The 57,164-nt window shown below is 66.7% G+C and carries 46 protein-coding genes, 1 tRNA gene and 1 pseudogene (2 of these 48 running past the window's edge); 25 read left to right on the top strand and 23 right to left on the bottom strand.

Going from position 1 to position 57,164, the window contains the following annotated elements:
• A protein-coding gene (locus tag AC2EAL_RS19540; RefSeq protein WP_484725908.1) for a UDP-N-acetylglucosamine--N-acetylmuramyl-(pentapeptide) pyrophosphoryl-undecaprenol N-acetylglucosamine transferase crosses the window boundary here: on the bottom strand, nt 1-672 show its 5' portion. Its footprint begins 420 nt before the window's first position; only the first 672 of its 1,092 coding nucleotides appear in the window; it begins with the start codon at nt 670-672; the stop codon falls past the left edge of the window.
• On the bottom strand, nt 672-1,835 hold the full coding sequence (locus tag AC2EAL_RS19535; protein WP_484725907.1) for a peptidoglycan glycosyltransferase FtsW: 1,164 nt from the start codon (nt 1,833-1,835) through the stop codon (nt 672-674). Before AC2EAL_RS19535 ends, AC2EAL_RS19540 begins: the two co-directional genes overlap by 1 nt.
• A gap of 198 nt (nt 1,836-2,033) precedes the next feature.
• On the opposite strand from AC2EAL_RS19535, the gene AC2EAL_RS19530 reads away from it, so the two are divergent.
• The gene (locus AC2EAL_RS19530) at nt 2,034-4,454 is read left to right on the top strand and encodes a methyl-accepting chemotaxis protein (RefSeq protein ID WP_484725906.1); all 2,421 of its coding nucleotides are present in this window, start codon (nt 2,034-2,036) and stop codon (nt 4,452-4,454) included.
• A gap of 275 nt (nt 4,455-4,729) precedes the next feature.
• Here the strand turns inward: AC2EAL_RS19530 and AC2EAL_RS19525 are convergent, their stop codons facing one another.
• Both AC2EAL_RS19525 and AC2EAL_RS19520 read right to left on the bottom strand, forming a co-directional pair.
• Nucleotides 4,730-5,368: a nucleoside/nucleotide kinase family protein gene (locus tag AC2EAL_RS19525; RefSeq protein WP_484725905.1), complete on the bottom strand. Its 639-nt coding sequence runs from the start codon at nt 5,366-5,368 to the stop codon at nt 4,730-4,732.
• 173 nt (nt 5,369-5,541) lie between these two features.
• Nucleotides 5,542-7,926, bottom strand: coding sequence for an ATP-dependent helicase (locus tag AC2EAL_RS19520; protein ID WP_484725904.1), 2,385 nt, complete (start codon nt 7,924-7,926; stop codon nt 5,542-5,544).
• A gap of 197 nt (nt 7,927-8,123) precedes the next feature.
• On the opposite strand from AC2EAL_RS19520, the gene pyc reads away from it, so the two are divergent.
• Complete coding sequence (gene pyc / locus AC2EAL_RS19515; protein WP_484725903.1) at nt 8,124-11,564, top strand: pyruvate carboxylase; 3,441 nt, start codon at nt 8,124-8,126, stop codon at nt 11,562-11,564.
• Nucleotides 11,564-12,073 (top strand): DUF2314 domain-containing protein, encoded by a 510-nt coding sequence (locus tag AC2EAL_RS19510; RefSeq protein ID WP_484725902.1) that lies wholly within the window; start codon nt 11,564-11,566, stop codon nt 12,071-12,073. Before pyc ends, AC2EAL_RS19510 begins: the two co-directional genes overlap by 1 nt.
• A 45-nt stretch (nt 12,074-12,118) precedes the next feature.
• Here AC2EAL_RS19510 and AC2EAL_RS19505 read toward each other — a convergent pair.
• Nucleotides 12,119-12,241, bottom strand: a pseudogene (locus AC2EAL_RS19505) (CsbD family protein); the annotation flags it as partial.
• A gap of 301 nt (nt 12,242-12,542) precedes the next feature.
• On the opposite strand from AC2EAL_RS19505, the gene AC2EAL_RS19500 reads away from it, so the two are divergent.
• Nucleotides 12,543-12,617 (top strand) — tRNA-Gly (locus AC2EAL_RS19500).
• 65 nt (nt 12,618-12,682) lie between these two features.
• Here AC2EAL_RS19500 and AC2EAL_RS19495 read toward each other — a convergent pair.
• From AC2EAL_RS19495 to AC2EAL_RS19485, 3 genes are read right to left on the bottom strand one after another with little or no spacing between them, the layout of a single operon-like run.
• Nucleotides 12,683-13,486 carry a CpsD/CapB family tyrosine-protein kinase gene (locus AC2EAL_RS19495; RefSeq protein ID WP_484725901.1) on the bottom strand — a complete coding sequence of 268 codons (804 nt, stop codon included), beginning with the start codon at nt 13,484-13,486 and terminating at the stop codon, nt 12,683-12,685.
• Between the two features lie 6 nt (nt 13,487-13,492).
• Nucleotides 13,493-15,052, bottom strand: coding sequence for a GumC family protein (locus AC2EAL_RS19490; protein ID WP_484725900.1), 1,560 nt, complete (start codon nt 15,050-15,052; stop codon nt 13,493-13,495).
• Nucleotides 15,053-16,036: an ExeA family protein gene (locus AC2EAL_RS19485; RefSeq protein ID WP_484725899.1), complete on the bottom strand. Its 984-nt coding sequence runs from the start codon at nt 16,034-16,036 to the stop codon at nt 15,053-15,055. It abuts the gene before it with no gap.
• A 537-nt stretch (nt 16,037-16,573) separates the two neighbouring features.
• On the opposite strand from AC2EAL_RS19485, the gene AC2EAL_RS19480 reads away from it, so the two are divergent.
• From AC2EAL_RS19480 to AC2EAL_RS19455, 6 genes are all read left to right on the top strand, one after another.
• Nucleotides 16,574-22,882: a type I polyketide synthase gene (locus AC2EAL_RS19480; protein WP_484725898.1), complete on the top strand. Its 6,309-nt coding sequence runs from the start codon at nt 16,574-16,576 to the stop codon at nt 22,880-22,882.
• 13 nt (nt 22,883-22,895) lie between these two features.
• Entirely contained in the window at nt 22,896-27,521 is a 4,626-nt protein-coding gene (locus tag AC2EAL_RS19475) for a MupA/Atu3671 family FMN-dependent luciferase-like monooxygenase (protein ID WP_484725897.1), read from the top strand.
• Nucleotides 27,518-28,174 carry a 4'-phosphopantetheinyl transferase family protein gene (locus AC2EAL_RS19470; RefSeq protein WP_484725896.1) on the top strand — a complete coding sequence of 219 codons (657 nt, stop codon included), beginning with the start codon at nt 27,518-27,520 and terminating at the stop codon, nt 28,172-28,174. Before AC2EAL_RS19475 ends, AC2EAL_RS19470 begins: the two co-directional genes overlap by 4 nt.
• Before the next feature lie 2 nt (nt 28,175-28,176).
• The gene (locus AC2EAL_RS19465; protein ID WP_484725995.1) at nt 28,177-29,127 is read left to right on the top strand and encodes a hypothetical protein; all 951 of its coding nucleotides are present in this window, start codon (nt 28,177-28,179) and stop codon (nt 29,125-29,127) included.
• Between the two features lie 180 nt (nt 29,128-29,307).
• Nucleotides 29,308-29,910 (top strand): polysaccharide biosynthesis/export family protein, encoded by a 603-nt coding sequence (locus AC2EAL_RS19460; protein ID WP_484725895.1) that lies wholly within the window; start codon nt 29,308-29,310, stop codon nt 29,908-29,910.
• 6 nt (nt 29,911-29,916) lie between these two features.
• Nucleotides 29,917-31,251 carry a hypothetical protein gene (locus tag AC2EAL_RS19455; protein ID WP_484725894.1) on the top strand — a complete coding sequence of 445 codons (1,335 nt, stop codon included), beginning with the start codon at nt 29,917-29,919 and terminating at the stop codon, nt 31,249-31,251.
• A 13-nt stretch (nt 31,252-31,264) separates the two neighbouring features.
• Here the strand turns inward: AC2EAL_RS19455 and AC2EAL_RS19450 are convergent, their stop codons facing one another.
• Both AC2EAL_RS19450 and AC2EAL_RS19445 read right to left on the bottom strand, forming a co-directional pair.
• A complete protein-coding gene (locus tag AC2EAL_RS19450) occupies nt 31,265-32,224 on the bottom strand; it encodes a glycosyltransferase family 2 protein (protein ID WP_484725893.1) in 960 nt (319 codons plus the stop codon).
• The gene (locus AC2EAL_RS19445; RefSeq protein ID WP_484725892.1) at nt 32,221-32,967 is read right to left on the bottom strand and encodes a WecB/TagA/CpsF family glycosyltransferase; all 747 of its coding nucleotides are present in this window, start codon (nt 32,965-32,967) and stop codon (nt 32,221-32,223) included. Before AC2EAL_RS19445 ends, AC2EAL_RS19450 begins: the two co-directional genes overlap by 4 nt.
• A gap of 163 nt (nt 32,968-33,130) precedes the next feature.
• On the opposite strand from AC2EAL_RS19445, the gene AC2EAL_RS19440 reads away from it, so the two are divergent.
• On the top strand, nt 33,131-34,105 hold the full coding sequence (locus AC2EAL_RS19440; protein ID WP_484725891.1) for a glycosyltransferase family 2 protein: 975 nt from the start codon (nt 33,131-33,133) through the stop codon (nt 34,103-34,105).
• Entirely contained in the window at nt 34,102-35,352 is a 1,251-nt protein-coding gene (locus tag AC2EAL_RS19435; RefSeq protein WP_484725890.1) for a glycosyltransferase family 4 protein, read from the top strand. The genes AC2EAL_RS19440 and AC2EAL_RS19435 overlap by 4 nt, the downstream gene beginning before the upstream one ends.
• 71 nt (nt 35,353-35,423) lie before the next feature.
• Here AC2EAL_RS19435 and AC2EAL_RS19430 read toward each other — a convergent pair whose 3' ends face one another.
• Nucleotides 35,424-36,395: a glycosyltransferase family 2 protein gene (locus AC2EAL_RS19430; RefSeq protein WP_484725889.1), complete on the bottom strand. Its 972-nt coding sequence runs from the start codon at nt 36,393-36,395 to the stop codon at nt 35,424-35,426.
• 175 nt (nt 36,396-36,570) lie between these two features.
• Between AC2EAL_RS19430 and AC2EAL_RS19425 the strand changes: the two genes are divergently transcribed.
• From AC2EAL_RS19425 to AC2EAL_RS19415, 3 genes are all read left to right on the top strand, one after another.
• Nucleotides 36,571-38,055 (top strand): hypothetical protein, encoded by a 1,485-nt coding sequence (locus AC2EAL_RS19425; RefSeq protein ID WP_484725888.1) that lies wholly within the window; start codon nt 36,571-36,573, stop codon nt 38,053-38,055.
• A 51-nt stretch (nt 38,056-38,106) separates the two neighbouring features.
• The gene (locus AC2EAL_RS19420; RefSeq protein ID WP_484725887.1) at nt 38,107-39,024 is read left to right on the top strand and encodes an NAD-dependent epimerase/dehydratase family protein; all 918 of its coding nucleotides are present in this window, start codon (nt 38,107-38,109) and stop codon (nt 39,022-39,024) included.
• 197 nt (nt 39,025-39,221) lie between these two features.
• On the top strand, nt 39,222-40,430 hold the full coding sequence (locus AC2EAL_RS19415) for a glycosyltransferase family 4 protein (RefSeq protein ID WP_484725886.1): 1,209 nt from the start codon (nt 39,222-39,224) through the stop codon (nt 40,428-40,430).
• Nucleotides 40,431-40,434: 4 nt separating this feature from the next.
• On the opposite strand, the gene AC2EAL_RS19410 is transcribed toward AC2EAL_RS19415, so the two are convergent.
• The 3 genes from AC2EAL_RS19410 to AC2EAL_RS19400 all read right to left on the bottom strand — a co-directional run bounded on the left by AC2EAL_RS19410 (nt 40,435) and on the right by AC2EAL_RS19400 (nt 43,423).
• The gene (locus tag AC2EAL_RS19410) at nt 40,435-41,274 is read right to left on the bottom strand and encodes a 2OG-Fe(II) oxygenase (protein WP_484725885.1); all 840 of its coding nucleotides are present in this window, start codon (nt 41,272-41,274) and stop codon (nt 40,435-40,437) included.
• Nucleotides 41,275-41,354: 80 nt separating this feature from the next.
• Entirely contained in the window at nt 41,355-43,175 is a 1,821-nt protein-coding gene (locus AC2EAL_RS19405) for an ABC transporter ATP-binding protein (protein ID WP_484725884.1), read from the bottom strand.
• A complete protein-coding gene (locus tag AC2EAL_RS19400) occupies nt 43,172-43,423 on the bottom strand; it encodes a hypothetical protein (protein WP_484725883.1) in 252 nt (83 codons plus the stop codon). The genes AC2EAL_RS19405 and AC2EAL_RS19400 overlap by 4 nt, the downstream gene beginning before the upstream one ends.
• A gap of 196 nt (nt 43,424-43,619) precedes the next feature.
• On the opposite strand from AC2EAL_RS19400, the gene AC2EAL_RS19395 reads away from it, so the two are divergent.
• Nucleotides 43,620-43,829 (top strand): hypothetical protein, encoded by a 210-nt coding sequence (locus AC2EAL_RS19395; protein ID WP_484725882.1) that lies wholly within the window; start codon nt 43,620-43,622, stop codon nt 43,827-43,829.
• Nucleotides 43,830-44,240: 411 nt separating this feature from the next.
• Here AC2EAL_RS19395 and AC2EAL_RS19390 read toward each other — a convergent pair whose 3' ends face one another.
• The 4 genes from AC2EAL_RS19390 to AC2EAL_RS19375 form a co-directional block, all read right to left on the bottom strand.
• A complete protein-coding gene (locus AC2EAL_RS19390; protein WP_484725881.1) occupies nt 44,241-44,933 on the bottom strand; it encodes a sugar transferase in 693 nt (230 codons plus the stop codon).
• Between the two features lie 549 nt (nt 44,934-45,482).
• Nucleotides 45,483-46,064: a hypothetical protein gene (locus AC2EAL_RS19385; RefSeq protein WP_484725880.1), complete on the bottom strand. Its 582-nt coding sequence runs from the start codon at nt 46,062-46,064 to the stop codon at nt 45,483-45,485.
• A 27-nt stretch (nt 46,065-46,091) separates the two neighbouring features.
• Nucleotides 46,092-46,922, bottom strand: a complete 831-nt coding sequence (locus AC2EAL_RS19380) for a hypothetical protein (RefSeq protein ID WP_484725879.1) — start codon at nt 46,920-46,922, stop codon at nt 46,092-46,094.
• Complete coding sequence (locus AC2EAL_RS19375) at nt 46,919-48,364, bottom strand: mannose-1-phosphate guanylyltransferase/mannose-6-phosphate isomerase (protein WP_484725878.1); 1,446 nt, start codon at nt 48,362-48,364, stop codon at nt 46,919-46,921. The genes AC2EAL_RS19380 and AC2EAL_RS19375 overlap by 4 nt, the downstream gene beginning before the upstream one ends.
• Nucleotides 48,365-48,735: 371 nt before the next feature.
• Between AC2EAL_RS19375 and hisB the strand changes: the two genes are divergently transcribed.
• Entirely contained in the window at nt 48,736-49,323 is a 588-nt protein-coding gene (gene hisB / locus AC2EAL_RS19370) for an imidazoleglycerol-phosphate dehydratase HisB (protein ID WP_484725877.1), read from the top strand.
• Nucleotides 49,324-49,369: 46 nt separating this feature from the next.
• Nucleotides 49,370-50,008, top strand: a complete 639-nt coding sequence (gene hisH, locus AC2EAL_RS19365) for an imidazole glycerol phosphate synthase subunit HisH (protein WP_484725876.1) — start codon at nt 49,370-49,372, stop codon at nt 50,006-50,008.
• Here hisH and AC2EAL_RS19360 read toward each other — a convergent pair.
• Genes AC2EAL_RS19360 through AC2EAL_RS19350 form a run of 3 tightly spaced genes read right to left on the bottom strand, consistent with a single transcriptional unit; the run spans nt 50,005 to nt 51,744 of the window.
• Nucleotides 50,005-50,409, bottom strand: coding sequence for a VOC family protein (locus tag AC2EAL_RS19360; RefSeq protein WP_484725875.1), 405 nt, complete (start codon nt 50,407-50,409; stop codon nt 50,005-50,007). The genes hisH and AC2EAL_RS19360 overlap by 4 nt on opposite strands.
• A gap of 31 nt (nt 50,410-50,440) precedes the next feature.
• Complete coding sequence (locus AC2EAL_RS19355) at nt 50,441-51,304, bottom strand: DMT family transporter (protein WP_484725874.1); 864 nt, start codon at nt 51,302-51,304, stop codon at nt 50,441-50,443.
• Nucleotides 51,305-51,351: 47 nt separating this feature from the next.
• Complete coding sequence (locus AC2EAL_RS19350; protein ID WP_484725873.1) at nt 51,352-51,744, bottom strand: DUF2147 domain-containing protein; 393 nt, start codon at nt 51,742-51,744, stop codon at nt 51,352-51,354.
• Nucleotides 51,745-51,885: 141 nt separating this feature from the next.
• On the opposite strand from AC2EAL_RS19350, the gene hisA reads away from it, so the two are divergent.
• On the top strand, nt 51,886-52,611 hold the full coding sequence (gene hisA, locus AC2EAL_RS19345; protein ID WP_484725872.1) for a 1-(5-phosphoribosyl)-5-[(5-phosphoribosylamino)methylideneamino]imidazole-4-carboxamide isomerase: 726 nt from the start codon (nt 51,886-51,888) through the stop codon (nt 52,609-52,611).
• 33 nt (nt 52,612-52,644) lie between these two features.
• Here hisA and AC2EAL_RS19340 read toward each other — a convergent pair whose 3' ends face one another.
• Both AC2EAL_RS19340 and AC2EAL_RS19335 read right to left on the bottom strand, forming a co-directional pair.
• The gene (locus AC2EAL_RS19340) at nt 52,645-53,268 is read right to left on the bottom strand and encodes a polysaccharide deacetylase family protein (protein ID WP_484725871.1); all 624 of its coding nucleotides are present in this window, start codon (nt 53,266-53,268) and stop codon (nt 52,645-52,647) included.
• Between the two features lie 133 nt (nt 53,269-53,401).
• The gene (locus tag AC2EAL_RS19335) at nt 53,402-54,307 is read right to left on the bottom strand and encodes a hypothetical protein (RefSeq protein WP_484725870.1); all 906 of its coding nucleotides are present in this window, start codon (nt 54,305-54,307) and stop codon (nt 53,402-53,404) included.
• 322 nt (nt 54,308-54,629) lie between these two features.
• Here AC2EAL_RS19335 and AC2EAL_RS19330 point away from each other — a divergent pair, with 322 nt between their 5' ends.
• The 6 genes from AC2EAL_RS19330 to AC2EAL_RS19305 all read left to right on the top strand — a co-directional run.
• Nucleotides 54,630-55,067, top strand: coding sequence for a DUF2867 domain-containing protein (locus tag AC2EAL_RS19330; protein WP_484725869.1), 438 nt, complete (start codon nt 54,630-54,632; stop codon nt 55,065-55,067).
• Between the two features lie 135 nt (nt 55,068-55,202).
• Entirely contained in the window at nt 55,203-55,964 is a 762-nt protein-coding gene (gene hisF, locus AC2EAL_RS19325) for an imidazole glycerol phosphate synthase subunit HisF (RefSeq protein WP_484725868.1), read from the top strand.
• The gene (locus AC2EAL_RS19320) at nt 55,961-56,266 is read left to right on the top strand and encodes a phosphoribosyl-ATP diphosphatase (protein ID WP_484725867.1); all 306 of its coding nucleotides are present in this window, start codon (nt 55,961-55,963) and stop codon (nt 56,264-56,266) included. The genes hisF and AC2EAL_RS19320 overlap by 4 nt, the downstream gene beginning before the upstream one ends.
• Before the next feature lie 97 nt (nt 56,267-56,363).
• Nucleotides 56,364-56,693: an ArsR/SmtB family transcription factor gene (locus AC2EAL_RS19315; protein WP_484725866.1), complete on the top strand. Its 330-nt coding sequence runs from the start codon at nt 56,364-56,366 to the stop codon at nt 56,691-56,693.
• Nucleotides 56,690-57,112 (top strand): SRPBCC family protein, encoded by a 423-nt coding sequence (locus AC2EAL_RS19310; RefSeq protein ID WP_484725865.1) that lies wholly within the window; start codon nt 56,690-56,692, stop codon nt 57,110-57,112. The genes AC2EAL_RS19315 and AC2EAL_RS19310 overlap by 4 nt, the downstream gene beginning before the upstream one ends.
• A gap of 17 nt (nt 57,113-57,129) precedes the next feature.
• Nucleotides 57,130-57,164 carry the beginning of a hypothetical protein gene (locus AC2EAL_RS19305; RefSeq protein ID WP_484725864.1) on the top strand. The gene runs 169 nt beyond the window's last position, so the window shows 35 of its 204 coding nt (coding positions 1-35); its start codon is at nt 57,130-57,132; the stop codon falls past the right edge of the window.

Raw genomic sequence — 57,164 nt, 5'->3', positions numbered from 1 at the left:
GTCCCGCGCCTGATGCGCCACCCGCAGGTTTGCCCGCAGCCCTTCCGGCAACAGCGCCACCGCCGCCGGGACCACATCCGACAGCACCCGAGCGCCCTGTGAGCCCCCGATCACCACCAGGCTCATCGGATAGTCGCCAGGCGGGATATAGGGCGCCGAGGCGCGGTCCAGCACCGCCTGCCGCACCGGGTTGCCCGTGGCCTCTCCGGTCACACCCGCTGGCAGGGTGGTGGGCCACGTCCCGCAAGCGACCTTGTCCACCCGGCGCGCGAACACCTGGTTCACCCGGCCCAGCACCCCGTTCTGCTCATGGATCATCCGCGGTCGCCGCAGGACCCAGGCCGCCGACAGCGCGGGGATCGAGGGATATCCGCCGAACCCCACCACCACCGCCGGCTTGTCGCGCAACTGCGAAAGCATGGCTCCGATCACGCCCCCCAGAATCCGGAACGGCACCATCAGCTTTGCCGCCGCCCCGCCCCGCGCAAAGGTCGCGCTGGCCACGCGCTCGATCCTCACCGCCTCGGGAAACCCGCCCGCGTACCGTGCGCCCCGGTCGTCGGTGGACAGCTTCACCCGCCACCCCCGCGCCAGCATCGCCTCGGCCAGGGCTTGCGCCGGGAACATGTGCCCCCCGGTCCCCCCCGCCGCGATGAGAAGAAGCTTTGCCATCACCGACCGCGCCGGAACACGTCGCTCATCTGGCCCCGAGGCCGCTCTCGCGTCAGCGCCAGGAGCATCCCCAGAGTGATCCCCGCCGCAATCACCGACGACCCGCCGTAGCTCACGAACGGCAGCGTCATCCCCTTGGCGGGCAGAAGTCGCACCGCGACGCCCATGTTGATCATCGCCTGCACCCCGAAGATGCACGCAAGCCCCGCTCCCGCCAGCCGCGCGAACGGGTCGCGCTCGGGCAACAGCCGCCACAAGGACCGCACCACGATCACCCCGTAGACTGCCAGGATCAGCAGCACCAGGATCAGCCCGTATTCCTCGGCCGCGACCGCGATGATGAAGTCGGTATGCGCGTCCGGTAGCGACCACTTCACCTGCCCCTCGCCCACGCCCACCCCGAAGAACCCGCCCTCCTGGATCGCGTTGGCCGCGTATCCCAGCTGAGTCCGCGGGTCCACGTCAGGCGACAGGAACCCGTCGATCCGCCGCGCGAAGTGTTCGCTCGACTCATAGAACACCAGCCCCGCCGCAGCGGTGATGCCCCCCACGACCCCGATCAGCAGCATCGGAGCGCCACCGACGAAATAGACCACCCCCCAGGCGAACAGGATCAACGCCGACTGGCCAAAGTCCGGCTGCATCGCCAGGAACGCCACCACGACCAGCGTCAGCGCAAAGGAGATCGTCTTGCCCGGCGGCCCCGCCAGATCCTGGCTCGCCGCGATCAGCCAGGCCACGACGATCACGAAACCGGGCTTCAGGAACTCCGATGGCTGCACTGACGCAAACCCGAAGGAAAACCACCGCACCGCGCCCTTGCCGAAATCGGTCCCGAACAGCGGCAAGGCCATCAGCGCCAGCATCGACACCGCAAACCCCATGACGCCCAGGCGGCGCACCATGTCGGGCGGCATCATCGAAATCCCCAGCATCACCACCAGCGCGACGCCGCCAAAGAAGGCCTGGCGCTGCACATAGTAGAACGGCTCCAGCCCGTTGCGCGTGGCCAGGGGCACGCTCGCCGCCAGCCCCAAGAGAAGCCCGAACCCGAACAGCACGAAGACGCAGGTCAGCGTCCATTTGTCGATCGTGCGCCACCACCGTGGGATGACCGGCTCGGAAACCCGCACCGGATTCGAGCCATAGACCATTTCAGTCATGGAATACCGCCTGTCACGCCTGCTCTGCCTCAAGCCCGGGTGTAACCCCCGGGTCTTGCGCGCCAGCCTAGCGGGATTTGCCCGGTCTGACCAGCGGGAATAGCCAAGCCCTGATCGATAAAATGCAAGGCATCGGCTTACGCTTCGTCAAGGAATGGCGGTCAAGGATGTGCGCGATGTGATCATGGGACATGACAAATGCGCATTCCGGATTTGAAGTCGATCAGACTGACCCGCAAGCTGCCCGCGCTGATGATCGCGCTCAGCCTGCTCTCTGTGGTGTTCGTGGCAACGGCGGCCTTCCTGAAGACAAGCGCCAGCCTCCTTGCGAATACCGAGATGATCGTGGAACACGCGACAACCGCGGCCGCCGGCAAGGTGACGCAGGTGACCAACCATGTGGCGGGCGAAGTCATCTCGCTGGCCAGCGATCCCGCCGTTGCCCAGGCGCTTACCGATATGTCGCAGGCCTTTGCCGCCGAACCCGGCGGGATGGCGGCCCTGCATCGCCGCTATATCGACGACAATCCCAATCCGGTCGGCAAGAAGCAGCTTCTGATCGATACCGGCAGCGCTGACCGCTACGACCGGATCCATGCCGCCGTGCAGAAAAGCTTCCTGCCCCGGCTGAATGCCTTCGGCTACTACGACATGTTCCTGATCGATGCGATGGGCAACGTCGTCTACACGGTCTACAAGGAACGCGACTTTGCCACCAACCTGAAGACCGGGGAATGGGCCGATTCGGGGCTTGCGGCAGCCTTCAACCGCGCGATGGACCTGACCGAACCCGGCAGCCTGGTGTTCGAAGATTTCTCTGCCTACGCGCCGTCGAACGGGGCACCGGCCGCCTTCATGGCAACACCTGTGCGCGACGCCTCGGGCAAAGCGCTGGGTGTCATCGCGATCCAGATGCCGATCGATGCAATCAACTACGCGGTCGACGGGGAAGATCATGCCGACACGACGCTGCGCATCTATCTGGTGGGTGCCGATGGCCGGTTGCGCAGCGACGTCATGGAAACCGAACAGAATGAGGTGCTGGCGACCTATGTGCCCCCGGACACCCTGGCACTGTTGAACTCAAACCCAAGCACGGACGCCCTGTTCAAATCGACCGGCATCGAAGGCGCACATGTCCGGATCACCTGGCACCAGATTTCGGTGCATGGCTCCACCTGGTGGATCGCCGCGGAACTGCAAGAATCCGAGGTCATGTACCCGATCCTGGTCATGGGGCTCTGGTTCGCCGGCATCGGCCTTGCCGTGGTTCTCGTCTCAAGCGTCATCGCCGTTGCCGCGTCCCGGTCGGTGTCCACGCCGCTTCTGCAGATCACCTCGGACATGGATCTGGTGGCGCAACGGGCCCCGCAGCGCAGCGTCTCGCACACCGACCGCGGGGACGAGATCGGCGATATCGCTCGCGCTCTCCAGGCGATGGACAAGTCGTTGAGCTCTGCCGAGGACGAGGCCCACAAGGCCGAGGCCGAGCGTCTTGCCACGCTCGAACGCCAGCGTGAGGCCGAGATTGCCGAAGTCCAGCGCCAGCGTGACGCCGAGCGGGCCGAACAGCAGCGGGCAGCGGAATTCCGCGCCCAGCAGGACCGTGATCGCGCCGAACATGAAGAAGCGCAGGAAAAGCAGCGCCAGGCCCAGGATGAGGTCGTTCAGCATCTGGCGCAGTCGCTGCGCCGGATGGCCAACGGCGAGCTTGACGTGACCATCGATGGCTTCTTCTCCGAAGGCTACAAGAAGCTGCGGATGGACTTCAACGCCGCGGTCCGCGCCCTGCGCAAGATCGTGGCCGAGATTTCGGGGGCTTCGGGCCACATCAGTGCCGACGTCGAATCGATCCGCATGGCGACCGAGGACCTCGCGCAACGGACCGAGAAATCGGCCATCGCGATCAGCCGGACCTCGGGCACCATGGCCGAAATGACCGGGCTTGTGGAAAGCACGACCTCCAGCATCCAGACGGTCCGCGACCTGACGCATGATGCGGCCCAGAAGGCGATGGCCGGGGTGGAAATCATCAACCGATCGGAAGAGGCGATGAAGCGGATCCAGACTTCGTCCGAGGCGATCACCCGGATCATCGGGGTGATCGACGACATCGCCTTCCAGACCAACCTCCTGGCCCTGAACGCCGGCGTCGAGGCGGCTCGGGCGGGCGACAGCGGGCGCGGCTTTGCGGTCGTCGCTTCCGAGGTTCGGGCCCTAGCGCAGCGCGCCTCGGATTCGGCACGCGAGATCGGCCAGCTGATCAACGAATCCGGCCAGCACGTGCGGGATGGCGTGGTCGCAATGCGCGAAAGCGGTGGCGTGGTGGCCTCGATCACCAAGTCGGTCAGCGCGATTTCCGACAGCGTGGCCGAGATTGCCAATTCGGCGACCCGGCAGGAACAGGGCATCCGCGAGGTCAATTCCTCGGTGCGCGACATGGACAGCGTGACCCAGCGCAATGCGGCCATGTTCGAAGAGACGCATGCCGCAACCATCTCGCTGGCCAATTCGGTGGAAGAGCTGAACCTTCTGGTCTCGCGCTTCTCCGGCTGGCAGGCGGCGATGAAGGACATCACGCCGACGACCCCGGCACTGACGATGCAAGCGGCCTCCTGACGCCGTGCACATCTTGGCATGCGCCGCCCCACCGGGGCGGCGCAGTCTTTTGCAGGCAGCGGATGTCCTGAACCGCGCTGCGACACGGGCCGCCGACATCCGCTGGCCAGGTGCAAGCGTCCCGGGCCGTTCCCTGGTCAAGACCCCGGCGCCAAGGTGGTCCTGGTGCCGCAAGCGCGGGCGCGGACAAACCTTTCCAAATCCTTAATGAAAATCGGCAAGGCATTGATCTGTTTAGGTAAAACGGAAACTGTCCACCGTGGACAAGACCGGCCTCACCCGTTCCGGATCACATGGTCCGCCGCCACGGACCCATCCCGGACCCAGCGCCCGTTCGGCAGGTCGTTCTCCTCCAGCTTGGCGACGATCTCCGGCTCAGACAGCCCCAGCCGCTCCCACCGCCCCCGAAGGCGCGCCCGCAGCACATGTTCGGGAACCTCGACCATCACCGTGACGTCGAAGAGGGGCCGCAGCCGGTCCCAGGGGGACTGGTTCAACAGCAGCCAGTTCCCCTCCACGACGATCACCGGCACGTCCCGCGGGATCAGCCGCGCCCCTGCCCGCGCGATCTCGATCTCGCGGTCGAAGACGGGGACAGCCACCTCCGCCTCCTCCCGCCCCCGCAGCCGCTGGAGGGTGTGGTAAAGACCGCCCACATCGAAGGTCATCGGCGCCCCCTTCCGGGGCCGCAGCCCCGCCGGCACCAGATAGAGGTCATCATAATGATACCCGTCCATCGGCAACACCGCCGCCAACCCCGGCTTCCGCCCGTTCAGCTTGCCGACCAGCTTCTCGGCCAGCGTCGACTTCCCCGACCCCGGCGCCCCCGCAATGGCCGCGATGACCCTCCCGCCCCCCGTCGCCCGGGCCTCCAGCAGGTCTGCAATCTGTGCCAGGTCGACCGTGTCCGCCATGATGTGATGCCCCCCGATTTGCCGCAGCTTGCCGCGATGCCAGACCAGGGCGCAAGCCCCCTGCAAGCGCTTAGCGGCCCCTCGGGACCAGATGTTAAGAAACCCCTAATGTCCGCGGACAAGCTATTGAAATCAATGAATATCCTGGCATTGCCCACCGTGGAAACGTCCCCTCAGAAAGGAACATCATCCACCTGATCCGCCGGGATCACCCAGCGCGCGACGACCTTTTTCGACCCGGCATGATCGAACTCCACGTCCAGCTTGTCGCCCTCGATCCCCATGATCTCGCCGTAGCCGAACTTCTGGTGAAAGACCCGGTCGCCGATCACATAGGGAGAGGCCGCCTCCAGATCGATCACCACATGCCGCGCCTCCTGCGGCTGCCGCATCGGGCGGGTGCTGGAGTTCTCCTGCAGCCGCCGCCAACCGGGTGAGTTGTAGACGTCCGCCTTCGAGACCCGCTCCTCCAGGCTCGACCCGAACCCCACCGAAGCCGCCGCCCCGAAGCCCCCGCCATACAATCCGGGGGCGGTCAGCACCTCGACATGCTCCCCCGGCAGCTCATCGATGAACCGGCTGGGAAGCTGCGACTGCCACTGCCCGTAGACCCGCCGATTGCTGGCAAAGCTGATCGTGGCAAGCCTCTCGGCCCGCGTGATGCCCACGTAGGCCAGCCGCCGCTCCTCCTCCAACCCCTTCAGCCCGCTCTCATCCATGCTGCGCTGGGAGGGAAACAACCCATCCTCCCACCCCGGCAGGAAGACCACGGGAAACTCCAGCCCCTTGGCGGCGTGAAGGGTCATGATCGTGACCTTCTCCTCCGCCCCCTCGGTCTCGTTGTCCATGATCAGCGAGACGTGCTCCAAGAACCCCTGCAGGTTGTCGAACTGCTCCAGCGCCTTGATCAGTTCCTTGAGGTTGTCCAAGCGGCCCGGAGCCTCCGGCGTCTTGTCGTTCTGCCACATCTCGGTGTAGCCGGACTCGTCCAGGATCGTCTCGGCCAGCCGGATGTGGTCGTATTCCGGATGCAGCGTCGCCAGGTGCCAGCGGTCCACCCCATCGACGAAGGCCCTCAGTTGCGAGGCCCCCTTCCCCGGGATAACCCCCTTCGCTAACGCCTCCCGCGCGCCGTCGAGAAGCGAGACCTGCGCCCCCCGCGCCAGCACGTTGATCTTGGCCTGCGCCGTGTCGCCAAGCCCCCGCTTCGGCAGGTTCACCACGCGTTCAAAGGCCAGATCGTCATCAGGAGACACCGCCAGCCGGAAGTACGCCATCGCGTCGCGGACTTCCTGCCGTTCATAGAAGCGCGGGCCGCCGATCACCCGGTAGGGCAGGCCGATGGTCAGGAACCGGTCCTCGAAGGCGCGCATCTGGTGGGAGGCACGCACCAGGATCGCCTGGTGGTTCAGGTCCACCGGGTCGCGGCCACGGGTGCCCCGCTGGATCGCCTCGATCTCCTCGCCGATCCAGCGCGCCTCTTCCTCGCCGTCCCAATGGCCGATCAGCCGAACCTTCTCACCCAAGGCCCCCGTCGTCCACAGGGTCTTACCGAGGCGGCCTGCGTTCTTCGCGATGATCCCCGACGCCGCCCCCAGGATATGCCCGGTCGAGCGATAATTCTGCTCCAGCCGGAGCACCTGAGCGCCGGGGAAGTCCTTCTCGAACCGCAGGATGTTGCCAACCTCAGCCCCCCTCCAGCCGTAGATCGACTGGTCGTCGTCGCCCACGCAGCAAATGTTCCGGTGCGCCTGGGCAAGCAGCCGCAGCCAGAGGTACTGGGCGACGTTCGTGTCCTGGTATTCGTCGACAAGGATATAGCGGAACCAGCGCTGGTACTGCTCCAGCACGTCCGGACGGGTCTGGAAGATCGTCACGCAGTGCATCAGCAGGTCGCCGAAATCCACCGCGTTCAGTGTCTTGAGGCGTTCCTGATAGGCCGCATAGAGCTCCGTCCCCCGGTTGTTGTAGGCCCCGGCCTCGGACGACGGCACCTTCTCCGGCAGCCAGGCGCGGTTCTTCCAGCCGTCGATCAGCGACGCCAGCAACCGCGCCGGCCAGCGCTTTTCGTCGATGTTCGCGGCCAGCACCAACTGCTTCAACAGCCGCAACTGGTCATCCGTATCCAGGATCGTGAAGTTCGGCTTCAGCCCCACCAGTTCGGCATGGCGTCGCAGGATCTTGACCGACAGCGAATGGAAGGTGCCCATCCAGGGCATCCCCTCGGCCACCTCGCCCAGCAACCGCCCCACCCTCTCCTTCATCTCGCGCGCGGCCTTGTTGGTGAAGGTCACCGCCAGGATCTCGTTCGGGCGCGCCCGCCGCTGGTGCAAAAGATGCACGATCCGCGCCGTCAGGGCCTTGGTCTTCCCCGTCCCCGCCCCCGCCAGCATCAGGACCGGGCCATCCAGCGCCTCGACCGCAGCACGCTGCGCCGGATTCAGGTCGTCGAGATAGGGCATCGGTCGCGCCGCCATCGCACGCTGCGAAAGGCTCGCAGGCGGGGGCACAGGCGCGGCGGCGGCCTCGAAGGCCTGATCTTCGTCCCAACCGGTCATGCGCGGCAGTATAGCGGCATCGGCGCGGGGGGAAAGGCCCGCGTTCTATGAATGTTCAGGCCCGCCGATGCGGTTATGTTTGCGCTAACGGCACACAGCGGCGCTCTGTCGCATTTCTGTCGGAAAACGGCGGCAATCCCCCTTGCGCCGCACCGCAGCACCTCTAATGTCCTCCCGTCCAGCCTGGGGAGGCCCGAATGCCCGAGTTCAAGAAGATCCTCGTTGCCAACCGGGGCGAAATCGCCATCCGCGTCATGCGGGCGGCCAACGAGATGGGCAAGAAAACCGTCGCGGTCTATGCCGAGGAGGACAAGCTTTCCCTCCACCGTTTCAAGGCGGACGAGGCCTACCGGATCGGTGAGGGGCTGTCGCCTGTGGGCGCCTACCTGTCGATCCCCGAGATCATCCGGGTCGCCCGCATGTCCGGGGCTGATGCGATCCACCCGGGTTATGGGCTTCTGTCGGAAAACCCCGATTTCGTCGATGCCTGCGACCAGGCCGGGATCACCTTCATCGGCCCCCGCGCCGAGACGATGCGCGCGCTTGGCGACAAAGCCTCGGCCCGCCGCGTGGCGATGGAGGCCGGAGTGCCGGTCATCCCGGCGACCGAGGTCTTGGGCGAGGACATGGCGCTCATCAAGCGCCAAGCCGCCGAAGTGGGCTATCCGCTGATGCTCAAGGCCTCCTGGGGCGGCGGCGGGCGGGGGATGCGGCCGATCCTGAACGAGGACGAACTGGAGGCCAAGGTCCGCGAGGGCCGGCGCGAGGCGGAAGCCGCCTTCGGCAACGGCGAAGGGTATCTCGAAAAGATGATCCTCCGCGCCCGGCACGTCGAGGTGCAGATCCTCGGCGACAAGGCGGGCAACTGCTGGCACCTGTGGGAACGCGACTGCACCGTCCAGCGCCGGAACCAGAAGGTCGTCGAACGCGCGCCTGCCCCGTACCTGACGCAAGAACAGCGCGAGGAAGTCTGCGAGATGGCCAAGCGCATCTGCGGCCATGTCGCCTATGAATGCGCGGGCACCGTCGAGTTCCTGATGGATATGGAGACGGGCAAGTTCTACTTCATCGAGGTGAACCCCCGCGTCCAGGTCGAACACACCGTCACCGAGGAGGTGACCGGCATCGACATCGTCCAGGCCCAGATCCTGATCGAGGAAGGCAAGTCCCTGCCCGAGGCAACAGGGGTGGCCAGCCAGGCCGACGTCAAGCTGAACGGCCATGCGCTGCAGTGCCGGGTCACGACGGAAGACCCGCTGAACAACTTCATCCCGGACTATGGGCGGCTCACGGCCTACCGCAGCGCCACCGGGAACGGCATCCGCCTGGATGGCGGCACGGCCTATGCGGGGTCCGTCATCACGCGGTACTACGACTCGCTTCTGGTGAAGGTCACCGCCCACGCCCAGACGCCGGAGAAGGCGATTGCGCGGATGGACCGGGCGTTGCGCGAGTTCCGTATCCGGGGGGTGGCCACGAACATCGAGTTCGTCATCAACCTTCTGAAGCATAAGACCTTCCTGAACGACACCTACACGACGAAATTCATCGACACGACGCCCGAGCTTTTCGCCTTCAAGAAGCGGCGCGACCGGGCGACGAAGATTCTCCTCTACATCGCCGACATCACCGTGAACGGCCACCCCGAGACGGCGGGCCGCCCGAAGCCCCCGGCCGAGGCCAAGCCGCCGAAGCCGCCCGCGCTCAAGGCCGATCCCGCGATGGGGACCCGGAACCTGTTGGAGCAGAAGGGCCCGCAGGCCGTCGCCGACTGGATGAAGGAACAGAAGAAGGTCCTTCTGACCGACACCACGATGCGCGACGGGCACCAGTCGCTGCTGGCCACCCGGATGCGGTCGATCGACATGATCAAGGTCGCGCCCGCCTATGCCGCGAACCTGCCGCAGCTGTTCAGCGTGGAATGCTGGGGCGGGGCAACCTTCGACGTCGCCTACCGCTTCCTGCAGGAATGCCCCTGGCAGCGCCTTCGCGATCTGCGGGCCGCTATGCCGAACCTGATGACGCAGATGCTGCTCCGCGCCTCGAACGGGGTGGGCTACACCAACTACCCCGACAACGTGGTGCGGTCCTTCGTCCTGCAGGCCGCCAAGACCGGCGTCGACGTATTCCGCGTCTTCGACAGCCTCAATTGGGTCGAGAACATGCGCGTCGCGATGGACGCGGTGATCGAGGCGAACAAGGTCTGCGAAGGCACGATCTGCTATACCGGCGACCTTTTGGACCCGGCCCGGTCGAAGTATGACCTGAAATACTACCTCGACCGCGCCAAGGAGCTGAAATCGGCCGGCGCCCACGTGCTGGGCCTGAAGGACATGGCGGGGCTGATGAAACCCGCCTCGGCCCGCGTCCTGATCAAGGCGCTGAAGCAGGAAATCGGCCTGCCGGTCCATTTCCACACCCATGACACCAGTGGCGCCGGGGCGGCGACGATCCTTGCCGCCTGCGACGCGGGCGTGGATGCGGTGGACGCAGCAATGGATGCCTTCTCGGGCGGCACCTCGCAGCCCTGCCTTGGCTCCATCGTGGAAGCCCTGCGGAACACCGACCGCGACACCGGGATCGACATCGCGGCGGTGCGGCAGATTTCCGACTACTGGGAAGCCGTCCGCAAGCAGTATGCGGCGTTTGAATCCGGCCTGCAGGCCCCGGCGTCGGAAGTCTACCTGCACGAAATGCCCGGCGGGCAGTTCACCAATCTCAAGGCCCAGGCCCGCAGCCTCGGCCTTGAAGAACGCTGGCACGAGGTCGCCCAGGCCTATGCCGATGCGAACCAGATGTTCGGCGACATCGTGAAAGTCACGCCGTCCTCCAAGGTCGTGGGTGACATGGCGCTGATGATGGTGGCCCAAGGCCTCACCCGCGCGCAGGTGGAGGACCCCAATGTCGACGTGGCCTTCCCCGACAGCGTCGTGGACATGCTGAAGGGCAACCTCGGGCAACCGCATGGCGGCTGGCCCCAGGGCATCCTGAAGAAAGTCCTGAAGGGCGAACAGCCGCTGACCGACCGGCCTGGGAAGACCCTGCCGCCCGTGGACCTGGAAGCGGTGCGCAAGAAGGTGTCCGAGGAGATGAACGGGATCACCGTCGATGACGAGGATCTGAACGGTTATCTCATGTATCCCAAGGTCTTCCTCGACTATATGGGCCGCCACAAGACCTATGGTCCCGTCCGCACCCTGCCGACGCCCGTCTTCTTCTACGGCATGCAGCCGGGCGACGAGGTATCGCTGGAGATCGATCCCGGCAAGACCCTGGAAATCCGGCTGCAGGCGGTGGGCGAAACGACGGAAGAGGGCGAGGTCAAGGTCTTCTTCGAACTGAACGGCCAGCCCCGCGTGATCCGGGTGCCGAACCGGGCGGTGAAGGCCAAGACCGCCGCCCGTCCCAAGGCCGCCGAAGGCAATCCCGCCCATGTCGGCGCGCCGATGCCCGGCGCCATCGCCTCGATTGCCGTGACCGTGGGCCAAAAGGTCCGCGCTGGGGACCTCCTCCTCAACATCGAGGCGATGAAGATGGAAACCGGCCTCCACGCCGACCGCGAGGCCGTGGTCAAGGCGATCCACGTCCATCCGGGCAGCCAGATCGAGGCCAAGGACCTGCTGTTGGAGCTGGAATGATGCTGCAACGGCTTCTGCTCTCGGCCCTGTTCGCGGGGGCCATTGCCCTGCCAGCTGCGGCGCAGGACCCGACGATCGACTACGCCCAGGACGATGCAGCGATGAATGCCGCCATCGCCGAGGCGCAGGCGACGCTGCCGCTGTTCCTTGCCAACGCGCTGGACGCCGACGGCAACGGATCGGACATGGCCCTGGTCAAGGTCGGCTTCCCGACGGTCGACAGCAGCGCAACCGAAGTGGAACACATCTGGGTCGCGCCCTTTGCCCGGCGGGAAGACGGCAGCTTTACCGGCCTTCTGGCCAACGACCCCGTCGCGCTCGGCAATCTGACCGAGGGCGATCAGGTGGACTTCGACCAGTCGATGATCTCGGACTGGCACCTGACCGCGCCTTCGGGGCTGTACTGGGGCAGCTTCACCAGCCGCGTGATGTACGACCAGGGCGCGTTCGGCGACACGCCCTTTGACGAGATCTTCGAGCCCGAGGCAGTTCCAGCCGACTGGAAATAGCGAAAGGGCCGCCCCGCCGGACGGCCTCTTGCCATCTAGCCTTAATCAATAGCGCGAGAAGAAGTCGTCGACTTCCCGCCTCGCCTCTTCCTTTGTGCGACCATAGCGTTCCTGCACCAGGCCGCGCAGCTTGTCGGCGTGGCCCTCGGCGATGTCCAGGTCGTCGTCGGTAAGCTTGCCTCACATGACCTTGGCTTCGCCCTTCATCTGCTTCCACTTGCCGGCGATCTGGTCGTTGTTCATCGCTGTTCTCCTGTCTGCGAGGCAGCGCAACAGGCGCCGCCTAAGTGACAGAACTCCCTGAGGCCGATCTGGTTCCAAGTGTCAGGACCTGTTGGCAAAGGATTGCCGGTTTGCCGCCAGCCCGTTCCGCGCTTCCCCGCCCCGAGGCAGAAATTTTCGGTGGCGGTGCACTTTCCCCCTTGCGGCCCCCCGCGCCTCTTTATAAATCCTCGCTCGTCCAACCGGCGCGGGCGTAGCTCAGGGGTAGAGCATAACCTTGCCAAGGTTAGGGTCGTGAGTTCGAATCTCATCGCCCGCTCCAGTCGGACCAGCAAAAAGGGCCTCCTTTCGGGGGCCCTTTCGCTTTTCGGCTTGGGTCCTTGCCCCTCAGTCCGGATAGTTGCCGGGCTGCTCCTGTTCGATGAAGCGGCACTTGTTCAGCACCACGCCCAGCACCTGGGTCCGCTTGGCAAGGTCCTTGCCGCACAGATCGACCTCGGTCACCGTCGTCTCGTCCGCCGCCGCGACGATCAGGCCGCAGTCGACCTGATCCAGGAACGAGATGGCGTCGTCGTTGGCCAGGAGGGGCGACATGTCGAACATGATCACGTCGGGACGCAGCCTGGTTTCGATCTCGTCGATCATGTCGGCCGTCCGGGTTGCCGACAGAAGTTCGGCCGGGCTTTCCATCGGCTTCGTGCTGGCCGCAATCGCCAGATTGGGCCCGATGCGCCGGATCTGGCTGTAGTCCAGTTGGCCGCTGGCCAGCGTCCCGGAAAAGTTCTGGCCCGGCGGCAGCCCAAGGATCGACAGGATCGAGGGGTGGCGCATGTCCAGCTCGATCACAAGGACGCGGGTGTCCGCCATCCGCGCCAGGCTGAAGGCCAGGTTCAGCGCGACCGTCGACTTGCCGCAACCCTGCGTGGGCGAGGTGATGGCGACCCGGCTCCAGCCATTGGACCGCAGGGTGCGGATCAGGTTGGTACGCATCAGGTCGAAGCTCGCCGCGTTCTGCCCCGGGTGCATGGCAACGATCCGGTTCCGCTCCAGCGTCCGGGGGTTCAGCGTCACCTCTTCCAGGTCCTGCCAGGGGCCGCTTTCGACCGAGGCTGCCGCGCCTGGTTTGGTCGACTGCATCTTGCGATCACGCGCAGCCCGTGCCTTGGCCAGCGCCGATTGAATCCGTTCCATTCTGTCCTACTCGGTCTGTTCGGCGGCTGCAGGTTCAACCACCCCGTTGATGGCGGGCGTGTTCGAGTTCAACCCCAGAAGTGAATTGAGCGGCATGATGTAGATGTGAACCACCAGCATCAGGACCGGGATGTTGATCAGGAAGACCGCCAAAAGCGCCATGCTGCTGTGCGAAAAGCGCCGGTGGCCTGTCGCCCCGGCAAGATAGCCGACGGTGCCGAAAGGTGGCGTGCCGATCACTTTGGCCAGTTCCGACGGGCGTCGGATGGTCTGGTTCAGGATCTCCAAGAGGAACAGCAGAGCGCCCGACATGATGACCCCGGCACCAAACGCCGCGACCGCAATGCGCTTGCGGTTCGGCTCGGCCCGGAAGGCCGGGGGCACGGCCCGCTCGATCATGGTGATGCGCTGGCCACGGTCGGTCGCTTCGATCCGGTTGCCCATCCGGGCCTCGGACAGGCTGGCGACGGCCTCTTCGTACTGCACGCGCAAGGTCTCGTGGTTGCTCCGCAGTTCGGCCAGCTTGATCGAGTTTTCGGGCGTCGCCAGGATGCTCCTGTCCAGCTCGACCAGGTCCTTCTCGACCAGCGCCTTCTGCTCGGCCAGGTATTCGATCTGGCCGTCGATATCCAGCATCTGCACCTGGAACGGCGTCAGACGGCCTCCACCCGAGGCGTCCAGCTGTTCCTTGACCGCTTCCTCAAGCGCGGTCACCTCGTTCTGCAGCGCCTTGACGCGCGGGTTGGTCGGCGAGAACACGACCAGCGCCGAGGCCAGTTCCTGCCGCAGCTCGTCCAGCCGCGTTTCCTCGGGCGTACGGGCCTCGGTGTTGGTGACCAGCCGGCCGGTGCGGTCATAAAGCTCGGTCAGCCGCTGGCGCCGGTCGCGCAGCGAGGCAAGGTCGCGGTCGATCTGCAGCAGCCGTTCCTGCTGTGCCGCCTGCCGCGTACGCCGGAACTCCAGGCTTTCCGGCAGCGCGTCCCGGTTGGCCTGCTCGAACTCCAGAATCTTCGCGCTCTGCGCGCTCAGCTCCTCGGTCAGACGCTGAACTTCCTGCTCGAAGAAATCCAGCGTGCTGGCCGAGGCCGCGTTGCGCAACTCGGTGCTCCACAGCAGGATCTGGTCGGCGAGTTCATTCGCGACGGCCGCCGACAGTTCGGGCTCGGATGCCCCGAACGACACGGTAACGACCCCGGTGTTTCCTTGCGTGTTCGGCATGTAGATCGCGATGCGACTGCCGATGTCGACCAGCTTCTGTTCGTCGGTCATCTGCGGCGCCGCGGCGAAGATGTCGTGCTGGTCCGCCACCGCCAACAGGTTTTCCCGCGTCATGATCCGCTGCTGGATGGCCAGCAGGATCTCGTCGGCGGTCGACCGCACGGTCGAGGCCGCCAGTTCGTCGGGGATCTGGGCGTTCTCGATCAGAAGCCGCGCCTCGGCCCGAAAGACCGGCGGCAGCGACACGGCGTACAGGATACCGGCGGTCGTCGCTGTGAAGATGATCGCCGCGATGACCGGAAGCCGCCGCAGGATCAGGGAAAGGTAGAAACGCAGGTCAAGCGTCATTCAATGGGTCTCACTCGTCTCGCTTGCGGCGTTCGCCGAAAAGAATACGCCGTCATCCAGCACTTGCTGAAGGATTGCAGGGGTCACCAGGTGCTTGCCCTTGGTAAAGGCATAGACCAACGCCAGATCGCACAGCTGGTTCACCAGTCGCGGCACACCCTTCGTCAACTCGAAGATCTGGGTGACCGCCGGCGCGGTGAAGATTCGCTTTTCGCAACCTGCAACTTTCAGACGATGCGGAATGTAGCCGCGGACCGTCTTCAGGTCCATCGCCGTAAGGTGATAGCTTGCCGCGACCCGCTGGGCAAACTGCCGCATCTCGGGACGGGACACCAGGGTCCGCAGTTCCGGCTGCCCTATCAGCACCAGCTGCAGCACCTCGTCCTTGCCCGAGTTGATGTTGATGAACATCCGCAGCTCTTCCAGCGCCTCGGCCGACAGGTTCTGCGCCTCGTCGAAGATCAGGACGACACTGCGCCCCAATGAGTATTCCGACAGAAGGAAATTCTGGAACCGCGAGAACAGGTCGACATAGCTTTCTTCCAGCTCGGCCGGCTGTTCCAGCGCATGCAGCACCCAGCGGAGGAGTTCGGCGCGCGAGCCATGCGGGTTCGACACCAGCCCGACCTTCAGTTCCGACCCCAGCGACCGTACCAGATGCAAAAGCAGCGTCGTCTTGCCCGCACCGACCTCGCCGGTGATCAGCGTGATCGGGGCATGGGCCCGCACGCCGTATTCCAGCATCGTGTAGGCGCGCTGGTGCGACGGCGGCCAGTACAGGAAATCGGGGTCCGGCGTCAGCGCGAAGGGGCGCATCCGCAGCCCGAAGTGCTCGGTGTACAGATCGGGCGAGTTCACCACAGGCGGCTGGTTCGGCAGGATCCGCGACCTGACCCGCGTCGGCCGCTTCACGACCGATTCGACGAATTCGGGCGGCGGCGTCACCACGACGCTCCGATCCTGGTAGGTCGGAATGTCCGGCACCGAGTCGACGGCTGACGCAGCCGTTTTTTGCGACGATTCGGACTCGTTTCCCGCATCCGGATCAAGCCACAGGATGCGGGATAACAACCTCCGGGATCTACTGCGCGTCATCTACTCACCTTTAAGCAATTCCACAGGGGGTCGGGACCTTGGTCCCCTCTAATAAGCAATCTTAAATGGCATGGCGACGGCTTCCAGAATACTGATGCCGAGCCAGCAACAAAGTAGGGAAATCATAGCCGTAGGGTCAGGATTCCCCCAGAAAAGGCCATTTTCTTACCCAATAGGCGTGCGTATCTAGACGGACTCATGTAGGAAAGCTCAAGGAAATTTTCACGTTGCGCGAATCGTTGATGGTCCCGGTCAGCCCCCGGTTTTCGGGAAGGTGCAGTATAGGTGAGTTTATGCTGAACCGTCCGGGCACCGTGGTGCAGCCCGTGGACGATGGCCATTGTCGCCCGACCATGGGCAGGCCGACCGCAAGACCGGCGCAAGCCGCTGACGACAGTTCGAGAGGGTAGTCGCATGAAGGATGGTATGCAGGACCTTCCCGCTGAAACCGATATTGCCATTGTCGGCATGGCCGCCCATCTGCCCGGGGCTGCCGACATTTCTGCCTATTGGGAAAACCTGCGCGAGGGCCGCAGCGCCGTCCGCCGCCTGACCGAGGAAGAGATTCTGGCCTCGGGCGAAAGCCCCGCGCTTCTCCGCAACCCGAACTACGTCCCCGCCGCCGCGCTCCTCGAAGGCTACGACCGTTTCGACGCCGAATTCTTCGGGTTTTCCCCGAAAGAGGCCGCGATTCTCGATCCGCAGCACCGCCAGTTCCTGGAAGTCGCCTGGGAGGCGCTGGAGAACGCGGGGCATACGCCCGAAGGGTTCAAGGGCCGCATCGGCGTCTTCGCCGGCTGCGGGATGGGCAGCTACTTCTACTTCAACCTCTGCTCGAACCCCGCGCTGGTCGAATCGACGGGGATGTTCCTCCTCCGCCATACCGGCAACGACAAGGACTTCCTGTCGACCCGCGTCAGCCACGTCTTCGACCTGAAGGGACCGAGCCTCGGGCTCCAGACGGCCTGCTCAACCTCGCTGGTCGCGACCCACTACGCGATCCAGGCGCTTCTGAACGGCGAATGCGACATGGCGCTGGCCGGGGGGGTCACCATCGACATGCCCCAGGGCCGTGGCTACATCTTCAAGGAGGGTGAGGTCCTGTCGCCCGACGGCGTCTGCCACGCCTTCGACCACCGGGCGCAGGGGACCGTCTTCGGGTCCGGCGCAGGGACGGTCCTGCTGCGGCGGCTGGAGGACGCGCTGACCGATGGCGACCACATCTGGGGCGTCATCAAGGGATCGGCGGTCAACAACGATGGCGCGGCGAAGGCCGGATACCTGGCACCTTCGGTCGAAGGTCAATCCGCCTGCATCGCCACCGCTTTGGCCGTTGCCGGGACGCCCGCCGAAACCATCGACTACATCGAATGCCACGGCACCGGCACCTATCTCGGCGACCCCATCGAAGTTGCCGCCCTGACCGAAGCCTTCCGCCGCACCACCGACGCGAAGGGCTTCGCCCGCATCGGCAGCGTAAAGACCAACATCGGCCACCTCGACACCGCCGCTGGTGTGGCAAGCCTGATCAAGACCACCCTCGCCCTCCATCACGGCCAGATGCCCCCCAGCCTCAATTTCGAGGCCCCGAACCCCGCCATCGACTTCGACGGCAGCCCCTTCCGCGTCAACGACCGCCTCAACGACTGGCCCCGCCGCAAGGGCCCCCGCCGCGCCGGGGTGAACTCGCTCGGCGTCGGCGGCACCAACGCCTTCGTCGTCGTGCAGGAACCGCCCGCCGTTGCCGCGTCCGAGGCATCGGACTGGCCCTTCCAGCTCATCACCCTCTCCGCCCGCAGCCAGTCGGCCCTGGGTGAGGCCTCGTCCCGCCTCGCCGCCCACCTCCGCGCGCATCCCGAACAGGACCTCGCCGACGTCGCCTGGACCTTGAAGGAAGGCCGCCGCGCCTTCGAACACCGCCGCGTCCTCGTTGCCGAAAGCCATGAGGAAGCCGCCAAGATGCTGGAGGCCGGCGACCCACGCCGCGTCTTCACCCAGCGGCGCCTGGGCGACCGCCCCGATGTCGTCTTCATGTTCCCCGGCGGCGGCGCGCAATACCCGAACATGGCGCGCGACCTTTACGAGACCGAACCGGTCTTCGCCGAATGGATGGACCGCGGCCTCGCCGCCCTTGGCGATGCCGAGGCCGAAACCCGCGCCCTCTGGCTTCCCGCCAAGGGTGACGAAAAGGCCGCTGCCGAGGCGCTGCGCCAGCCGTCGAAGCAGCTCCCCCTGATCCTGATCGTCGAAGTCGCGCTGGCGAAGCTGTGGGAAAGCTGGGGCGTCCAGCCCGCCGTCCTGATCGGCCATTCGATGGGCGAAAACGCCGCCGCATGCGTCGCGGGCGTGATGACGTTGGAGGCCGCCGTCGGCCTCGTCCGCCTGCGCGGGCAGCTCTTCGACACCGTGCCTGCGGGCGGGATGCTGTCGGTCCCCCTGTCTGAGGCCGCGCTGAAACCCTACCTCGGCGATCTCGACATCGCCTCGGTCAACGCGCCGGAACTGACCGTGGTTTCCGGCTCCGACGCGGGCCTGAAGGACCTGGCCGAGCGGCTCAAGGCCGATGGCATCGACACCACCCGCATCGCCATCGACATCGCCGCGCATTCGAAGATGCTGGAAGGCATCCTCGCCGCCTTCCGCGCCCACCTTGCGGGGATGCAGCTTTCCCCGCCGCAGATCCCGATCATCTCCAACCGCTCGGGCCAGATCCTGACCGATGCGGAAGCCACCAGCCCCGACTACTGGGTCGCCCACCTGCGCAACACCGTGCGCTTCGCCGACGGCATGGCGACGCTGCGCCAGAAGGCCGACCGCGTGTATCTTGAGGTCGGCCCCGGCCGCGCGATGGCGTCCCTTGCGCAAGCCAACGGCGCGATGGGCGGCCAGCCGGTCCCGGCCAGCCTCCGCCACCCGGACGACACCGTCAGCGACGACCGTCACTTCATCGCCACCCTCGGCCGCCTCTGGGCCTGCGGGGCGGAACCCGACCTGACCCAGCTTTGGGGCGAGGCGAAACGCCGCCGCGTCCCCTTGCCGACCTACCCCTTCCAGCGCAGCCGCTATTTCGTCGAACGCGGCCAACCCGCCGTGGTGACCGAGGCCGACCTGACCCCGACCCGCCACGACCAAGTCACCGACTTCGGCTACAAGATCGGCTGGCGCGTGATGCCCGCCGACTGCCCGGTCGACGTGGAAACCGAACTCGGTGCGCCCCTGACCTGGCTCGTCTTCGCCGATGAGGCAGGCCTCGCCCGCGCCGCCGTTCAGCGCCTCCGCGCCGCCAACCACCGCGTCATCACCGTCCACGCGGGTGACGCCTTCGCCCGCACTTCGGACGACACCTACACCCTCGCCCCCGAACACGGGCGCGAGGGCTACGACGCGCTCCTCGCCGACCTCGCCCAGCGCGATCTGTCGCCTGCGCGGATCGCCCATTTCTGGCTGGTGACCGAGAAGGAGGCCTTCCGCCCCGGCTCCTCCTTCTTCCAGCGGAACCTGGAGCAAGGCTTCTGGAGCCTCTTCTTCCTTGGCCAGGCCATCGCCGAGATCGGCCTGAAACCCGCGCCGCACCTGACCGTCGTCACCTCTGGCGCGGCCCAGGTCCGGACCGAGGCCCTGCCCTACCCGGAGAAAGCCACCGTCGCAGGCCCCGTTCGCGTGATGCCGCGCGAATTGCCAGGGCTGACGGCGAGCCTTCTTGACGTGACGCTGGACAAGAAAATCCCGGCGGAAACCGTTTCCGCCGTCCTCGAAGAGATGCTGGCGACGCCTTCCAACACCGTCGCCGCGATCCGGGGCAGCCGCCGCCTCGAAACCCGCCTTGTCCCCGCGAAACTCCCGGAGCAGGCGGAGGTCCCCGAAGGCTCCGTCTGGGTCATCACCGGCGGCTTCGGTGGGATCGGTGTCACCGTCGCCGAACGCCTGATGCGCGACCGCCACGCCAAGGTCGCCCTGATCGGCCGTCACCTTCCCGAACCCGGATCGGTCCGCGCCGGGGTCCTCTCGCGCCTGGAACGCCTTGGCCGCGTGATGGCCGTCGCCGCCGACGTCTGCAACCCCGAGGACATGCGTGCCGCCTTCGACCGCGTGAAGGCAGAACTTGGCCCGATCTACGGCGTGGTCCATGCCGCGGGCACCGTCGACGACGCCCCCCTCCTCGGCAAGGACCCCGGCAGCGCCGACGCCGTCCTGTCGCCCAAGGTCCACGGCACGAAACTCCTCGACACGCTCCTCCCCGACGGCTCCGTCGACCGGATCGTGCTCTTCTCCTCCACCTCCACCGTCCTGACCCCGGCTGGCCAGGCGGACTACGTGGCCGCGAACGAATACCTCAACGCCTTCGCCCGCAGCCGCTCTGGCGGGCGCACCCGCGTTACGGCAATCAACTGGGGCATCTGGTCCGGCATCGGCATGGCCGCCGACGCCGACGCCCGACGCCAGGGCAAGGACGCAGGCGCGCCGCTGCCCGGGCAGCTGGTGCTGGAACGGATGCAGAAGGGCGAGGATGAAACGCGTTTTCATGCGACCCTTACCAAAGAGCACTGGGTCATGGACGACCACCGCCTTCTCGATGGCACCGCGGTCCTGCCCGGCTCGGCCTACCCGGAAATCGCGGGCGAGGCCCTTGCGGCAGCCGGTGCGAAGAACGGCTTCCAGCTGACCGACCTCACCGTCTTCCGCCCCCTGCGGCTGGAGGCCGACCTCCCCCGCGACCTGCGCGTCAGCCTCACCCGCGCCCGCGACGGCAGCCAGCGCCTGCAGGCCCGCGCGCTGGAGCCGCAAGGCTGGGCGATGACCGCCGAAATGGGCGTCGCCCCCCTCACCACGCAGGCCGAACCGCTGGACCTCAATGCCATCGCCGCCCGCTGCCCCGACAAGGCCACGGCGGCCGGCGGCGAGAACCTGCCCTCGGCTCAGGAAGACCGCATCGCCTTCGGCCCGCGCTGGCAGGTCCTCAAGGCTACCGCTCTGGGTAACCGCGAGGGCCTCGCCACCCTCGCCCTGCCCACCCAGGCCGTGCAGGACACCGCCACCTGCGCGCTCCATCCCGCGCTTTACGACATCGGCACCGGCTGGGGCATAGCACTTCTGCCGAAGGTGGCCGAGGGCTTTGTCTGGGCCCCGGTGATGACCACCGCCATCCGGGTGCACGGCGCGCTGCCTGCCGAAATCCGCAGCTGGGTCCGCCTTGCCGGCACGCCTGCCGAGGACACCGCCAGCTTCGACGTCACCCTGACCGACCCCTCGGGCCGCGTGCTGGTCGAGGTTGAAGGCATCACCTTCCGCAAGGTCGCCTTCGAGGAAGCCTTGGCAAAACCCGCCGCGCCGAACCCGCGCGAGGTGATCCGCGACGACGACCAGCGCGGCCAGTCCCCCGCCGAACAGCGCCTCGCGCAAGCCTTGGCCGGGGGCATCCGCCCCGCCGAGGGCGCCGAGGCCTTCCTCCGCGCGCTGAACGCCGGGGGCGCGCAGGTCCTCGTCTCCTCGCTCGACCTCGACGCGCTGGTGAAACAGGCCAACGCCCCCGTGGCGACCGAAACCGAAGGCCCCGGCTTCGCAAGACCGGAGCTTGAAAGCGCTTACGTCGCCCCCCGGAACTCGGTCGAACGCACACTTGCGGGCTTCTGGGCCGAACTCCTCGGCGTCGCCGAGGTGGGGGTGGAGGACGACTTCTTCGCCCTCGGCGGCCATAGCCTCATCGCCGTGCGCCTGTTCGCGATGATCCGCCGCCAGTGGAAGGTCGACTTCCCGATCTCGGTCCTGTTCGAGGCCCCGACCATCGCCCGCTGCGCCCAGCTCATCATCGACCGCATAGGCCCGCAGGACGACAGCGCCCCGGCGCCCACCGAACTCGCCGACCCGGCAGGTCCGAAGTTCACCCACCTCGTCGCCATGCACCGCGGCGACGGCGGCCCGAAGACCCCGTTCTTCCTCGTCGCCGGCATGTTCGGCAACGTCCTGAACCTCCGCCACCTCGCCAGCCTCCTTGGCACCGACCGGCCCTTCTACGGGCTGCAGGCCAAGGGCCTTTTCGGCGACGACAGGCCGCACATGACGATCGAGGAGGCCGCAGCCTCCTGCCTTGCCGAAATCCGGCAGGTCCAGCCGAAGGGGCCGTATCTCCTCGGTGGCTTCTCGGGTGGTGGCTTGACCGCATGGGAGATCGGCCAGATGCTCCGCGCGGAAGGCGAAGAGGTGGCCCTCATGGTCCTCCTCGACACGCCCCTTCCGGTGCGGCCATTCCTGACCAAACCCGACAAGGCGCTGATCAAGCTTGCGGAAATCCGCGCCGGTGGCCCGAAGTTCCTCGCCGACTGGGCGCGCCGCCGCTGGGAATGGGAACGCTCGCGCCGCGCCAAGGCCGCGAACGAACCCGACCCGACTGTCCCCTCTTACAACAACGCCGCGATCGAGGCCGCCTTCCGTCACGCCATCGGCGTCTACGACCTGAAGGGCTGGGAGGGCCGTGTCGTCCTCTACCGCCCCCCCTTGGACCGCCGCTACAAGGTGACCGGGGGCAACTGGGTGTCCGAGGCGCGGGAGTATGTCTTCCACGACAACCTCTGGACTCCCTTCGCGCCGCGTCTCGACGTGGTCGAAGTCCCCGGCGACCACGATTCCATGGTGCTGGAACCGAACGTGCGCGTATTGGCCGCACGGATGAAGGCCGCGATTCAGGCGGCCGAGGCTGGCGAGGTCCGCCGCCCTGACCATAAGATTGCCGCCGAGTGACCGGAGATTTCCAATGACCCTGACCGCCCTTCTGATCGGCAACGAAAGCCTGACGGTTGAATGCGGGAAGCGCTGGCTGGAGCGCGGGCACCAACTGGCCGCCGTCGTCACGCGGGAACCCCGGGTCGCTGCCTGGGCCTCCGAGGCCGGCCTGCGGGTCATCGCCCCCGGCGCGGGGCTTGTGGAACGGACAGCGGGCCTGGCGGTCGACTGGCTTTTGTCGGTTGCGAACTTGTCGGTGGTCCCGGCACCCGTCCTTGCGTTGGCGAAACAGGGTGGCGTCAACTTCCACGACGGCCCCCTGCCCGGCTATGCCGGTCTGAACGCCCCGGTCTGGGCGCTGCTGAACGGTGAGCCGACCCACGCCGTCACCTGGCACCTGATGACCGCCGGGATCGACGAGGGCGAGGTGCTGGCCAGCCGCAGCTTCGACATCGAGGCCGACGACACCGCCTTCACCCTGAATGCCCGCTGCTTCACCGCCGCGCTTGACAGCTTTGCCGATGTGATCACCGCGATCGAGGCCGGGGGCCACCCCCGCCAGCCGCAGGCCCCCGGCCCGCGCAAGGTCTGGATGCGCGCCGACCGGCCCACGGCGGCCGCACGGCTTGACTTCACCAAGGCAGCCGAGGCCGTCGCCCGCCAGGTCCGCGCGCTGGACCATGGTGGCTACCACAACCCCCTCTCGGTCCCGAAGGTCGAGGCTGCGGGTCAGGTCTGGGCCGTGGGCCTGGCCGAGGTTGTCCCCGGCTCTGGCGCCCCCGGCACGGTCCTTGCGCGCGATGCCGACAGTGTCACCGTCGCCTGCGCCACCGGCGCCGTGCGCCTGTCGCACCTGACCTGCCTGAAGGGTCTGCACATCGACACCGCCCGCGCCGGGTCCATGCTCGCCTCGCCCGACGCGGCTGAGGCCGCCCGCCTGGACGCTGCCCTCGCCCCTGCGGCTGAGGCCGAAATCCGCCTGCGCGGCCTCCTTCTTCGCCCCGATCCTGCCATGACCGGCAGCGCCACTGGCACCCCGGACTGGCATCAGATCGCCCTGCCCGCCGCGCCCGCCCCCCGCCTCGCCCTCGCCGCCCTCCGCGCCCTGGGTCGCACCGGCGGCGATATCGCGCTGGCGCTCGCCCAGGACCCTGCGCCGGGCTACCTTTTGCCCTGGGTCCCGGTGCGCCTTCATGCCAATGGCCCCGTCGCCGCTGCCGAAACCCGCACCGCCCAAGCCCTCGACCTGGGCCGCGCCGCGGGTGGCATCGCCGCCGACCTGGCCTTGCGCGAACCCGGCCTGACTGCCCTACTGCCCTCGGGCCTGGCCCTGTCGGATGGCACCGCGCCGCTGACCGGCAGCGTCGTCACGATCACCACCGGCACCGCGCCCAGCCTCTGGCACGACGCCACGCGCCTGCCCACTGCTGAAGCCGCGCAGCTGGCCGACCGGATCACCCGGCTCCTCACCGCCATGACCGCCGACCCGCAGGCGGACCTGTCTGGCCTCAGCCTTCTGTCCGACGCCGAAACCCAGGTCTATGCCGGGGCCCTCGCCGCGACGGCCCGCGACTATGACCGGACGGCTACCGTCCCCGGCGCGATCCTGGCCCAGGCCGCCCGCACCCCGGACGCCACCGCTGTCATCGCCGGGGAAAGCCGTCTGACCTACGCTGAACTCGCCGACCGTGCGGGCCGCATCGCCAACACGCTCCGTGCTGTGGGGGTCAAACGCGGCACCCTCGTCGGCCTCGCCTGCAGCCGGTCGACCGACATGGTCGCTGGAGCCATTGGCATCCAGCTGGCCGGGGCGGCTTACGTCCCGATGGACCCGGCCTACCCCGCCGACCGCCTTGCGCTTTATGCCGAGGATTCGGGCTGCCCCGTCATCGTGACCGAAAGCGCCGTCGCCGAGGCCCTTCCTGCCGGTCCGACGCTCCTCGCCCTCGACACCGATCCGCGCCTCGCCTCCGCCGCCACGACCGCCCCGCAGGACGGTCCCACCGCCGACGACCCGGCCTATGTCATCTACACCTCCGGCTCCACCGGCCGGCCCAAGGGCGTCGTCGTCGGCCATCGCAACGTGATGAACTTCTTCGCGGGCATGGACGACACGCTTGGCACCGACCCCGGCACCTGGCTGGCCGTCACCTCGCTCTCCTTCGACATCTCGGTGCTGGAGCTGTTCTGGACCCTCACCCGCGGCTTCACCGTTGTCCTCGCCAACGAAGCCGCCCGCGTCCGCCCCTCGGGCGACAGCCGCATCAACCCCCGCAAGATGGACTTTTCCGTCTACTACTGGGGCAACGACGACCTGCCAGGCCCCTCAAAATACGAGCTTCTCCTGGAAGGCGCCAAGTTCGCCGACCAGCACGGCTTCGTCGCCGTCTGGACGCCGGAACGTCACTTCCACGCCTTCGGCGGCCCCTACCCGAACCCGGCAGTCACCGGGGCGGCGGCGGCTGCAGTCACCAAGAACATCGGCGTCCGCGCCGGGTCCATCGTCGCGCCGCTCCACCACCCGGCCCGCATCGCCGAGGAATGGGCGGTCATCGACAACCTGACCAACGGCCGCGCCGGGATGGCCTTCGCCTCGGGCTGGCAGCCCGACGATTTCGTCCTGCGGCCCGAAAACACACCCCCCGCCAACCGGCAGGCGCTGTTTGATTCCCTTGAAGCCGTCCGCAAGCTCTGGCGCGGGGAAGCCGTTGAATTCCCGCGCAAAGACGGCACCCCCTTCGCGGTGAAAACGCAGCCCCGCCCGGTGTCCAAGGAAATCGAGGCCTGGGTCACCACCGCCGGCAACCCCGAAACCTGGCGCGAGGCCGGGAAGATGGGCGCGCATGTGCTGACCCACCTCCTCGGCCAGTCGATCGATGAGGTCGCGGGCAAGGTCAAGCTCTACCGCCAGGCCCTGAAGGACGCGGGCCACGACCCGGCGAAGTTCAAGGTCACGCTGATGCTGCACACTTTCCTGGCCGAAGACCGGGAAACCGCGCGCAACGTCGCGCGTGAGCCGATGAAAAGCTACCTCCGCTCGGCGGCGGGCCTCATCAAGCAATACGCCTGGGCCTTTCCGGCCTTCAAGAAGCCGCAGGGCGTCGCGAACCCGATGGACATCGACCTTGGGTCGTTGGCCCCCGACGAATTGGAAGCGATCCTCGACTTCGCCTTCCTGCGTTATTTCGACGACTCCGGCCTCTTCGGCACGGTCGAAGATGCCGTGAAGCGGGTCGAGGAACTCAAAGCCATCGACATCGACGAGGTCGCCTGCCTGATCGACTACGGCATCCCGACGCAAGTGGTGCTGGAGGGCCTGAAACCGGTGGCCGAAGTCCTCCGCATCACCAATTCCGGCGCCGAGGACGACCAGACCATGGCCGGCCTCATTCACCGCCACAACGTGACTCACCTGCAATGCACGCCCTCGATGGCCCGCATGCTCGCCGAAGACGACGGCGCCCGCGCGGCGCTCAAGCGTCTGAAGCGGATGCTCGTCGGCGGTGAGGCCCTCATGGGCCGTCTCGCGGGCGATCTGGCGGGGCTGACCGGCAGCCCGGTCCTGAACATGTACGGCCCGACCGAGACGACGATCTGGTCCTCGGTCGAAGCTACGACTGGCGAAGATGGCGTGGTCAACATCGGCCAACCCATTGCCAACACGTCGCTTTATGTGCTGGACGACACCCAGGCCCCCGTGGCCGACGGGCAAGAGGGTGAGCTCTGGATCGGCGGCGAAGGCGTCACCCACGGCTACTTCCAGCGTCCCGACCTCACCGCCGACCGCTTCCGCCCCGACCCCTTCGCAGGGACCGGCCGGATGTATCGCACCGGCGACCTGGTCCGCAAACGCGCGGATGGCAAACTTGACTACCTCGGCCGCGCCGACTTCCAGGTCAAGATCCGCGGCCACCGGATCGAGCTTGGCGAGATCGAGACCACCCTCGAAGCCGCTCCCGGCATCCGCCAGGCCGTGGTCATCGCGCGGGAAGATCAGCCGGGCGACGTGCGGCTGGTGGCTTACGTCACCGCCGCCGGTCCGGTCGACCAGACCGCGCTGAAGGCGACCCTGGCCGAGCACTTGCCCGAGGTCATGGTCCCCGCCCATATCGTCAAGCTCGACGCCTTCCCGCTGACCCCGAACGGCAAAGTCGACCGCAAGGCGCTTCCTGCGCCCTTTGCGGTTCAGCCCGCCGCCCCGGCAGCCGCGCCCGCGCCGGCGGCAGCCCCCGCGGCAGCCCCCGAAACCCGGCCCGCCGTTGCCCACGAAGGCAACCTCGAAGACGCCATCGCCGCCGTCTGGGCGCGTGTCCTTGGCGTGCCGCAGGTCGGCCGGTCCGACAACTTCTTCACCTTGGGTGGCCATTCGCTGCTGGCCGTCCAGGCCCACCGCGAAATGAAGGTGGCGCTGAATTCCGACCGCCTGGCGATCACCGACATCTTCCGCTTCCCCGTCGTCTCGGCGCTCGCCGCGCATCTGGGCAAGTCGATCACCGTGGTCCCAACCCCGGTCCAGCCCATCACCGCCGCCCCAGTCGCACCCCCGATGCCCACAGCGGCATCAGCTGCCACGGGCGACGCGACCGCCGACACCCGGATGGACGCCATGGCCCGCCGCCGGGCGATGCGCGAGGCACGGGAGAAGGCGCTGGGATGACCCTGCCCGCCAGGGTCCAACGGATCGAGGCCGCCATCTCCGCGCTCTTCCCGCCGGACGTGGCGGTGGCGCTCTGCAGCCTCTCCGCCGCCGATCCGCAGGACCTCTGGCCCGAGGAACGCGCCGCCGTCGCAGGGGCCGTCCCGTCCCGCCGCGCCGAATTCGCCGCCGGGCGCCAGGCCGCCCGCACCGCACTTGCCGCACTTGGCCACCGACCCGTGGCCCTGCCGATGGGCCCCGACCGTGCACCGGTCTGGCCTGACGGCATCGCCGGCTCGATCAGCCATGCCGCCGGGATTGCCGTGGCCGTCGTCCGGCACGGTGCGCCCCTCGGCATCGACATCGAAGACGACAGCCCCCTGCCCGAGGACCTCTGGCCCAGCCTGACCTCGCCCGAGGAACGCGCCGCCTTCCCGACCGACAACCCCGGCCTTCAGGTCCGCCGGGCCTTCGCCGCGAAAGAGGCGCTGTTCAAGGCCCAGGTCCAGGGCGCCCGCGCGATGTTCGGCTTTGATGCGGTGCGCGTAACCCTTGCTGAAGACGGGTTCGATGCCCAGATCCTCGCCCAGGCCGGGGCGTTCCGCATTGGCGAAACAGTTCGGGGTCGGCTGGCCCTGGTAGATGGGCTTGTACTGGCAGGAGTGGCACGGTGACGATGATGACACGGCGGACAGCGATCCTCGGCAGCCTTCTGTCGGCAGTGGGTGCGGGGGGCCTTTACTGGACCCTGACCCGCGCGCCCTCTGCGGCTTCGGTCAAGACCCGCGTTGCCGCCGGATCGGTTGCCCGGCCGGACAAGCCGATGTCCGTCTTCCACCTCGGCCACAGCCTGGTGAACCGCGACATGCCCGCGATGCTGGCCCAGCTTGCCCCGCCCGGGCACAGCTATGACAGCCAGCTTGGCTGGGGCACCACGCTGCAGGCCCATTGGGGCGACGCGCCGATCAACGGGTTCGAGTCGGAAAACGCTCATCCCCGCTTCCGCCCCGCGCTGGAAGCCGTGCAAAGCGGCGACTACGACGCCGTTGTCCTGACCGAAATGGTCGAGATCCGCGCCTCGATCCGTTATTACGACAGCCCGGACTACCTGGCCCGCTGGGCGGCCGAGGCCGTGAAGGCCCGTCCCGACGTGCGGCTCTATCTCTACGAGACTTGGCACCAGCTGGACGACCCCGAAGGCTGGCTGGAACGGCTGGACCTTGACCACGACCGCTATTGGCTGTCGCGCGTCCTGGGGCCCGCGCTGAAGCAGCTGCCCGAGGGCACGCAGATCTTCGTCATTCCCGCCGGTCAGGTCATGGCCGCCTTCGTCCGCGCGCTGGAGGCCAAGGGCGGCGTCGGCAATGTCCGCGACCGGACCGACCTTTTCGCCCGCGCCGAGGATGGGACGCTGGACGTGATCCACCTCAACGACATCGGCAATTATCTGGTGGCGCTGGTCCACTACGCGGCCCTCTATCACCAGCCGACCCTGGGCCTGCCGCATGCCCTGACCCGTGCCGATGGCACCCCCGCGGTCGCCCCCGATGCCGAGGTCGCCCGCCTGATGCAAGAAACAACCGATTCTGTCGTAAACAACCTGGGATTGTCCGGCTTCGCCACTTGATGTTGCACTTCGGACACCGCTGACAGGAAAGGCAGCTTCAGGCCGCGCCCGAAGCGCTTGCGGACACAATTCGGACCGATTTCCTCTTTCCGTTCCAGTCATGGCAAAATAGTCTGTCGCCAAGCAGCGCAGCCTGTCCTGCCTAGTCCGTGCCTCTCGGGGCGTCATGGAGAGTTTTCGATGACCATTCTACGCCGCTTTTTCCTCGCGCTTCTCGTTCTGCCGGTCCTCAGCATGGCCGTTTCGGCCCAGGACTACCGGGTTCGCGCCGGTGACGTGCTGCAGATCGAGGTGCTTGAGGACGCGACGCTGAACCGCAGCGCGATCGTGCTGCCCGATGGCCAGATCACCCTGCCAGTGGCAGGCACCATCCGCGTTGCCGGCCGCAGCCTGGATCAGGTCCAGGCCGACCTCGTGTCGCGCCTGGCCCCGAACTTTGCCAGCCCGCCCACCGTCTTCGTGACCCTCGCTGCCCTGGCCGAACGCCCGGAACCCGAACCGGAACGCACCATTTCGATCTACGTCCTCGGTGCTGCCAACACCCCCGGCAAGGTCGAAGTCACGCCCGGCGCGACTTTCCTGCAGGCGATTGCCCAGGCCGGCGGCCCCTCGCCCTTCGCTGCGAAAAAGCGCATCCAGCTGCGCCGGATCGACAAGTCGGGGACCGAACAGGTCTACAAGCTTGACCTCGACGCCATCGAGCGTGGCACCTCGGGCGACGGCGTGACCCGCCTGAAGGAAGGCGATGTGATCTTCATCCCGCAACGCCGCCTGTTCGAGTAATCCGTCATGCGCCAGTCTGGCCAGTTCTTGGGAGGAGTCTGCGCGCTTGGCGCAGCCCTGCTGCCCACCGCGGGCAGCGCGCAGGACTCCGACCTGCTTGTGTACTTCGGCGTCGAGAACCGGCTGGAGCTCAGCTACAACGACAGCCTCTCGGTCCCGGCGTCGGGCACCGAGATTGCCAACGTCACGCTTCTGTCCTTCGGGCTCCGCAGCGAAACCGCGCTGGACCGGATCGAGTTCGAAGTCACGGGCGGGCTCATCGCCCAGTCCAGCGACAGCGGCAGTGACGTCGAATTCGGTCGCGGCGCGCTGACCTTTGCCTATGTGCGCGAAGTGCCCTCGGCGGTGCTGGACCTCTCGGCCCTTTTGCGCACCGATGACGTGGACGCCTTCGGCGACGATATCGGCGATGTCGGCGCGGTCGGCACCCGCAGCGACGTGGCGCTGTCGGCGCGGATGGAAATCGGCCGCACCTCCAGCGTCGGCCTCAACTTCGGCGTCGCCTATGACCAGACCGATTTCCGCGACACGCTCGACCCCGACCTCGTCGACAGCCAGGAATGGCGCGGCGACATAACGGCGATCCTACGCTTCTCGGAAATCACCACCGGTCGGCTTGGCCTGCGCTATCGCCACCGCGAGGAAGAGGACGCGGGCACCGAGACCATCGACGCCACCACCTACTTCGCGGGCCTCGACACCGCGCTGTCCCAGCGGGCCGACCTGTCGGTGGAACTCGGCGTGACCGAGACCGAAACCGAAGACGCCGATGTCATCACCGAAGAACGCGGGCCCGAAGGCAGCATCCGCCTGTCCTACGACATGCCTGCGGGCACTGCCTATGCGCTTCTGCGCGTCACCACCGACGCCGACGAAGGCCGCCGCGACACCTTCGAGATCGGGCGCGAACTGGAATATGACCGCGATACCATCTCGGCGCGCCTCGGCGTGACCCAGAACGATGAAACCGGAACCGACGTGATCGGCGCACTGGAATGGACCCGCGCCCTGCCCGATGGCAGCCTTGGCCTCATCGTCGAACGCAGCGTGACCTACGACGTCGACGATGACGTGCCGGTCACCGAATCGACGTTCAGCCTGATCTGGGTGAAGGACGTCAGCGACACCACCTCGCTCCTGGTCGACGCCACCTACGAAGACCGGGATTCGCCGACGGAAAGCATCCAGCAGCTGTCGGTCGATGCCGGCCTGAACCACATGCTGACCGAAGACTGGAGCCTCGCTGGCGGTGTGGGCTACACGATCCGCGACGAAGGTGCGGGCCGCGCCACTTCGCCCAGCGTCTTCGTCTCGATCAGCCGCGACTTCGCGCTGCGCTGACGGCCCGCGCTGCTCAGCGTCCGGCGGGCTGCTTCCGGAACAGGCTGCGCAGCGCATGTCCCGTCAGGTCGCGCAGGAAATGCGGCGGCCCGCCCGGGATCTTCGGCTGCAACAGCCGTCGCGCCCGCAGGATCAGCGCCCCCGTCAGATGCGCCAGCGTCGCCAACACCGCGCGTGACGTCCCGCCCGCCTTGCGGAAATAGTGCCAGCGGCTGTCGAACCAGTAGCTCGGAACCCGCTTCCAGGTCTTCATGCCCGTGGACACCGACCCGATATGCTCCACCCGGCTTTCCTTGACGAAATGGGTGGGCCAGCCCTCCTCGGCCGCGCGCCGACACAGGTCCGTCTCCTCGAAATACAGGAAGAAGGTCTCGTCGAAGACCCCGACCGTGCGGACGACCTCTTCCCGCAGCATCATGCTCGCGCCCGCCAGCCAGTCGACCGGCCCCGTCGCCTCGGGCACCCCGATGGCCACCGACTTGTGCCGCAAGAGGCGCGAAATCGGCCCGGTCCGCGCCGCGCCCTCCAGCTCTGACGCGACGGAAGGAAAGCGGAAACAGGTCACATGCGGCTCGCCATCCGACCCGTAGATGTAGCTGCCCGCGATGCCGACCTTCGGATGCGCCTCAAGGTAGTCCAAGAGCAGCCGGATCGCATCCGGGGCCGGAAAGGCGTCCGAGTTCAGGATATAGACATAGTCTGGCCTGACACCCCCCGGCAGGCCCAGCCGGATACCCACGTTGTTGCCCGCGCCGAAGCCGCCGTTGCGGCCCGACTGCACGACGCGGAAACGCGGGCGGTCCTGCAAGGCCGCGCTCATCTTCTCGAACGACCCATCGCCGGAATCGTTGTCGACGACCACGATCCCGCCGTCGATCCCCTCCATCGCCCGCTCGGCACTCTCCGCCGCGCGCAGGGTCATGTCCGCCGTCCGCCAGTTCAGCAGGACGGTCAGTACCGTCGGCCCGCTCATTTCCCCGCCCCCCGCGTCTTCAGCGCCGTCACTGTCATCGACGGCAGGACCAGCGCACAGTCCAAATAGCGCTTCGCCAGCCGGCGCGGGTTCGACAGCATCCGCCACAACCACTCCATCGCGATCTTCCGCACCCAAACCGGCGCCCGCGTCTGGTGCCCGGCGATGAAGTCGAGCCCCGCCCCGATGGACAGGAACCCAAGCTGCGGATGCCGCGCCAGCCCCCGCGCCGCCAGCACTTCCTGCTTCGGCGCGCCCAGCGCCAGAAGGCAAATCCGCGCGCCAGAGGCCGCAACCTGATCCAGCAGCGCATCCGCAGCAGCACTTGCCGGGTCAAACCCGTAGGGCGGCGCAAGGCAGGCCGCGACCTGCAGCCCCGGGTGATCCGCCTGCAACTGCTTTGCTGCCGCCTCCAGCACCGGCTCGGTCGAGCCGAGGAACGCCAGCGGCACGCCCAGCCTAGCGGCCATCGCCGCGACGGGGGCAATCAGTTCCGACCCCGGCACCAGCGCCACGTCGCCCCGCCCCGCCAGCCGCGCCATCCAGACGATGGGGTTGCCGTCCGCCACCACATGGCTATGCGCCTTGTAGGCCGCCAGGAACGCCGGGTTGCGCCGCAGCTTCACCACATGGTCCAGGTTCAGCGTCGCCACCGCAAAGCCCTGGCCCCGGGTCAGGCAGGCCTCCATATCCGCCAGCAGCGCCGCCTCGGTCGGGAAATTGACCAGAGTCATCGGATCCATCCGCGCCCTCCCGGAAACCGACCCACCGTCACGCACCGCCTGCTCCTTTGCCATCCTGTCGCCACAAGCCTCTGGCTTACGGTCCTGACTGACAGGCGATTGTCCATGCGCCGTCAAGCAGATAGTCTACCATGGACGGTGTTTGACAGGGTTTTTCGTGGCATTGGCGCAAGAGTCATTCGATCCGGGGAACGATCCCGCGCAGGCGGCGGCTTTGTTGCCGGTGTCGCTGACGATCATCGTCCCGACCTTCCGGCGCGAAGGCTATCTGCCCCCGCTCTTCGCGGTCGTCGCGGCAGAACGGGCAACGATTCCCGAACCCGTGGACCTGATCCTGGTCGACAACTCACCCGAGGCGTCCGCCCGCGCCGCCGCCGCCAGCGCCCCCGCATTCGTGCGCTATGTGCATGAGCCGCAAACCGGCGTCGCCCGTGCCCGGAACCGCGGCGTGGCCGAGGCGACGGGAACCCATGTGATCTTCCTCGACGACGACGAGACCCCCGCCCCCGGCTGGCTTGCCGCCTTCGCCGCCGCCGCGCGCCAGGGCGCCAGGGCCGCCTTCGGGGCCGTGGAGCCTGTCTTTGAGACAGCGCCCCCGGAAGCCCTCCGCCCCCCCCTCGCCCGCATCTTCACCCGCGACCTCCCCGCCCCCGCCGGATCGCAGGTCCAGCACCTCCGCGCCTATCTCGGCTCGGGCAACTCGATGTTCGCCCGCTCGACCCTCGCCCTCGTCACCCCGCCCTTCGACCCAGCCTTCGACAAGGGAGGAGAGGACGTCTGGCTCTTCCGACACCTGGCCGAAGATCACCAAGTCCCGATGCTCTGGTGCCCCACGGCCCTCGTCCGCGAAACCGTCCCGGCCAGCCGCGCGAGCCTCGCCTTCCTTGACGCCCGCCGGTTCAGTGACGGCCAACTGCGCTGCCTCGTCGAAAGCGGCCACGGCGGCCTTCGCGGTGCCGCCCGCGTCGCGCTCTGGATGGCCGTGGGCGCAGCGCAGTTCGCCGGTCATGGCCTCATGGCCCTCCTCACCCGCCCCCTGTCGCCCGCGCGGTCGATGAAACACCGGCTTGCCGCTGTCGGGGGGGCTGGCAAGCTCCTCTGGTGGCGCCGCAAGCTTGCCCGCCAGGACGCCCCATGACCCCCCAAATGGCCCAAGACACCCGCCCCGTCGCCTACCTCACCGGCGACTACCCCAAGGTCTCGCACACCTTCATCCTGCGCGAAGTCCAGGCCGTCCGCGCCGCAGGGGTCCCCGTCATCACCTGCTCGATCCGCCAGCCCCCGGCGTCCGAGTTCAAGGGGGTCGAGGAACAACAGGCGCGGGCCGAAACCTTCTACGTCATCGCCGCCGCGAAGAACCCGGTCCGCCTCCTGAAAGCCCACGCCCGCGCCCTGATCCGCAGCCCGGGGACGTGGTTCTCCACCCTCGCGCTGGCGCTGAAAATGCGCTCGCCCGGCCTCAAGGCCTTCCTCTGGCAGCTCTTCTACTTCCTCGAAGCCGGGGTTCTTGCCGACCACCTCCGCGCGCAGAACGCCCGGCACCTCCACAACCATTTCGGCAATTCCAGCTGCTCCGTCGCCGTCCTGGCCGCGAAACTGGCCGGTATCCCCTTCAGCTTCACCGAACACGGCCCCGCGATCTTCTTCGAGGTCGACCGCTGGTCGCTGCCGGAAAAGATCGCCCGCGCGCAGTTCGTCGTCGCCATTACGCACTTCTGCCGGTCGCAGCTGATGCTGTTCTCCGACCCGAAGCACTGGTCGAAGATCGCCATCGTTCACTGCGGCCTCGACCCCGCGCTCTACCGCCGCGAGGCCCCCGCTTTCGGCAAACGCGTCGCCTTCGTCGGCCGCCTTGACCCGGTGAAGGGCGCGCTCCTCCTGATCGAGGCGATGGCCACGGTCCTGAAAACCCATCCCGACGCGACCCTGACGCTTGCCGGGGACGGCCCCGCCCGCGCCCCGGCCGAGGCCCGCGCCAAGGCGCTCGGCATTGAAAAGGCGGTCCATTTCGCGGGCTTCATGACCCAGCCGCAGGTGGCAGGCCTCCTCGCAAATTCCGACATGCTGGTCCTACCCTCCTTCGCCGAAGGCCTGCCGGTGGTCTACATGGAGGCGCTTGCTTCCCGCATCCCCGTCGTCGCCTCCCGCGTCGCGGGTGTGCAGGAACTGGTCGAGGACGGCGTGACCGGCTTCACCGTGCCCCCCGGCGACGTGGTGACGCTGGCCGATCGCATGGCGCGCCTGATGTCCGACCCCGAGCTTTCCGCCCGCATGGGCGAGGCCGGACGCAAGGCCGTGGAACGCGAACACGATATCGCCCGCGAAGGCGCCTGGCTTGCGAACCTCTTCCTCCAGGGCGGCCCGAACGGCCAACTGCGCCCCTGACGCTCCTCGATGACTTCGTCACTCGTCGCTGCCCTCACGACGAGAAGCCGAAGGCGCGCGAGGAGTAGCCGCTACTTGTACTCGATCAACCCCGCCTTCCGCCGCCGCAGCCGGTTGCCCCAATACTGCAGCACCCCCAGCGACTCGGGGACCTTGGCCAGCACCATGAACACCCCGCGTTCCCAGCCATAGCGACGCCCCAGGCGCAGCATCTGCAGGGGATAAGCCAGCAGAAGCAGCAGCGCCCAAGGCGAAACCAGCGTGCCCAGCAGCGCCACCACCGGCAGCGCCACGCCCCACAGCACCGCCCGCCGCGTCTCGGCCACCCAATGCCGTTCCGGCGGCGCCCCATGCAGCGCCGCGCCCTCGGCAAAGGCATGACCCCCGCGCCGCGTCCGTTTCCACCACTGCCCGATCCGCGTCATCGCCGCGTCATGCAGTGTCATCTCCTCGCCCAGCCGCCAGACCTGCCAGCCCGCCGCCCGCAGCCGCACGCACAGCTCCGGCTCCTCGCCTGCGATCAGCGTCGGGTCATAGCCGCCGACCTCCTCGACCGCCGCCACCCGCATCAGCGCATCCCCGCCGCAGGCCTTGGCAAGGCCCACCGGAGTGTCCCATTCCGCATCGCACAGCCGGTTCCAGACCGACACCTCGGGCCGAATCTCGCGCCTGCGCCCGCAGACCACGCCCACCTCGGGGTGCGCCCGCAAGAAGGCCTCGGCCGCAGGCAGCCAGCCCGGCTGCAAAACGCAATCGCCATCGACGAACTGCACGAACTCCGGCGCGCCCATCTCCAGAAGCCGCTGAAAGCCTGCGTTCCGCGCCCGAGCGGCAGTAAAGGGCACCGACATGTCCAGCGCCACGACCTCGGCCCCCGCCGCCCGCGCGGCCGCCACACTGCCGTCCGTCGACCCCGAATCGACATAGACCAGCGGGCGCACGTGACCCGGAAACGAGGCAAGACAGGCCACCAACCGCGCCCCCTCGTTGCGCCCGATGATCACGGCCCCAAGGGCGCCGGAACGGTGCGGTTGGTCGGTCACGCGGAAATCTTGCGGTTGGCAGCGGTCATGCCGCCAGAATGCACAAAACCCGGGGGCTTCCAAGAGAGCCGTCCCCAGGAATCTGCCCGTCAGCCTCGCTTGCACACCGACTTGGCATTTTCCTTGGCGGCAGGAGCGGATAAAAGGAACCACCTGCAGGTCCGGACGGGTTTTGATGCCGAACATATTCGCCTTTCTTGTCCTGTTCGGCTCGCCCATCCTGGCGGTGATCCTGTTCCGCCTGTTGTCGCTGGAACGTGCCGTTGTCTGGACCATCATCGGCGGACATCTGCTGCTTCCTTCTGCGACCCTGATCAAGTTCCCGATGATCCCGGCCATCGACAAGGCCCTGGTGCCTTCGGTCAGCGCCCTTGTTCTGTGCCTCCTCATGGCGCCCAAGACCCGGATTCCGCGCGACCCTGCCTCGCGGACCGGGCGGCACATCCTGGCCGTCCTCTTCATCCTCGTGGTGGTGACCCCGGTCCTGACCGTGATGTACAACACCGAGCCGATCATCGACGGACGCACCTTCCTGCCGGGCCTCCGGCTCTACGATGCCTGGGGGCTGATCTCGGTGATCCTCGTGGCCCTCATCCCGCTCTGGCTGGGCCTGCGCTACCTGAACAGCCAGAAGGGCCACCGTGCCCTGGTCGAGGCCATCGCCATCGGCGGCCTGATCTATTCGATCCCGGCCCTGATCGAGGTCCGCCTCTCGCCACAACTGCACGCCTGGGTCTATGGCTTCTTCCCCTCGGACTTCGTCCAGCATGTCCGCGACGGTGGCTTCCGCCCCACCGTCTTCCTGAACCATGGGCTGATGGTTGGCATCTTCTTCTGCATGTCGATCATCGCCTGCGCCGTCCTGTTCCGCGAAGCGCGCCGTGAAGGTCGGCCCGCTATCGGCTGGCTGGCCGCCATGCTCTGGCTGATCCTGGTCCTGGACCTGTCGAAAAGCCTGGGTGCGCTGGTCATCGCGCTTTACTCGGTGCTGATCGTACTCTTCCTTGGCCGCCGGTTCCAAGTGGCCTTCGCCACCGCCATCGCCGTGATCGTCATGCTTTATCCGATGCTGCGCGGCGCCGGATGGATTCCGGTGGATACCGCCTATGAGCTGGCTCTGATGGTCGATGCTGAACGCGCTGCCTCGCTCAGGTTCCGGCTCGACAACGAGGACGCGCTTCTGGACAAGGCGAACCTCAAGCCGATTGCCGGCTGGGGCAGCTGGGGCCGCAACTCGATCTTTGACCCCGAAACCGGCGAGATGACAAGCATCACCGACGGCATCTGGCTGAACTTCATCGGCGTCTACGGCTGGCTCGGCTATATCGGTCGCTTCGGCCTCTTGACCGTTCCCATCCTCCTCTACGCCTTGCGTCGCAAGACGCTCGGCCCCTCGATGATCACCCCCGGCCTGACCGTCATCCTGGCCGCCATGCTGATCGACCTGCTGCCGAACTCGGGGCTTGTCAATTATGTCTGGCTTGCCGCTGGGTCAGTCGCCGGCCTGGCGGTCCTCCGCTCGGCAAACGACATCGCCGAAACCGAGGGCAAGGCCCTTCCCGAGGCGGTCGACGAACGGGCAAGCTGGCTCATGCCGGAAGACCGCATCGCCCCGCCAAGACGGCAGAAACGATCCGAGCAACGGGGCGCGCTGCGATGAATTCCCTGGCGGCAGCGCCTGCGCATGATCGGGATTTGAGGGTGGAATAGGATGCCGAAGTATCTGATCACCGGGGGCTGCGGTTTCGTAGGCTCGCATCTGGCCGACGCGCTACTGGCGCGGGGTGACGAGGTGGTCGCGCTGGACAACCTCTCCACCGGCAAGCGGTCCAATCTCGCGCCCGAGGTGCGGGTGATCGAGGGCGACGTGGCCGACCCCATGGCCGTGGCCGCGGCCATTCAGGGCTGTGCGGGGGTGTTCCACCTGGCCGGGATCGCCTCGGTCGCCTATTGCAACGAACACTGGCGCGAAGGCCATCAGACCAATCAGACCGGCACCGTGACGGTGTTCGAGGCCGCAGCCCGGGCGGGGCGCGTGCCGGTGGTCTATACCTCCTCTGCCGCCGTCTATGGCGATGCGGGTCCAGGGGCGGTGGACGAAAGCCGGGTACCACGTCCGCAGACGGCCTATGGGGTGGACAAGCTGGGATCCGAACTGCACGGGAGCATTGCGATGGCGGTGCATGGCCTGCCGACCGTGGGCCTCCGACCGTTCAACATCTACGGCCCCCGGCAGGACCCGTCTTCGGCCTATTCCGGGGTGATCTCGATCTTCAACAGCCGCCTGGCGCAGGGCTTGCCGGTGACGGTCTTCGGAGACGGGCTGCAGACGCGGGATTTCGTCTTTGTCGCCGATGTGGTGCGGTTCCTCCTGGCGGCGATGGCCCGGGCGCCCCAGGCGGCTGGCGAGGTGTTCAACATCTGCACCGGCCGGACGACGACGCTTCTGGCGCTGATCGACACGCTGGCGCAGCTCCACGGTCGGGTGCCGCAGGTGCAGCACGGCGATCCCCGCGTCGGCGACATCCGGGAATCGCTCGGTGACCCGAACCGTGCCCGCGCCGCCCTTGGCGTGACAGCAGAGGTGACGCTGGAAGAGGGGCTCGCCGCCCTCTTGCGGCAGTCGTAAGGGGCCGCGCTTGGCCACCCCAAGGTCGCTTGACTCCACCTGCCGGTTCCGGTCAGTGTCCTCGGGCAAAAAATGCTGGGCAAGATGCTGATTACCTTAGGCAGGCTTTTGAACTTGAAGGCGAATTTCACCGGACTGGTGCCCGGACAGCGACAATCCCGGCGCAACGCGCGCCCTCGGTGGCACCGGGGCCTCAAATGACCAAAAGCAGTGACCACCGCCCTCTGCGCGTCGCCTTCGTCACGCCCGCCTGGCCCGGTGTGGCGACACCCAACGGCATCGCGACGGCGATCAGCCACCTGGCCTCCGGGATGCACCGCGAAGGCCACGAGGCGACCATCATCGCCCACAAGGTGGATGCGCCGCACGACCACCCGCGCGTGATCCCGATGCCCGATGTCAGGCCGGGGCTGTTCGACCGGCTGCGCCGCAAGCTGACCCCCGACGGCGGCTTCATCGGCTCCATGGTGGATCAGCATGTCGAGGCGATCCGCCGCGCCGTCGCCCTGCATGGCGTCGAGATCGTCGTGATGGAGGAAACCCAGGGCTGGGTCGGCGAAATCCGGCGGCAGGTCGCCATCCCCATCGTGGCCACCCTGCATGGTCCCTGGTGGCTTCACCGGTTGGCAGGCAGCGTCCCGGATGATGCCGCCGGCGCCCGGCGCGAGGCGCGCGAGGCCAAAGGCCTGCAGCGGGTGGATGGCATCACTTCACCCTCGGCTGAAGTGCTGCACCGCACCGCTGAGCTTTGGGGCCTGCCAGACGTCCCGGCGGCCGTCATCCCGAACCCCTTCCCGGTACCGGCGCATTGCATCGACCTGACCGATGACCTCTTGAACCACGTTCTCTTTGTCGGCCGCTACGACCACATCAAGGGGGGCGACATTGCAATCGACGCCTTCGCCCGCATCGCCGCAGCGCAGCCGTCCGCGCAGTTCACCTTTGTCGGGCCCGACGGCGGCATTCCACAGCCCGACGGCGGGATGGAGATGCTCTCCGACCGCCTCGCCCGCCTGCCCGACCCGGTCCGGTCGCGGGTCAAAGTCCTCGGCAAGCAATCGCGTGAAGAGGTGGCCGCGCTTCGTGCAAGCCATGGGGTCACCCTGGTCACCTCGCGCTATGAAAACTTCGGCGGCACGCTGATCGAAGCCATGGCTGTCGGCTCGGCGGTCGTGTCGACCAGCGTCGGCGGCCAGAAAGAGATCGGGACGCATGACGAGACCGTCCTCATGGCCCCGTCCGAGGATGCCGAAGCCATCGCCAATGCCTGCCTGCGGCTGATGCGCGACCTGCCGCTCGCCCGACGTCTGGGAACGGCCGCGCGCAGCCACGTGGCCGCCAGCTATGCGCCGGACGTCATCGCCCGGCGGATGGCTGACTTCCTCGCCCCGCTCTGCCGCCGCTAAGCGGTCAGATCCCCAGCTTGCGCAGCCGGTGGCCCAGCCGGCGATAGATCACAGGCGGCAGCAGGTTCTGCATGATCTGGTGCCGCGCTTCCAGCCGGTCGACCTTGTCCTTGGTGCCGGGCCGCGGCTTGAACAGCGTGGTGTGCGACACCTTCGTCGAATCCCAGGTCGCGGTGTAATAGTACAGCGCGATCGACATCCGCGGTTCCTTGTCGGGATGGTTCACAGGCTCGGGGTTGCCGTGCCAGGTGTTCGACCCGGTGTTGAAGCAGCACATCCGGTTGAACAGCGGCACGAACCCGGCGACCTTCGCGGTCATGTCGTCGTTCCAGACCTCGAACGACCCGCCGTATTCTTCCTTCCAGTCCTTGTTCAGGTAGATCAGCACGTTCAGCCGCCGTTCCAGGTTCAGCTTGCCCTGGCGGTTGAAGTCGGCGTGGATGTCCAAATGCCCGCCGTTCGACACCACATGAATGCCACCGCCCGCGAAATAGGGGTCGGGGATCAGCCCGTCGATGCCGGTCAACTCTTCCAGATAGGCGAGGAAGGCCTTGGAGTTCAGCGAATGGAACAGCGCGCGGGTATAGGGCCCCAGGCGTTCCGGCATGTAGGCCGCCTTCAGCTTTTCCTGCGGGCGGTTGAAAAAGCTTTCCGCCGCAGGCAGCTCGCGCAGCTCCTCGCGCACGCGGTCCAGGATTTCGGGCGGCATGAAATTGTCGAAGCAGCCATAGGGATAAGGCTTCTTCGACCGGTAGGCCTCAGCAGCGGCCTTGCCATATTCGCGGGCGCCATCGGCGTCGATCAGCAGCGTCTCGGGATCGATCGGCAGAGTGCTAACGGACATAATAACCTCTCAGTCTTCTTCTAACGGCTCTTGGTGGTACAGGCCGGCAAGCAGGCGGCCCGGGTTCGGGACTCATCTATTCATATTGTAGCATGGGCATCTTCCGCCCCCCCTGCGACCATTCGCCGGAACTGATCATTTCCGGCCAGCAGCTCATCATAGCTGCCCTGGGCCAGCAGCCGCCCACGGTCCATCAGGAAGATCGTATCGCAGGTCTTCACCGTCGTCAGCCGGTGCGCGATCAGGATGACCGTCTTGTCGGCCCGAATGCGGTTCACCGCCTCCATCACCACGCGTTCGGTGATGTTGTCGAGCGCCGAGGTCGCCTCGTCCATGATCAGCAACGTCGGGTCGCGGTACAGCGCCCGCGCAATACCGATCCGCTGCCGCTGCCCGCCTGACAGCCGCACGCCGCGTTCGCCCACGAAGGTGTCATACCCCTGCGGCAGGTCGGACAGCACAAAGTCATGCAGCGCCGCGATCTTCGCCGCCCGCTCGACCGCGGCCATGTCGATCTCGTCCTTCGGCACCCCGAAGGCGATGTTCGAGGCAATCGTCTCATCCGTCAGGTAGATCGACTGCGGCACATAGCCCAGCGTGCCCTGCCAGGCCCGGACGTTCTCGGGCGTGATCACTTGCCCGTCCACCCGGATTTCGCCCTGGTCGGGGGTCAAGAGGCCCAGGATAAGGTCGACCAGCGTCGTCTTGCCTGCCCCCGTCCCGCCGACGATGCCCACCGTCGTCCGCGCCGGGATCACCAGGTCGACCCCGCGCAGCGTTGGCCGCTCGGCTTCGGCATAGGCAAAGTGGACGTTGGCCAGTTCCAGCTCCCGCTCCAGCCGCAGAGGCTCGGTCCGGGTCGCATCCGCCAGGGGCAGCGCGGGCGTCGAGGCGAAATCCGCCACGATGGCATCCAGGATCGCCGTCGCCCCGCGCACCGACACCAGCGAGTGATAGATCTGTTGCAACGACGGCAACAGCCGCATCGTCGAAAAGGCGATGACGCCCAGCGTCGGCACGATCTCGGTGACATTGCCCCCGCTTTGCAAAAGCAGCAGCAGGATCAGCGCCAGCATGGTGCCGAAGGTGATCGCCTCCAGCACAAAGCGCGGCAGTTCCGACATCACACCCATCGTCGCCCCGGACTTCGCGGCCTTCACCGCGGCGATCGAATAGCTGCGCACATAGGTCGCTTCCAGGCCCATCACCTTGACGTCCTTGATGCCCCCCGTCGCCTCTTGCGCGACGAGAAAGCGGTTCTCGAAGGCGTCCATCATGTCCTGGCCCAGCCGGTGCAGCCGTCCACGGAACCGCAGGTAGATCAGGCCATAGCCCAGCCCCAGCACCCCGCCGCAGAACAGCGTGACCAGCGGATCGACCAGCAACAGGAAGGCCAGAATCGCCAGCACCAGCAGGCTGTTCGACACGATGCGCAGACAGGGCAGGATGACCCGGCTGACCAGGCCATCCACCTCGCTCAGCACGTTCTTTTCCAGTTCCGCACTGTTGCGCCGCAGGAACCAGGGATAGGGCTGGCTCAGATAGGCCTCCAAGAGCCGCGACGAAATCGTATAGCCGCGCATCGTCGAAAAGCGGATCGTCGCATAGGTCCCCAGCGCCTTGACCGCCAGCCCCAGCATCACCACGCACAGGACCGCGACCGCCAGCCCGACCTGGAAGCTGAAACTGGTGTTAAGGCCCGTCAGCTCGGACAGATAGGACAGCGTGCGGCTGGTCTGGATCGTTTCCGGCGCCGCCAGCACGTTCAAAAGCATCAGGACCGCCGAGATCCCGGCGATTTCCGCCGCCGCGACCAGCAGCATGACCCCGGTCAGCACCCAGAACCGACGGCGCTCGACCGCGTTGAACAAGAGAAACAGCTTGCGATAGGTAGCAATCACCTTGGGTCCTCACGGCCTGCGACCGACCTACCTTGCTGCGCCGGAGTGACAAAAGAAAGGCATTCCGCAAGCAGTTCCCGGGCCGAATCAGTCCTGGCGACGCCGAAATCGCGCCATTTCTCTGCTTTGCAGCGCAATCCGCGACGCGACACCGCCGATGGTCCCTTGCCCAGGTCGACCAAGGCAGGCCGGTTTTTCGAATTATTGTTCATTTTCAGTGCTTTCGCAGCAAAGACCAGGCGACGCATCCCACCTACAGGCCATGGTTGCACCGGCAGAAATTGCACAACCTATGCGTGCAAACGAATTCCGATCCCGCCGCATTACCTTCCGTAAAGACCCGGATAAACTGTTGCTGCGACGAACTTTAACCAAAGCTCGGCCACATTCTTGCCACGCGGGACGAGCATTCTGTCCATACACTTCGCGTGGGAGTTGCAAGAAATGCTCGCAGGGTTCGTCCTTCTGTCCGCCGCCATCGGGATGGTCGTCATGGCCGCCACCGTCGCGCTGTCCTTGCCGGTCTGGATCACCTTCGCGGCCTACCCCGCGATCTGCAGTCTGACGCTTCTGCTCTGCGCCGCCCTGTGGAACATCCGCACCGGCTCGGGCGCACAGCGTGACCGGATCGCCCGCAGCTACTCGCACGGCTGATCGCTCCTGCCATTCGAATGTATCTGACTGTCCGGCCATCCGGACGGCAACCTTAACCTTTCGGTAAGATTCTTCGGCCAAGTTTCGCCATGAGCCGTCTGCGCCTGGCGTTCCAGAAGAATGAATCACTTTTCCTGTCTCGACTTACGCCACGAGTAGCCTAAGCTATAACGTTGACGGGGGTCATTTACGTAGTATCGAATTCTCCGACCAGGGAGACGGGGATGGCATTGGGGCTGCTTCTGATTGCGATGATTTGCGCAGCCAGCGTGTCTGTGATCCTGTTCGTTCATGACTATGCGCTGTGGGCCGTCGCACTTGCCTATCCGGTGACCGGCACGGCCATTCTCTTGCCAGGCGTGGCTCTGGTTGGCTGGGTACGCCAGCACCGCCCGCCGGATCAGTCGATTGTCACTTCCCCGTCGCCCGCAGGACAACACCCACCGTCGACAGCAGGATCTTCAAATCCTTGAAGAAGGTAAGGTTCCGCTCATACTCGGCGTCGAACTCGGCGCGCTGCGCGAAGGTCGACTGGTTGCGGTCGGAAATCTGCCAGGTCCCGGTCAGACCCGGACGCAGGGCGTAATACGCCGTACCGGGATAAAGTTCCTGTTGGTCAATCATCATCGGGCGCGGCCCGACAAGGCTCATGTCACCGATCAGCACGTTCCAAAGCTGCGGTAACTCATCCAGAGAGCTCTTGCGTAAGAACTGACCGAATTCGGTGATCCGCGGATCGTGTGTCAGCTTCTGGTAGGCGTCCCACTCGCGGCGGGCGGCCTCATCCTTGGCAAGGTATTCCTGCAGGCGCTCTTCGGCGTTGGGCACCATCGTCCGAAGTTTCCATAACCGGAACGTACGCCCGCCCTTGCCCACGCGATCTTGCGTGAAGAACGGCGAGTTGCCACCGGCCTTCAGCACGATCGATAAGACCAGGATGACCGGCAGCACGATCGGCAGTGCCATCAGGACGAAACCGACATCCATGCAGCGCTTCAGCGTTCTGCGGTACAGCGGCTCACGACGCACGCGAACCCAACCGTCGCCGACATTCGCGGACGGCCGTTCGAAATCGTGACCTGCTATTCCTGAACGAACGTCCATCTCCAACGCCTCCGCAAGGGTCGTAATCGCTAAGCGAAAATTCTGTCAGCCGACGCTATCTCGCCGACCGTCCGCGAACACTTCCACTCGTTACGCACCGCTATCACGCCTTAGCTTCTACCATTCACGCTGCCCTGCCGCAATGCGGTCGTCCGGACGGTACATGCCATAAAGTGGTTTGTTCTCATTGGGTTACACGCTTAGGTTGTGTCATTTTCGCGTCCTGAGAACGGCCCGAAACAGCCGCTTTTTGCGCTCCGACGGCGCCTGCCGCCACAATTCCGTCCGGGTGCCGAGGCACCGCTATGATTTTCTTCGCCTTTTAATCAATGTCGTCCAAATGCCGTCTGATTTCGGCTTGTAGCTTTGTGGCAGACTTCGTCACAAGTCAGGTTTCTTGACCCCAGGCAGGACCTCGATTGTGCCGAAAAGCGAAACGGTGAATTTTCCGTTAATGTGACTCGTCAACCACAAATCCGGTTCGATCTGCCCAAAGAGCGAGCTTTCGCCGGTCGTCGGCGGATTCTCGCGATTCGATTTCGAGGCAGATCAGTGCGCCAAAAGCCGCGACCGTCGCCGCAGCGCGTAAAGCGCGACCAGAGTCGGGCCCGGCAGTTCCATAAGCCAGTTCAGCTTGACCCCAAGGGTCGATCCGCTCAGGAACAGATCGACGTGGTGAAAGCTCGCCGCACGGATCACGACGAAGACGCAGACAAAACCCAAGCCCGCCAGCGCCGGCCAGACCCGTCCCAGGATGCCGCGCAACATCAGCGCTGCCAGGCAAAGGGCCAGGACACCGCCTGCCGCCACCAGGAAGATGAAGATCTCCTGCACGATGCGGCGATCGTCGTACCAGCCGGACAGCTGGGCATGGCAACGGGCGAAGATCGTCAGCAGGGATTGCAGGTCCAGTTGCTTGTTGATCGCCAGAAGGAAGAGGATCGCGGCGGTGATCCGCCAGAACCATCGCTCGCGCCGCGTCTCGGGGTCTGGCGAGGCCAGCCGCCGCGCCATCATCGCAGCCGCAACCGCCGCGCCCAGATAGACGCCGACAGTCACCCAGCCCATCAGATGGTCGTCGCCCAGTTCGGGGCGCCACTGGGTGAAGGCGCAGGTCAGGGCCGTCCGCATCAGCCTGGTCCGGTCCGGCCCATGGCCCTAGGCGACCCGCCGCCCGTTCAGCCAGCTAAGCACCTTGCGCGCCAACTCGCGCCGCTTGGGCAGGTGCTTGCGCCAGGCGTCGCTATCCGCAGGCAGCACGATGCGCTGCACATCGGCAGGCGTGGCGTGCTGACCTTCGGGCAGCCCCTCGGGCACCCAGGGCAGGAACCATTCGGTCTTCGGCCAGACATAGCTGTCGAAAAAGGTCCAGCACTGCGTCCGCTTGTAGATCTGGGCGATCCCCTGCGCGAAGTCCTGGTCAATCGGCAGCGCCCTGGTCGGCTTGCCGCAATACTTCAGGTTCCGCAGCATCAGCGCCTCGGACTTCGGTCCCACATAGGCCGGTATCCAAAGCCGGAACCCCATCTCTGCCGCCAGGCTCGCCACCACGCGGAACAGCTGCACATGTTCCTCGTGGCCGTATTCGCCCCAGGGGCCATGCGCGATCACGTTCCGGATGCCTGCCAGCCGGGGGCGCAGGGCCTCCCGCTGCTTGTCGAACTGCGCGCGGTACTGATTGGGGTTGAAGTTGTCCAGGATCGCCAGCGCCGGATGCGGATAAAGCCCGTACTCGGTCTCGCGCACCTCGGGCCACGAGGCGCTGTCGAACACGCCGCTTTCGGGAATCTGCACCCAGTCCAGCGTTTTCAACGGAAACTCCGCCATCGCCGCGCGGCGCCCGGCGCTGATGATATCCGCCCCCGGCCATTCGCCATAGACCAGGATGATCTTCTCGGCCGCCTTCAGCGCCGAACCGGCCCACAGCACCTCGTCATCGGGATGCGCCATCACGATGGCGAGCCCCTCCAGGATGTCGTCTCCGGTCATCTTGGGGCGACCTTTTCGTTGCTGCGGGCGTAGATGTCCTCATACCGGATGATGTCATCCTCACCCAGATAGGCCCCGGTCTGCACCTCGATCAGCACCACCGGCACCTTGCCCGGGTTCGCCAGCCGGTGGATCGCGCCCAGGGGCACATAGACCGACTGGTTCTCGCTCAGCAACTTCACCTCTTCGCCCACAGTGACTTGGGCCGTCCCGCTGACCACGATCCAGTGTTCCGCGCGGTGGATATGGCTTTGCAGGGACAGGGCCGCGCCGGGCTTGACCACGATCCGCTTGACCTGGAACCGGTCGGCGAGCGCCAGCGTCTCGAACCAGCCCCAGGGCCGGTGGTCGCGCGGAAAGACCTCGGCCTGCCGCACCGACCGCGCCTTCAGCTGCGCGACCGCCGTCTTCACGTCCTGCGCCCGCGCACGGTCGGCGACCAGCACCGCATCCGGCATCGCCACGACGACCAGGTCCTTCAACCCGATCCCCACCACATGCTGCGCTTCGCCTTCCGACCGCAGGATGCTGCCCTCGCAGTCGATCGCCGTCACCGCCCCTTGCGTGACCGCGCCGCCCGAGGCACCGCCATTCTCTCGCCAGACCGCGTTCCAGTCGCCAAGGTCCGACCAGGCCGCGCCAAGGGGCACGACCTCGATGTTCCCGGCCTTCTCCATCACCGCATAGTCGACCGAGATGTCGCGCACCCCCGCCCAAGGCGCCTCGGCCAGCCGCAGGAAATCCAGGTCCTTGCGCGCCTCGGCCACAGCTTCCGTCACCGGGCCCACCAGATCGGCCGCATGCGCCTTGAACGCCGCGATCAGCGCCTTGGCCTGGAACAGGAAGATGCCCGCATTCCACAGATACCGCCCTTCGGCCAGCATGGCCTCGGCCTTCTCCAGCGGCGGCTTTTCCACGAACCGCGCGACCTTCTGCGCCTGCCCCTCAACCGGGGCCGCGCCAAGCTCGATCCAGCCGTACCCCGTCTCGGGCCGGTCAGGCCTTATGCCGAAGGTCACCAGCTGCCCTGCCTCGGCCCGCGGCACCCCCGCCGCCACTGCCGCGCGGAAGGCGTCGACGTCCGGGATGCTGTGATCGGTGGGCATCACCAGGAGCAGGGCCTCCGGATGCGCCTCAGCGACATGCACCGCCGCCGCCAGGATCGCCGGCCCCGTGTTCTTCGCCTCAGGCTCGATCATGATCGCCGCCGGGCGAATGCCCTCGGCCGCCAGCTGCTCGGCCACGATGAAGCGGAAATCCGAATTCGTCAGCACCAGCGGCGCACCAACCCCCGCCGCCCCCTGCATCCGCCCCGCAGCCGCCTGGAACAGCGTCCCCTGCCCGGCCAGCGGCACGAACTGCTTGGGAAAGCTCTTGCGCGACACGGGCCAAAGGCGGGTCCCCGACCCACCGCACAGAAGAACCGGAAAAATCTCAGGCATGCCTGAACGAACTCCAACCTATAGAGCGGCCCCTCAACGAAGCCGCCGCGAATGTCTTGCTGCCAGTCTTGGCTATATTAAGCCCAGAATCGGGCAAAGGGGATCGCATTCGCAAGCGGAACGCAACCCGTCTACCTACCCGCCCTGCAACCCGCCAAGGGATTGCGACCACAGGAAGAAGCCCCCTCGCCGGTTTCCCCTGCAAGTTGGGCCGCGCAGGTCACCCACACACTATATATATAGGCGCGCTACAGCGAACTGCCCTGTGGCACCGCTGCGCCGCCGTGTCGCCCGCAGTTTTCCCCTGCGCCCGGACACCTTTCCCTCTCGCCCCCCGCGCCCTATAAGGCCGCCAAAGCAGGAGAGCCGCCATGCGCCAGGCCACCGTCGCCCGCAAGACCGCCGAGACCGAGATCACGGTCACCGTCAACCTCGACGGAACCGGCACGCATGACTGCCAGACCGGCGTCGGCTTCTTCGACCACATGCTTGACCAGCTCGCACGCCACAGCCTGATCGACCTCACCGTCCGCGCGAAAGGCGACCTCCACATCGACGACCACCACACCGTGGAAGACGTTGGCATCGCGCTTGGCCAGGCGCTGACCAAGGCGCTAGGCGACAAGCGCGGCATCCGCCGCTACGGCCACTTCCGCCTTGCCATGGACGACGCCCAGATCGCCACCGCGCTCGACCTCTCGGCGCGGCCCTACCTGATCTGGACCGTCGATTTCCCCACCGGGAAAATCGGCACCTTCGACACGGAACTCGTCCGCGAATTCTTCCAGGCGCTCTCCACCCACGGCGGCATCACGCTGCACGTGGACAAGCTGCACGGGCTGAACAGCCACCACATCGCCGAGGCGACGTTCAAGTCCGTCGCCCGCGCCCTGCGCCAGGCTGTGGAAGCGGACCCCCGCCTTGGCGACGCGCTTCCCTCGACCAAGGGCGCGCTCTGATGCCCAGACTCCGATTTTTCGCCGAAAAATCGTGCCCCGGCGCGCCATGCTGACCGCCCTCGTCGACTACGATTCGGGCAACCTCCATTCCGCCGAGAAAGCCTTCCAGCGCATGGCGGCGGAGGTCAGCGGCGGTGACATCCTCGTCACCTCTAAGCCAGAGGACGTGGCCCGCGCCGACCGCATCGTGCTGCCCGGCGACGGCGCCTTCCCGGCCTGCCGTCAGGCCCTCGGCTCCTACGGCGGCCTCTTCGACGCCATTGAAGACGCCGTGATCCACAAAGGCCGTCCCTTCCTCGGCATCTGCGTCGGCATGCAGATGCTGGCCAGCCGCGGCCACGAATACCGCGAAACGGCGGGCTTCGGCTGGATCCCCGGTGATGTCGTGAAGATCGAGCCCACCGACCGGTCCCTGAAAGTCCCGCACATGGGCTGGAACGACCTGATCGTGGAACGCCCGCACCCGGTGCTAGACGGCATCACCACTGGCGACCACGCCTATTTCGTCCACTCCTACCACTTCCGGGTCACCGACCCCGCGCACCGGCTGGCCTTCTGCGACTACGGCGGCGACATCACCGCCATTGTCGGCCGCGACAACATCCTCGGCACTCAATTCCACCCAGAGAAAAGCCAGGCCGCAGGCCTCCGCCTGATCGGCAACTTCCTGCGCTGGCGGCCCTAGAACCAAAGCCGGGGTTCGGCGAACTCCACCGAATTCCCGCCCGGATCGCGGACATAAAGCGACCGCGCGCCGTTCGGCCAGTCGAACTCCGCCTCGACCTCCACCCCGGCCTGCACCAGCCGCTCCCGCCAGGACGCAATCTCCTCCCGGCTGGCCGCAAAGCACACATGCCCTGCCCCCCGCGCACCATGGGTGGGCACCGGCAAAGCGGGGTTCGCCGACGGCACTTCGGTCGCCGCCGGGTCGAAGACCAGCAGCACCCCCGCTCCCACGCGAAAGAACACATGCCGCCCTTCGACCTTGCCGATCACCGGCAGGCCCAGCACACCTGCATAGAACGCCTCGGCCCCCGCAAGGTCGGCGACATAGACAGCGGCTTCAAGGATCGCCGAAGGTTTCATCCCCGCAGCCTGCGCCCCAGGACACCGAAGGTCAACGCTTCCGCAGTGTCAGCGCCAGGCCCCCCAGGATCAGCGCAAGGCCCACGAAATGCCGCGCCTCCAGCCGTTCCCCCAGCACCAGCCAGCCCAGGCCCGCCGCGCTGAACGGGATCAGGAAGGTGACCAGCGAAATCGCCACCGCCCCCGCCCGCGCCAAAATCCGGAAGAAGATCAGGTAAGCCACGGCCGAGGACAACACCGCCAGCGCCACCACCGCCAGGATAGGGGACCATCCGGGAAACGCCAGCGCCCAGGGCCGGTCCACCGCCAGCCAGATCGGCGTCAGGATCACCGCGCTACAGGTCAGCACCCCCGCCGCCGTCTGCAAGGGCGTCACCCCGGCCGCCTTGAACCGCCGCCCCCAGACCCCGGCCAGCCCATAAGACAGGGCCGCGCCCAGGCACGCGAGGATCGCGAAGAACTCGCCCCCCAGATCCTCGCCCACCATCATCACCACGACACCCGCGAAGCCCAGGCCCACCCCCGCCGCCTTCATCGGCGTCAGCCGCTCGTCCCGGGTCGCCAGATGCGCCACCAGCACGGTGAAAAGCGGCGTCGTCGCGTTCAGCACCGATGCCAGCGCCCCGGTGATCTGCCCCTGCGCCAGGACGAACAGTGTGAACGGCACCAGGTTGTTCATCACCCCCATCACCGCCAGCGCCGGCCAAACCCCGCGCCCCGGCATCCCCTGCCCCGAGGCCTTGACCACCAGCACCAGCACCAAAGCCGCCAGCGCCACCCGGCCCCAGACGATCGTCAGGACAGGCAATCCCGCCAAGGCCAGCTCGTTGAACAGAAAAGACCCTCCCCACAACAGGGAGAGGGTCCACAGAAGTATCCAGTCGATCGGTTTCATGCCGCCGTTCTGCCCGACGCATCAGGCAAAGGCGACCCGGAACCTGCTTACTTCACCCGCTTCCAGGTGCCGCCGTCGCGGCAGATGCCCAGGACGCAGCCCCGGACCTTCAGACTGTCGCCCGACAGCGTCATGTCGCCGTTGTAGGTCTTGTCCCGGTCCGGCGAATAGATCTGCCCGTCGTCATACAGGCCGTCCGGATAGGCCACCATGTCCCAGACGATCTGCCGCCCGATGTTCGGGCTGTCGGCCTCTTTTCCGTCCTTGTCGAAGGCCTTGACCAGCGTCCCGCAGAAGGCCGGGCCACAGGGCTTGATCTGGATGTGGCCAAAGTTGCCATTGTCATCCTTCCGGGTCTGCCAGACCCCCTCGATCGGATCGGCCCAAGCCGCGCCCGCCATGACCGCCAGCGCTGCAGCAATTGCGAAAACCTTCATCATGCGTCCTCCTCGCACTATCCCTGCGCCTGACTTTGCCGCAGCCGCCAAACCGATCAAGCGTGACGTCGGGTCGCGCGCCGCTCTTTTCATTCGCTCCGCCCCATGCCAAAGACCGCGCCACCAGCGACCAGGAGCCCGCAGATGATCCTCTACCCCGCCATCGACCTGAAGGACGGCCAGTGCGTCCGGCTTCTCCGCGGCGAGATGTCAGAGGCCACCGTCTTCGGCGACGACCCCGCCGCCCAGGCGCTGAAGTTCCAGGCCGCCGGGTGTGAATGGCTCCACCTCGTCGACCTGAACGGCGCGTTTGCAGGCCAGCCGGTCAATGCCGCCGCCGTTGAAGCCATCCTTACAGCCATCACCGTCCCCGCCCAGCTCGGCGGCGGCATCCGCGACATGGCCACCATTTCGATGTGGCTGGAGAAGGGCCTTTCCCGCGTCATCCTCGGCACCGCCGCCGTCGAAAACCCATCGCTGGTTCGTCAGGCCGCCAAAGCCTTCCCCGGAAAGGTCGCCGTCGGCATCGACGCCCGCAAGGGCCGCGTCGCGACCAAGGGCTGGGCGACCGAGACCGACGTCATGGCCACCGACCTCGCCCGGTCTTTCGAAGACGCCGGCGTGGCAGCCCTCATCTACACCGATATCGACCGCGACGGCGCGATGCAGGGCCCGAACATCGAGGCCACCGAAGCCCTCGCCCGCGCCGTCACCATCCCGGTGATCGCGTCAGGAGGCGTCAGCCGCATGGAAGACCTCATCGCCCTTCGCGACACCGGGGTCATCGCAGGCGCCATCTCTGGCCGCGCGCTCTACGATGGGGCCATCGACCTGACCGCCGCCTTGAAGGCGCTGGCGTCAGTCGCCTGACACCCAACCAAGTCAAAGGGCGCACCGCCTGGGCTAAAGCGTCTTCGGCTCCGCGAAGCTCACGCGCAACTCCTTGATCCGACGGATGAAGGTTTCAAGATTGGCGGCCGTCGAACTGTGGATGTCGTGGTTCAACACGACCGAACTCGTCCGCGCCTTCACCTGCTCGAACCCGTGTTCCACCCAGCGGTCGGGCTGGAAGGCCTTGCTCCAGTCCACTGTATCCACATTCCACAGGATCGTCCGGTAGCCAAGCTCGGCCACCACGGCATCGACCTTGGCATTGTGCGCGCCATAGGGCGGGCGAAACAGCTTGCGATCACCCATCGCCGCCGCGATGCGCTTTTCGGTCAACTGCAACTCTTCGCGGATCTTCGCGCTGGTCAGCGTCGTCAGGTTCGGGTGGCGATAGGTGTGGTTTGCGACTCCGTGCCCTTCTTCCTGCATCCGCTCGATGATCTTGGGATAGAAGGCCGCGTTCTTTCCGATCACGAAAAAGGTCGCGCGGATGTCATGCCGCGCCAGGATGTCCAGGACCTTCGGCGTCCTCGTAAGATGCGGCCCGTCGTCGAAGGTCAGCCAGACGGTCCGGCTTCCGGCAGCGGAATAGCGCGGAGTAAGCGGGCGATCCTCACGGGATTCACTGGTTGCCGGCATGGCCTTGCCCCCTATGACTGGTCTGACCCGTCGGGTGGTCCGCGCTAACCCTACTCCTTTTTTGGCCTTGCCGCTACCGCAGGGCTGGCTGACAGGCGGTCAGGCTGCCGGACCCCAGGAAGGAGCGGTGCCGTCACCGACGCGCCGCCTGCCAGACCAGCCGCCCCAGCCAGATCACCGACCCCAGGATCGACAGCCCCGCCACGATCCAGTTCGCGCCCAGCGTCCCCCAGCCCTGCGCCCAAGCCAACGGGGCCAGCGCTACCACCACAACTGGCGCGATCAGGAACAGGACGTGCCACCAGACCGGCACCGGCTCGCCCAGGCTGACGGGCCGTGACCGGTCCCCCAGCCGCCACATCACCCACAGGATCAGCCCCAGGATCAGCGGCAGCACCACCCGCATCGGGTTCGGATCGGCGACGGATTGCAGGACCCAGATCACCGCCGCAATCGCAGGCGCGATCCACAACACCCAGCTCGACGGACGCGGCAGGGTCCCCATTCGGTCCATCACCTCATGCGCCACGACCACCACCAGCCCACAGGCCACCAGATAGACCGCCAGCGCCGGGGTCGCGCCCAGGTCCGAGCGCTCGGACACCCAGTATTGCGCCCAGAAGGCCCCGAACAGGCCATAGGCCCCCCAGATCAGCGCCAACCGCCAAGGCCCAAGCCGCGCCCCGGCACGCCCCAGACCCAAGGCCACCCCGCCGGTGATCAGCGCGTGCCAGGCGAGCGGCGTCCAAACCAGGTAGAAGAGCGGCGGGACCGGCTGATAGATCGTCCCAACGATCACCCCTTCCGACATGTAGCCGACGATCGCCGCCCCCAGGAACACCGCAGGCCAGCCGCCCACCCCGGCCCAGATCACCGCCGACAAGGCCACAGCCGAGGCGATGCTGTAAGCCACCACCGTCAGCCCCCATTGCAGCGCCGTCAGGTCGGCCGAGGGCATCGACCAGAACAGGTTCTCCGACCCCCAGACGGTCAGCCCGCCAAGACAGAGGGAAAGCCCCAGATACCGCAGCGCTTCCATGATCTGCCCGTATGTAAACATACTTAACATACGGGCACACCAGGCGCCCGGTCAATCCCCGCGCTCAGCGCCACCAGAAAGCGCCTCCCCTCCCCCTCCGTGGGGAGGGGATGGGGGCGGGGGGGACCGCTCGGAACTAGGCCGCACCGTCATCAAAAAGGAACCCAAACGGGTCTCGGCGACGCAACGCTCCTCGTTCGACTTCGTCTCCTCGTCGCAAGTCCCCTCTGCCGCAGCGAGGAGGGACGAAGTCCACCGACGAGCGGTCCCTGCGACCACACGCCCCATGTCGCTTTGCCCCGCACAGGCGCACCCTCCCACCATGGTCCGCACCGACACCCTCCCCCGCGCCTCCTCGCTCTGGGCCCTGCATCAGCCCGGAGACTTCCTCGACTGCTACTCGGTCGCCTCCACCCTCTCCCCGCGGGAAGCCGCCACCCGGGGCCTCGCGCTCCCCGGCTGGGCCGACGCCCTCCTGCGCTTGCGCAACACTCTGGTCCGGCCCTTCGGCCTCAAGACCGGCACCGCCGAAGGCCCGATCTTCCCGACCTGCCTTGAGACCGAAGACGAACTGATCCTCGGCACCGACGACAAGCACCTGAACTTCCGCATCGGTGTCATCCGGCAGGACGGGCGGCTCTACATGTCGACCTGGGTCCATCCGCACAATCTCTGGGGCCGCGCCTATTTGCGGCTTGTTTTGCCCTTCCACATCCTGATCTCGCGCGGGGCGGTGGCGCGCATGGCCACGGCCCGTTAACCACCCGGTTAACAAACCCTTTCCGTCCACGCGCAAGACACTGATTCCAAAACTGAATCCGGAAATGTCCACCGTGGACAGTCCCCCCTTTCAAACCCGCTTGCTTTTCCGCCCCTCCCGCGCCATTCCTCCCCCATGCTCAAGACCCGCATCATCCCCTGCCTCGACGTGGCCGATGGCCGCGTGGTGAAGGGCGTCAACTTCGTCGACCTGATCGACGCGGGCGACCCGGTGGAAGCCGCGAAAGCCTACGATGCCGCCGGCGCGGACGAGCTCTGCTTCCTCGACATCATGGCGACCGAGGACAACCGGTCGACCATGTACGACCTCGTGACCCGCACCGCCGAACAGTGCTTCATGCCCCTCACCGTCGGCGGCGGCGTGCGGACGCCCGAGGACGTGCGGAAGCTCCTCCTCGCCGGGGCCGACAAGGTCAGCTTCAACTCCGCCGCCGTCGCAAGGCCGGACGTGGTGGCCGAAGCCGCCGACCGGTTCGGCAGCCAGTGCATCGTGGTGGCCATCGACGCCAAGACCACCGCCCCCGGAAAATGGGAGATCTTCACCCACGGCGGCCGCCGCGCGACCGGAATCGACGCCGTCGACTTCGCCCGCACGGTCGCCGCGAAGGGCGCCGGGGAGATCCTCCTGACCAGCATGGACCGCGACGGCACCCGAGCGGGGTTCAACCTCCCCCTCACCCGCGCCATCGCCGACGCCGTCGACATTCCCGTGATCGCCAGCGGAGGTGTCGGCACCCTTGACCACCTCGTCGAAGGCATCACCGAGGGCCACGCCTCCGCCGTCCTCGCCGCCTCGATCTTCCACTTCGGCACCTTCACCATCGGCCAGGCCAAGGCCCACATGGCCGCCGCCGGCATCCCCGTGAGGCTGTCATGAGCCTGGAAAAACTCGCCGCCACCATTGCCGCCCGCAAGGGGGCCGACCCGGAAACCTCCTGGACCGCGAAGCTCCTGTCCAAGGGGCCGGAGAAATGCGCCGAGAAATTCGGGGAAGAGGCCATCGAGGCGATCATCGAAGCGGTCAAGGGCGACCGCGCGCGGTTAGCGTCCGAGGCGGCGGATGTGCTTTACCACTTGCTGGTGATGCTTGCCGCCCGCGACGTGGCGCTGGACGATGTGCTGGCCGAACTGGAACGCCGCGAAGGCACTTCGGGCATCGCGGAAAAGGCCGGGCGCTGACCCATCCATCCCGAGCTACCACGGCCCCCAACCCAGGGCGAACTTCTGCGTTGACAAATCAATCACCAAACGGCTATGAGTAAATCATAACCCAACGGTGATCGCTTTGACCCCACAGGATACGCTTTTCCACGCCCTTTCCGACCCGACCCGCCGGGGACTTCTTGAGCAGCTCATGCGCGGCGGTGAGGCGAATGTCGTTCGGCTGACCAGGGATGCAGGGGTGTCCCAACCTGCCGTCTCGAAGCACCTCGCCATCCTGAAACATGCCGGACTTGTCACCGGGAGGGCAGAAGGACGCGAGGTCCGTTACCGGGCGGAACCCCGGGCGTTGGCGCCGCTTTTCGACTGGATGACCTTCTACCGCGCCTTCTGGGATGACCGGATTGCCGCGCTGGAAGACACGCTGAAACGGATGGACCAATGACCGAAAGCATCGTGATCGAGAAGGACCTGCCCCATCCCATAGCCAAGGTGTGGCGCGCGCTGACCGAGGGTCCGCTTCTGGCAGACTGGCTGATGGCCAACGACTTCCGGGCCGAGGTCGGGCACCGCTTCACTTTCCGCCACCCGCCGATGCCGCACTGGAATGGCGTCACCGATTGCGAAGTGACGCTGGTCGAGCCGATGGAGCGTCTTGCCTACCACTGGAACTCCTCGGGGGCCGAGGCCGCAACCGGCGTCCGAACCACGGTGACCTGGACCCTTGCCGCCACGCCGCAAGGCACCCGCCTGACGATGGAACAATCCGGCTTCCGCCCCGACCAGACCAAGGCGCAAGGCGGGGCCGGCACCGGCTGGCGAAGGTTCCTGTCGAACCTCGAAACGCTTCTCGACCGCCTGTAACGAAAGGACCCCCGCCCATGACCCTGCACCACCTCGCGCGCCAAGGCCACCG

The organism is Tabrizicola sp. T74 (assembly GCF_057219935.1).
The sequence above is the reverse complement of the archived record's forward strand: the minus strand, read 5'-3'. Positions and strand labels throughout refer to the sequence as shown.

Bases quoted from the DNA above. Each gene is read 5' to 3' on its own strand.
- AC2EAL_RS19535 (WP_484725907.1), bottom strand. From the start codon at position 1,835: ATGACTGAAATGGTCTATGGCTCGAATCCGGTGCGGGTTTCCGAGCCG.
- AC2EAL_RS19530 (WP_484725906.1), top strand. From the start codon at position 2,034: ATGCGCATTCCGGATTTGAAGTCGATCAGACTGACCCGCAAGCTGCCC.
- AC2EAL_RS19525 (WP_484725905.1), bottom strand. From the start codon at position 5,368: ATGGCGGACACGGTCGACCTGGCACAGATTGCAGACCTGCTGGAGGCC.
- AC2EAL_RS19520 (WP_484725904.1), bottom strand. From the start codon at position 7,926: ATGACCGGTTGGGACGAAGATCAGGCCTTCGAGGCCGCCGCCGCGCCT.
- pyc (WP_484725903.1), top strand. From the start codon at position 8,124: ATGCCCGAGTTCAAGAAGATCCTCGTTGCCAACCGGGGCGAAATCGCC.
- AC2EAL_RS19510 (WP_484725902.1), top strand. From the start codon at position 11,564: ATGCTGCAACGGCTTCTGCTCTCGGCCCTGTTCGCGGGGGCCATTGCC.
- AC2EAL_RS19495 (WP_484725901.1), bottom strand. From the start codon at position 13,486: ATGGAACGGATTCAATCGGCGCTGGCCAAGGCACGGGCTGCGCGTGAT.
- AC2EAL_RS19490 (WP_484725900.1), bottom strand. From the start codon at position 15,052: ATGACGCTTGACCTGCGTTTCTACCTTTCCCTGATCCTGCGGCGGCTT.
- AC2EAL_RS19480 (WP_484725898.1), top strand. From the start codon at position 16,574: ATGCAGGACCTTCCCGCTGAAACCGATATTGCCATTGTCGGCATGGCC.
- AC2EAL_RS19475 (WP_484725897.1), top strand. From the start codon at position 22,896: ATGACCCTGACCGCCCTTCTGATCGGCAACGAAAGCCTGACGGTTGAA.
- AC2EAL_RS19470 (WP_484725896.1), top strand. From the start codon at position 27,518: ATGACCCTGCCCGCCAGGGTCCAACGGATCGAGGCCGCCATCTCCGCG.
- AC2EAL_RS19465 (WP_484725995.1), top strand. From the start codon at position 28,177: ATGATGACACGGCGGACAGCGATCCTCGGCAGCCTTCTGTCGGCAGTG.
- AC2EAL_RS19460 (WP_484725895.1), top strand. From the start codon at position 29,308: ATGACCATTCTACGCCGCTTTTTCCTCGCGCTTCTCGTTCTGCCGGTC.
- AC2EAL_RS19455 (WP_484725894.1), top strand. From the start codon at position 29,917: ATGCGCCAGTCTGGCCAGTTCTTGGGAGGAGTCTGCGCGCTTGGCGCA.
- AC2EAL_RS19450 (WP_484725893.1), bottom strand. From the start codon at position 32,224: ATGAGCGGGCCGACGGTACTGACCGTCCTGCTGAACTGGCGGACGGCG.
- AC2EAL_RS19445 (WP_484725892.1), bottom strand. From the start codon at position 32,967: ATGGATCCGATGACTCTGGTCAATTTCCCGACCGAGGCGGCGCTGCTG.
- AC2EAL_RS19435 (WP_484725890.1), top strand. From the start codon at position 34,102: ATGACCCCCCAAATGGCCCAAGACACCCGCCCCGTCGCCTACCTCACC.
- AC2EAL_RS19425 (WP_484725888.1), top strand. From the start codon at position 36,571: ATGCCGAACATATTCGCCTTTCTTGTCCTGTTCGGCTCGCCCATCCTG.
- AC2EAL_RS19420 (WP_484725887.1), top strand. From the start codon at position 38,107: ATGCCGAAGTATCTGATCACCGGGGGCTGCGGTTTCGTAGGCTCGCAT.
- AC2EAL_RS19415 (WP_484725886.1), top strand. From the start codon at position 39,222: ATGACCAAAAGCAGTGACCACCGCCCTCTGCGCGTCGCCTTCGTCACG.
- AC2EAL_RS19410 (WP_484725885.1), bottom strand. From the start codon at position 41,274: ATGTCCGTTAGCACTCTGCCGATCGATCCCGAGACGCTGCTGATCGAC.
- AC2EAL_RS19400 (WP_484725883.1), bottom strand. From the start codon at position 43,423: ATGCGTCGCCTGGTCTTTGCTGCGAAAGCACTGAAAATGAACAATAAT.
- AC2EAL_RS19395 (WP_484725882.1), top strand. From the start codon at position 43,620: ATGCTCGCAGGGTTCGTCCTTCTGTCCGCCGCCATCGGGATGGTCGTC.
- AC2EAL_RS19390 (WP_484725881.1), bottom strand. From the start codon at position 44,933: ATGGACGTTCGTTCAGGAATAGCAGGTCACGATTTCGAACGGCCGTCC.
- AC2EAL_RS19385 (WP_484725880.1), bottom strand. From the start codon at position 46,064: ATGCGGACGGCCCTGACCTGCGCCTTCACCCAGTGGCGCCCCGAACTG.
- AC2EAL_RS19380 (WP_484725879.1), bottom strand. From the start codon at position 46,922: ATGACCGGAGACGACATCCTGGAGGGGCTCGCCATCGTGATGGCGCAT.
- AC2EAL_RS19375 (WP_484725878.1), bottom strand. From the start codon at position 48,364: ATGCCTGAGATTTTTCCGGTTCTTCTGTGCGGTGGGTCGGGGACCCGC.
- hisB (WP_484725877.1), top strand. From the start codon at position 48,736: ATGCGCCAGGCCACCGTCGCCCGCAAGACCGCCGAGACCGAGATCACG.
- hisH (WP_484725876.1), top strand. From the start codon at position 49,370: ATGCTGACCGCCCTCGTCGACTACGATTCGGGCAACCTCCATTCCGCC.
- AC2EAL_RS19360 (WP_484725875.1), bottom strand. From the start codon at position 50,409: ATGAAACCTTCGGCGATCCTTGAAGCCGCTGTCTATGTCGCCGACCTT.
- AC2EAL_RS19355 (WP_484725874.1), bottom strand. From the start codon at position 51,304: ATGAAACCGATCGACTGGATACTTCTGTGGACCCTCTCCCTGTTGTGG.
- AC2EAL_RS19350 (WP_484725873.1), bottom strand. From the start codon at position 51,744: ATGATGAAGGTTTTCGCAATTGCTGCAGCGCTGGCGGTCATGGCGGGC.
- hisA (WP_484725872.1), top strand. From the start codon at position 51,886: ATGATCCTCTACCCCGCCATCGACCTGAAGGACGGCCAGTGCGTCCGG.
- AC2EAL_RS19340 (WP_484725871.1), bottom strand. From the start codon at position 53,268: ATGCCGGCAACCAGTGAATCCCGTGAGGATCGCCCGCTTACTCCGCGC.
- AC2EAL_RS19335 (WP_484725870.1), bottom strand. From the start codon at position 54,307: ATGGAAGCGCTGCGGTATCTGGGGCTTTCCCTCTGTCTTGGCGGGCTG.
- AC2EAL_RS19330 (WP_484725869.1), top strand. From the start codon at position 54,630: ATGGTCCGCACCGACACCCTCCCCCGCGCCTCCTCGCTCTGGGCCCTG.
- hisF (WP_484725868.1), top strand. From the start codon at position 55,203: ATGCTCAAGACCCGCATCATCCCCTGCCTCGACGTGGCCGATGGCCGC.
- AC2EAL_RS19320 (WP_484725867.1), top strand. From the start codon at position 55,961: ATGAGCCTGGAAAAACTCGCCGCCACCATTGCCGCCCGCAAGGGGGCC.
- AC2EAL_RS19310 (WP_484725865.1), top strand. From the start codon at position 56,690: ATGACCGAAAGCATCGTGATCGAGAAGGACCTGCCCCATCCCATAGCC.